Annotated in this window: 48 protein-coding genes and 3 pseudogenes (1 of these 51 cut by a window edge); 30 read left to right on the top strand and 21 right to left on the bottom strand. The window is 72.0% G+C overall.

The window, feature by feature from the left end; genetic code table 11:
- Positions 1-85: 85 nt before the first annotated feature.
- Positions 86-352, bottom strand: coding sequence for a WhiB family transcriptional regulator (locus ACIQR3_RS33895; RefSeq protein WP_403544828.1), 267 nt, complete (start codon positions 350-352; stop codon positions 86-88).
- Between the two features lie 275 nt (positions 353-627).
- Between ACIQR3_RS33895 and ACIQR3_RS33900 the strand changes: the two genes are divergently transcribed.
- On the top strand, positions 628-1629 hold the full coding sequence (locus ACIQR3_RS33900; protein WP_403544830.1) for an RNA polymerase sigma-70 factor: 1002 nt from the start codon (positions 628-630) through the stop codon (positions 1627-1629).
- Here ACIQR3_RS33900 and ACIQR3_RS33905 read toward each other — a convergent pair.
- Positions 1518-2357, bottom strand: a complete 840-nt coding sequence (locus ACIQR3_RS33905) for a sigma factor (protein ID WP_403544832.1) — start codon at positions 2355-2357, stop codon at positions 1518-1520. The genes ACIQR3_RS33900 and ACIQR3_RS33905 overlap by 112 nt on opposite strands.
- Positions 2358-2575: 218 nt before the next feature.
- Here ACIQR3_RS33905 and ACIQR3_RS33910 point away from each other — a divergent pair, with 218 nt between their 5' ends.
- The 3 genes from ACIQR3_RS33910 (at position 2576) to ACIQR3_RS33920 (ending at position 4226) form a co-directional block, all read left to right on the top strand.
- Positions 2576-3010, top strand: coding sequence for a cupin domain-containing protein (locus tag ACIQR3_RS33910; protein ID WP_403544833.1), 435 nt, complete (start codon positions 2576-2578; stop codon positions 3008-3010).
- 219 nt (positions 3011-3229) lie between these two features.
- Complete coding sequence (locus ACIQR3_RS33915; protein WP_403544835.1) at positions 3230-3460, top strand: hypothetical protein; 231 nt, start codon at positions 3230-3232, stop codon at positions 3458-3460.
- 157 nt (positions 3461-3617) lie between these two features.
- Positions 3618-4226, top strand: coding sequence for a hypothetical protein (locus ACIQR3_RS33920; protein WP_403544837.1), 609 nt, complete (start codon positions 3618-3620; stop codon positions 4224-4226).
- Here the strand turns inward: ACIQR3_RS33920 and ACIQR3_RS33925 are convergent.
- The 3 genes from ACIQR3_RS33925 to ACIQR3_RS33935 form a co-directional block, all read right to left on the bottom strand.
- Positions 4216-5574, bottom strand: coding sequence for an NAD(P)/FAD-dependent oxidoreductase (locus ACIQR3_RS33925; protein WP_403544839.1), 1359 nt, complete (start codon positions 5572-5574; stop codon positions 4216-4218). The two genes, ACIQR3_RS33920 and ACIQR3_RS33925, sit on opposite strands and share 11 nt — an antisense overlap.
- A gap of 66 nt (positions 5575-5640) precedes the next feature.
- Positions 5641-7578 (bottom strand): N-acetylmuramoyl-L-alanine amidase, encoded by a 1938-nt coding sequence (locus ACIQR3_RS33930; RefSeq protein ID WP_403544841.1) that lies wholly within the window; start codon positions 7576-7578, stop codon positions 5641-5643.
- A 187-nt stretch (positions 7579-7765) separates the two neighbouring features.
- Entirely contained in the window at positions 7766-8500 is a 735-nt protein-coding gene (locus ACIQR3_RS33935) for an alpha/beta fold hydrolase (protein WP_403544843.1), read from the bottom strand.
- A gap of 256 nt (positions 8501-8756) precedes the next feature.
- Here ACIQR3_RS33935 and ACIQR3_RS33940 point away from each other — a divergent pair, with 256 nt between their 5' ends.
- The 3 genes from ACIQR3_RS33940 (at position 8757) to ACIQR3_RS33950 (ending at position 11226) form a co-directional block, all read left to right on the top strand.
- Positions 8757-9797, top strand: a complete 1041-nt coding sequence (locus tag ACIQR3_RS33940; protein WP_403544845.1) for an RNA polymerase subunit sigma — start codon at positions 8757-8759, stop codon at positions 9795-9797.
- 145 nt (positions 9798-9942) lie between these two features.
- The gene (locus tag ACIQR3_RS33945; protein ID WP_403544847.1) at positions 9943-10392 is read left to right on the top strand and encodes a hypothetical protein; all 450 of its coding nucleotides are present in this window, start codon (positions 9943-9945) and stop codon (positions 10390-10392) included.
- Between the two features lie 234 nt (positions 10393-10626).
- Positions 10627-11226, top strand: coding sequence for a MarR family winged helix-turn-helix transcriptional regulator (locus ACIQR3_RS33950; RefSeq protein ID WP_403544849.1), 600 nt, complete (start codon positions 10627-10629; stop codon positions 11224-11226).
- Positions 11227-11269: 43 nt separating this feature from the next.
- Here the strand turns inward: ACIQR3_RS33950 and ACIQR3_RS33955 are convergent, their stop codons facing one another.
- Complete coding sequence (locus tag ACIQR3_RS33955) at positions 11270-11614, bottom strand: hypothetical protein (RefSeq protein WP_403544851.1); 345 nt, start codon at positions 11612-11614, stop codon at positions 11270-11272.
- A 165-nt stretch (positions 11615-11779) separates the two neighbouring features.
- Here ACIQR3_RS33955 and ACIQR3_RS33960 point away from each other — a divergent pair, with 165 nt between their 5' ends.
- The 3 genes from ACIQR3_RS33960 (at position 11780) to ACIQR3_RS33970 (ending at position 14903) form a co-directional block, all read left to right on the top strand.
- Complete coding sequence (locus tag ACIQR3_RS33960) at positions 11780-12697, top strand: alpha/beta fold hydrolase (RefSeq protein ID WP_403544853.1); 918 nt, start codon at positions 11780-11782, stop codon at positions 12695-12697.
- Between the two features lie 124 nt (positions 12698-12821).
- Positions 12822-14030, top strand: coding sequence for a globin domain-containing protein (locus tag ACIQR3_RS33965; protein ID WP_403544854.1), 1209 nt, complete (start codon positions 12822-12824; stop codon positions 14028-14030).
- 93 nt (positions 14031-14123) lie between these two features.
- Positions 14124-14903, top strand: a complete 780-nt coding sequence (locus tag ACIQR3_RS33970) for a TetR/AcrR family transcriptional regulator (RefSeq protein ID WP_403544855.1) — start codon at positions 14124-14126, stop codon at positions 14901-14903.
- Here ACIQR3_RS33970 and ACIQR3_RS33975 read toward each other — a convergent pair.
- Positions 14874-16061 (bottom strand): ROK family protein, encoded by a 1188-nt coding sequence (locus tag ACIQR3_RS33975; protein WP_403544856.1) that lies wholly within the window; start codon positions 16059-16061, stop codon positions 14874-14876. The genes ACIQR3_RS33970 and ACIQR3_RS33975 overlap by 30 nt on opposite strands.
- A gap of 237 nt (positions 16062-16298) precedes the next feature.
- On the opposite strand from ACIQR3_RS33975, the gene ACIQR3_RS33980 reads away from it, so the two are divergent.
- Together ACIQR3_RS33980 and ACIQR3_RS33985 are read left to right on the top strand one after the other, a co-directional pair.
- Positions 16299-19754 (top strand): glycosyl hydrolase, encoded by a 3456-nt coding sequence (locus tag ACIQR3_RS33980; protein ID WP_403544858.1) that lies wholly within the window; start codon positions 16299-16301, stop codon positions 19752-19754.
- Positions 19755-19931: 177 nt separating this feature from the next.
- Complete coding sequence (locus ACIQR3_RS33985) at positions 19932-20294, top strand: FAD-dependent oxidoreductase (protein WP_403544860.1); 363 nt, start codon at positions 19932-19934, stop codon at positions 20292-20294.
- Between the two features lie 628 nt (positions 20295-20922).
- On the opposite strand, the gene ACIQR3_RS33990 is transcribed toward ACIQR3_RS33985, so the two are convergent.
- Positions 20923-21675: an alpha/beta fold hydrolase gene (locus tag ACIQR3_RS33990; protein ID WP_403544862.1), complete on the bottom strand. Its 753-nt coding sequence runs from the start codon at positions 21673-21675 to the stop codon at positions 20923-20925.
- A 91-nt stretch (positions 21676-21766) separates the two neighbouring features.
- Between ACIQR3_RS33990 and ACIQR3_RS33995 the strand changes: the two are divergent.
- Positions 21767-22032: pseudogene (locus ACIQR3_RS33995) on the top strand (LysR family transcriptional regulator); the annotation flags it as partial.
- A 279-nt stretch (positions 22033-22311) separates the two neighbouring features.
- Here ACIQR3_RS33995 and ACIQR3_RS34000 read toward each other — a convergent pair.
- Complete coding sequence (locus ACIQR3_RS34000) at positions 22312-23349, bottom strand: LacI family DNA-binding transcriptional regulator (protein WP_403544864.1); 1038 nt, start codon at positions 23347-23349, stop codon at positions 22312-22314.
- 764 nt (positions 23350-24113) lie between these two features.
- On the opposite strand from ACIQR3_RS34000, the gene ACIQR3_RS34005 reads away from it, so the two are divergent.
- Genes ACIQR3_RS34005 through ACIQR3_RS34025 form a run of 5 tightly spaced genes read left to right on the top strand, consistent with a single transcriptional unit; the run spans position 24114 to position 30810 of the window.
- Positions 24114-25058: a carbohydrate ABC transporter permease gene (locus tag ACIQR3_RS34005; RefSeq protein WP_403544866.1), complete on the top strand. Its 945-nt coding sequence runs from the start codon at positions 24114-24116 to the stop codon at positions 25056-25058.
- Positions 25048-25965 (top strand): carbohydrate ABC transporter permease, encoded by a 918-nt coding sequence (locus tag ACIQR3_RS34010; protein ID WP_403544868.1) that lies wholly within the window; start codon positions 25048-25050, stop codon positions 25963-25965. The genes ACIQR3_RS34005 and ACIQR3_RS34010 overlap by 11 nt, the downstream gene beginning before the upstream one ends.
- Positions 25966-25998: 33 nt before the next feature.
- On the top strand, positions 25999-27321 hold the full coding sequence (locus ACIQR3_RS34015) for an ABC transporter substrate-binding protein (protein WP_403544870.1): 1323 nt from the start codon (positions 25999-26001) through the stop codon (positions 27319-27321).
- Between the two features lie 40 nt (positions 27322-27361).
- Positions 27362-28789, top strand: coding sequence for a Gfo/Idh/MocA family protein (locus tag ACIQR3_RS34020; RefSeq protein ID WP_403544871.1), 1428 nt, complete (start codon positions 27362-27364; stop codon positions 28787-28789).
- Between the two features lie 50 nt (positions 28790-28839).
- A complete protein-coding gene (locus tag ACIQR3_RS34025) occupies positions 28840-30810 on the top strand; it encodes a right-handed parallel beta-helix repeat-containing protein (RefSeq protein WP_403544873.1) in 1971 nt (656 codons plus the stop codon).
- 67 nt (positions 30811-30877) lie between these two features.
- Here the strand turns inward: ACIQR3_RS34025 and ACIQR3_RS34030 are convergent, their stop codons facing one another.
- On the bottom strand, positions 30878-32113 hold the full coding sequence (locus tag ACIQR3_RS34030) for a PucR family transcriptional regulator (protein ID WP_403544875.1): 1236 nt from the start codon (positions 32111-32113) through the stop codon (positions 30878-30880).
- Positions 32114-32318: 205 nt separating this feature from the next.
- Between ACIQR3_RS34030 and ACIQR3_RS34035 the strand changes: the two genes are divergently transcribed.
- Entirely contained in the window at positions 32319-33185 is an 867-nt protein-coding gene (locus tag ACIQR3_RS34035; protein WP_403544876.1) for an SGNH/GDSL hydrolase family protein, read from the top strand.
- A 101-nt stretch (positions 33186-33286) separates the two neighbouring features.
- Here ACIQR3_RS34035 and ACIQR3_RS34040 read toward each other — a convergent pair whose 3' ends face one another.
- From ACIQR3_RS34040 to ACIQR3_RS34055, 4 genes are all read right to left on the bottom strand, one after another.
- The gene (locus tag ACIQR3_RS34040; protein ID WP_403544878.1) at positions 33287-33745 is read right to left on the bottom strand and encodes a MaoC family dehydratase; all 459 of its coding nucleotides are present in this window, start codon (positions 33743-33745) and stop codon (positions 33287-33289) included.
- Between the two features lie 114 nt (positions 33746-33859).
- A complete protein-coding gene (locus ACIQR3_RS34045) occupies positions 33860-35407 on the bottom strand; it encodes a long-chain fatty acid--CoA ligase (RefSeq protein ID WP_403544880.1) in 1548 nt (515 codons plus the stop codon).
- A gap of 11 nt (positions 35408-35418) precedes the next feature.
- A complete protein-coding gene (locus ACIQR3_RS34050) occupies positions 35419-36291 on the bottom strand; it encodes an amidohydrolase family protein (protein ID WP_403544932.1) in 873 nt (290 codons plus the stop codon).
- A 16-nt stretch (positions 36292-36307) separates the two neighbouring features.
- The gene (locus tag ACIQR3_RS34055; protein ID WP_403544881.1) at positions 36308-37219 is read right to left on the bottom strand and encodes an SDR family oxidoreductase; all 912 of its coding nucleotides are present in this window, start codon (positions 37217-37219) and stop codon (positions 36308-36310) included.
- 168 nt (positions 37220-37387) lie between these two features.
- On the opposite strand from ACIQR3_RS34055, the gene ACIQR3_RS34060 reads away from it, so the two are divergent.
- The 10 genes from ACIQR3_RS34060 (at position 37388) to ACIQR3_RS34105 (ending at position 48129) form a co-directional block, all read left to right on the top strand.
- The gene (locus tag ACIQR3_RS34060; protein ID WP_403544883.1) at positions 37388-37843 is read left to right on the top strand and encodes a MarR family winged helix-turn-helix transcriptional regulator; all 456 of its coding nucleotides are present in this window, start codon (positions 37388-37390) and stop codon (positions 37841-37843) included.
- 228 nt (positions 37844-38071) lie between these two features.
- Positions 38072-39481, top strand: a complete 1410-nt coding sequence (locus ACIQR3_RS34065) for an amidase (protein WP_403544885.1) — start codon at positions 38072-38074, stop codon at positions 39479-39481.
- A gap of 53 nt (positions 39482-39534) precedes the next feature.
- On the top strand, positions 39535-40683 hold the full coding sequence (locus ACIQR3_RS34070) for a substrate-binding domain-containing protein (protein WP_403544886.1): 1149 nt from the start codon (positions 39535-39537) through the stop codon (positions 40681-40683).
- Positions 40680-42242 carry a sugar ABC transporter ATP-binding protein gene (locus ACIQR3_RS34075; protein WP_403544888.1) on the top strand — a complete coding sequence of 521 codons (1563 nt, stop codon included), beginning with the start codon at positions 40680-40682 and terminating at the stop codon, positions 42240-42242. Before ACIQR3_RS34070 ends, ACIQR3_RS34075 begins: the two co-directional genes overlap by 4 nt.
- Complete coding sequence (locus tag ACIQR3_RS34080) at positions 42239-43288, top strand: ABC transporter permease (protein ID WP_403544890.1); 1050 nt, start codon at positions 42239-42241, stop codon at positions 43286-43288. The genes ACIQR3_RS34075 and ACIQR3_RS34080 overlap by 4 nt, the downstream gene beginning before the upstream one ends.
- A gap of 74 nt (positions 43289-43362) precedes the next feature.
- Positions 43363-43809, top strand: a complete 447-nt coding sequence (locus ACIQR3_RS34085; RefSeq protein ID WP_403544892.1) for a DUF3237 family protein — start codon at positions 43363-43365, stop codon at positions 43807-43809.
- Positions 43810-43874: 65 nt separating this feature from the next.
- On the top strand, positions 43875-45638 hold the full coding sequence (locus ACIQR3_RS34090; protein ID WP_403544894.1) for a CocE/NonD family hydrolase: 1764 nt from the start codon (positions 43875-43877) through the stop codon (positions 45636-45638).
- Positions 45635-46024, top strand: coding sequence for a hypothetical protein (locus ACIQR3_RS34095; RefSeq protein ID WP_403544896.1), 390 nt, complete (start codon positions 45635-45637; stop codon positions 46022-46024). The genes ACIQR3_RS34090 and ACIQR3_RS34095 overlap by 4 nt, the downstream gene beginning before the upstream one ends.
- Positions 46025-46153: 129 nt before the next feature.
- Positions 46154-47167, top strand: a complete 1014-nt coding sequence (locus ACIQR3_RS34100) for a helix-turn-helix domain-containing protein (RefSeq protein ID WP_403544898.1) — start codon at positions 46154-46156, stop codon at positions 47165-47167.
- A 368-nt stretch (positions 47168-47535) separates the two neighbouring features.
- On the top strand, positions 47536-48129 hold the full coding sequence (locus ACIQR3_RS34105) for a snapalysin family zinc-dependent metalloprotease (RefSeq protein ID WP_403544900.1): 594 nt from the start codon (positions 47536-47538) through the stop codon (positions 48127-48129).
- A gap of 98 nt (positions 48130-48227) precedes the next feature.
- Here the strand turns inward: ACIQR3_RS34105 and ACIQR3_RS34110 are convergent, their stop codons facing one another.
- The 5 genes and pseudogenes from ACIQR3_RS34110 to ACIQR3_RS34130 form a co-directional block, all read right to left on the bottom strand.
- Entirely contained in the window at positions 48228-48866 is a 639-nt protein-coding gene (locus ACIQR3_RS34110) for a helix-turn-helix domain-containing protein (RefSeq protein ID WP_403544902.1), read from the bottom strand.
- Positions 48866-50125: an MFS transporter gene (locus tag ACIQR3_RS34115; protein ID WP_403544904.1), complete on the bottom strand. Its 1260-nt coding sequence runs from the start codon at positions 50123-50125 to the stop codon at positions 48866-48868. The genes ACIQR3_RS34110 and ACIQR3_RS34115 overlap by 1 nt, the downstream gene beginning before the upstream one ends.
- Positions 50095-50793: a cysteine hydrolase family protein gene (locus tag ACIQR3_RS34120; protein ID WP_403544906.1), complete on the bottom strand. Its 699-nt coding sequence runs from the start codon at positions 50791-50793 to the stop codon at positions 50095-50097. The genes ACIQR3_RS34115 and ACIQR3_RS34120 overlap by 31 nt, the downstream gene beginning before the upstream one ends.
- 67 nt (positions 50794-50860) lie before the next feature.
- On the bottom strand, positions 50861-52288 hold the full coding sequence (locus tag ACIQR3_RS34125; protein WP_403544907.1) for a uracil-xanthine permease family protein: 1428 nt from the start codon (positions 52286-52288) through the stop codon (positions 50861-50863).
- Positions 52289-52386: 98 nt separating this feature from the next.
- A pseudogene (locus ACIQR3_RS34130) lies at positions 52387-52521 on the bottom strand (DUF3253 domain-containing protein); the annotation flags it as partial.
- Positions 52522-52891: 370 nt separating this feature from the next.
- Between ACIQR3_RS34130 and ACIQR3_RS34135 the strand changes: the two are divergent.
- A pseudogene (locus tag ACIQR3_RS34135) lies at positions 52892-53584 on the top strand (IS5 family transposase).
- Between the two features lie 292 nt (positions 53585-53876).
- Here ACIQR3_RS34135 and ACIQR3_RS34140 read toward each other — a convergent pair.
- Together ACIQR3_RS34140 and ACIQR3_RS34145 are read right to left on the bottom strand one after the other, a co-directional pair.
- Positions 53877-56333: an ATP-binding protein gene (locus ACIQR3_RS34140; RefSeq protein WP_403544909.1), complete on the bottom strand. Its 2457-nt coding sequence runs from the start codon at positions 56331-56333 to the stop codon at positions 53877-53879.
- On the bottom strand, positions 56314-57403 hold the end of the coding sequence (locus ACIQR3_RS34145; RefSeq protein ID WP_403544911.1) for a hypothetical protein. The gene runs 2141 nt beyond the window's last position; only the last 1090 of its 3231 coding nucleotides appear in the window; its start codon lies off the right edge, out of view; the stop codon is at positions 56314-56316. The genes ACIQR3_RS34140 and ACIQR3_RS34145 overlap by 20 nt, the downstream gene beginning before the upstream one ends.

Raw genomic sequence — 57403 nt, forward strand, 5'->3', positions numbered from 1 at the left:
GGGGGGGGGGGGGGGGGGGGGGGGGGGGGGGGGGGGGGGGGCGGGGCCCCCCCCCCCCCCCCCCCCCACACGCGGCCGTGCTCACTCACGCGGCCGTCATCGTCCGGGCCGGGCCGAGTGCCGTACGCCGGCGCAGGGCGCGGCGCTCCCCTTCGGTCGTACCGCCCCAGATGCCCTCGACGGGCCCCGCTTCGACGGCCCAGGCCAGGCACCGCTCGGCCACCGGGCACCGCCGGCAGACCGCCTTCGCCTCGTCCGTCTGCACGGCCGACAGGCCGCTGTCGGCACTGCCGATCGGGAAGAAGAGATCAGGGTCCTCGCGCAGGCACAGGCCCAGGTCACGCCAGTCCATGTGGAACACCTCCGGTGTGGGAAACGGACACTGTGGGGGGGTATCCGGGAAGACCGGACGATCGACGTGGGTGTGACACGAAAGACGACGGCAAAAGGTGTCAATCGATGGTGTGGTGAATCCGTCGAGAAAGTCGGCGCGCACCTGTTACGAACCGTCCGGCCCCTCGGTCTTCTGGGACGGAGGTGACCGCGCCACCACCGCTGACACCGGTCCCGCCCCGCCGGCCGCCTCCGTGAACACATCGGCAACACAGAAACGGAGACCCAAGGACCATGCATCCAGAGGCGTCCACCGTGGGAGGCGACCTGAGCGAGGCCGTCTCCGTCTTCGTAGAGCTACGGCCCCGTCTCTTCGGCATCGCCTACCGCATGCTGGGCAGTGCGGCGGAGGCCGAGGACGTGGTCCAGGAGGTGTGGCTGCGCTGGCAGCGCACCGACCGGTCCGTCGTGGTCAGCCCCGTGGCGTTCCTGTCCAGCGCCACCACCCGGCTGGCCATCAACGTGGCCCAGTCGGCCCGGGTCCGGCGCGAGACCTACATCGGTCCGTGGCTGCCCGAGCCGATCGACACCAGCAACGACCCGCAGGCCGGCGCCGAACGCGCCGAGGCGCTCGAACTGGCCCTGCTGCTGGTGCTGGAGAAGCTCCCGCCGACCGAACGCGCCGCGTACGTGCTGCGGGAGGCGTTCGACTACGACTACCCCGAGATCGCGCGCATCCTGGGACTCAGCCCCGTCAACGTACGGAAGATCGTCAGCCGGGCGCGCAGACACCTCACCGACGACCAGCGCGACAGCGTCGACGCCGTCGAGCACCGCAAGCTGCTCGACGCCTTCGTGGCCGCCGCCCGGCGCGGGGACACCGCCTCGCTGGAGGAACTGCTCACGCCGGACGCGGTCAGCCTGTCCGACGGCAACGGCATGCGGGGCGCGGCCCGGGTGCCCGTGCTGGGCCGGGCCCGGGTGGCGAACCTGTCCACCGCCTACCCGCGGTTCTGGCCCACGGTCGAGGTGGAACCGGTACTGGCCAACGGGCGCGCCGGGGTGGTCCTGCACCGGGACGGCCGGCCCGCCACCTTCATGACCGTGGCGGCCACCTGCCGGGGCATCCACCAGGTGATGTGGGTCTTCGAGCCGGGCAAGCTCGCCGCCTACCTGGCCACCCGTCAGGGGCGGTTCCAGGAGCGCAGTTTGTCGGGGTTGAGGACCACCCAGACCTGGACGACGCGGGAGCCGGCCACGTCGAGGGTGACGACCGCGGCGACCGTCTCGTCGTAGCGGGCCACCAGGCCGGTGCCGCCGTTGACCGGGCAGGCCCGCAAGGTGGTGCGCGGCTGCCCGGCGAGCAGGGTCAGCAGGCTGCGGGCGACCCGCTCGCGGCCGGTGACCGGGCCGGTCAGGGCGCGGACCTTGCCGCCGCCGTCGAAGAACGCGGTGACGTCGTCGGCCAGCAGGGCGGCCAGCCGCCCGGCGTCCTCGTCGGCGCACGCCTGCCGCAGGGCGTGCGCGAGCTCGTGCTGCCGGCGGGGCGGGGCCGGGCGGGCGGTGCGGGCGCGCAGGCTGTGCCGGGCCCGCTCCACCGGGTCCGGGCGGGCCGCGCGGCCGCCGGCGGCCGGCGCCCCGAAGACGTCGTTGAGCACGAACGCCGCCCGTTCGGCCGGGGACAGGGTCTCCAGCGCCCGCAGCAGCGCCCGGTCGGCCGCGTCCCGCAGACCGGCGTACGGCTGCTCGCGCGGCGGCGCGGGCTCCGGCGGCTCGGGGCGGCCGGTGCCGGGCGGGGCCAGCCGGGCCAGCGCGAGGCCGCCCACCACCCGCGTCAGCCAGGCCCGGGGCGCCGGTATCCGGGCCCGCTGCCGCTCGGCGAGCCGGTACCACTGGCGGTACGCCTCGTCGGTGACGCGCTCGGCCGCGACCCGGCTGCCCAGCATCCACCGGGCGACCTCCACCAGGTGCCGCCGCTCGTCGAGCAGCTCCGCGATCGGCACGGTGTCACCGACGGGTTCCATACCGCCTCCTTCCGTTCCGGAACGGCCCTTCGGCCTCTCCCGGCCGCCGCGGTGGCGTACCGCCCCCCGCACCCGCACCTGAAACGCTGTCACACACTCACGTCGTACCCGGTCACACTTAATGGCAATTCAGTGTGTCGTGTGCGCGGGCCGCCCCTTCGCGGTCTCCCTTACCCCGGGCGTCCGGCCGCACACGCGTCTTTCCGAAGGGAATCAGTATGCGCACCATGTTGCGTGCCGTGGCGGTCGGGGCCGCGGTCACCGGGCTCTCGTTCGTCCCGGGCGCCGCCCAGGCGACCCCCGGCGGCCCCGGCGTCACCGGGACGGTGCTGGCCCAGTGGTCCGAGGCCGGCCGGGACTACGTCCTGCGCGAGATCACCATCCCGCCGGGCCAGGCGACCGGCTGGCACTACCACGACGGCACTCTGTACGCCTACGTCCGGCAGGGGACGCTGAGCCACTTCGACGCCACCTGCGCCTCGGACGGCGTGTACAAGAAGGGCAGCTTCCTGAAGGAGCCGGCCGGCGCGGACCACGTGCACATCGGCCAGAACCGGGGCGCGGACAACGTCGTCCTGGAGGTCCTCTACGTGCTGCCGCACGGCGCCCCGTTCTCCGAGGACGCCCCCGACCCGGGCTGCGCACTGCCGTAACCAGGCGGTTCCGGACGGCTGTCACAGGCTCCCCCACTGCGCGGTCAATGCGGTGTCAACGGCTTGCGGCGGTGTCCGCCCGGGCCCCGCAGCGAAGGAGGAGGAGCATGGCAGGGACACCCGTCGGCCGATGCGTCCGGGCGGCCACCGCCCGGACCGCAGCCGCACGTCAGACGCCCGTCCGCGGGCTTCCGGCGCGAGGGGAGGAGGGCCGGGAGGATGCCGCGCAGCACTGACCGGCCGGCCGATCCCGCCGCCGCCACCGCGTCGCTCGCCGCGGAGGCCGCCCTGCTCGAAGGGCGGCTGAACCTGCTCCGCGAGGCGATCGGCACGGTGGACGCCCGGATCGACGCGGTCTCCGAGACCCTCAGCCGGCTGCGCCGCTCGGTGGCCGCGCCCACCGACGGTGCGGCGTCCCCGGACGAGGAGCCGGCCACACGTCGTCCATAACAGTGTGTTCCACACACGGCCCACACCGGTCCGTCCCCGCCCGGTGTGGGCCGCCGCATATGATGTCCGGGTAGCATCCCCCGGTGCCGGGCCAGGATGACGGAACCGGCACATCGGGCGGTTCTGTCCGGACAAGGGTTGAGGACGAGAGGAACGCATGGTCTCCGTGACCCCGACGGCTCGCGACATCGAGAACACCGCCGAGAGCCTCCAGGAGGACCTGGCCCGGCTGGAGATCCAGCGGCAGGCGCTGGAGAGAGAACTCGCCGCGGTCACCGCGCACCTCGACTCCGTGCAGCGGGCGCTGGCCGCCCTGCAGGCGCTGCTGCCCGGCACCTCCCCGGCCGCGGCCCCCGCACCCGCGGCGGTGCCGGCACCCCCGGTGGATCCGGCGCCCGAGACGGCCGCCGAGGACGCCGGCGGCCGGTCCGCGGCCGGCCCCGCCGACTCCGGTCCCCCCGCCCCCGAACCCGCCGCCACCCCGTCGCCCGCCGCCACCGCCGCTACCGCTTCCTCCGCTCCCGCCTCCGCTTCCTCCGCTTCTTCCGAAGCCGGGAAGTCGTACGGCAAGCTCACGGAGCAGATCCTGGCGTACTTCGCGGAGAACGCGGGTACCGACGTCCGCGCCCGAGATGTCGCGTCCGCGCTGGGACGCGACACCGACAGCGGCAGCATCAATGCCGTCCGCAGCACGCTCGACCGGCTGGTCGGCAGCTCCCGGGTGCGCCGGGTCGGGCGCGGTCTGTACCGCGCGGTCAAGCAGTGAGCCGGTCCTCGCGCACCGGGGGCTCCTCCGCGCGACGTGGTTCGCCGTGCGAGACAAAAGCCTCCCTCGGGTGCTGCACCGAGGCCAGGGAGACGATGTCCCGGCCGTAAAGGGCGGCGGTCACCCACACGGCGAACACCCGTGCCTTGCGCTCCCAGCTCGGTATCGCCAGCACGTGATAGCCGCGGTGCATCAGCCAGGCCGGGAAACCCTTGATGACCAGGGACCGGTACTGGAAGATGCCACGGCCCATCCCCAGCGTGGCCACCACACCCAGGCTGCGATGCCGGTACTCCTTGACGGGCCGGCCGCGCAGCGCCGCCACGATGTTCTTCGCCAGCAGTCTGCCCTGCCGGACGGCGTGCTGGGCGTTGGGCACGGTACGGGCGCCCGGCCGGCCGGCCGCGAGGTCGGGCACCGAGGCGTCGTCGCCGGCCGCCCAGACGTCCGCCACCACCCCGGTGTCCGTACTGACCCGCAGGTCCGCGCGTACGGTGAGCAGGCCGCGTTCGTCGACCGGCAGGTCGGTGTGGTTGTGCACGATCGGGTTGGCGGCGTTGCCCGCCGCCCACACCAGCAGGCCCGAGTCGTACGCGGTGCCGTCCGACAGCCGGACATGGCCGTTCTCCGCCGACACCAGCTGGGTGTCCAGGTGCACCCGGGCCCCCCGCTTCTCCAGTGACCGCACCACCCACGCGCCGGGCCGGTCGGTGACCTCGGGCAGGATCCGGCCCCGCGCCTCGACCAGGTGGAAGGCCGGCTCCTCGGGGCCGATCTCCGGATACTGCTTGAGCAGCGCGGTCGCCAGGCTCAGCAGCTCGCCGAAGCCCTCCACGCCGGAGAAGCCGCCGCCGACGACGGTGACGGTGAGCAGCCGCGCGCGTTCGGGGCCGGGCGGCAGACTCGCCGCGCGGTCGAACGAGGTGAGGAGGCGGTCGCGGATCGCGACCGCCTCCTCGACGTGCTTCAGTCCGTACGCGTGGTCGTGCAGCCCCGGGATGGGGAAGGTGCGGGTGACCGCGCCCGCCGTCACCACCAGCACGTCGTAGCGGAGGTCGAACGACGGCCCGGACTCCGGGCGGACGGTGACGGTGCGGGCGCTGTTGCGGATCTCCGTCACCGAGCCCGCGATCAGCCGGGTGCGGCGCAGGTGGCGCCGCAGCGAGACCGCGGCGTGCCGGGCCTCCACCGATCCGGCGACCACCTCGGGCAGGAACGGCTGGTACGTCATGTACGGACGGGGGTCGACCACGGTGACCCGTGCCTCGCCCCGGCGCACCTTCTTCTCCAGGCCCCACGCGGTGTAGAAACCCGCGTAACCGCCACCCACGATCACAATCTCACGCACGGTGTCCTCTGTTCTCTTGGCTTCACCTTCCTAGACCGGTCGGTGCCACTCGGTGTGACATGGGTGTCAGTGCCCGCTGTGCGTACGGGAGCCGACGGTCACGTCGTTCTCGTAGACCAGCGACGTGCGGTGGCCGTACTGGATGGTGTACATCTTCTTCGCGCCGAAGACGACCTTGGTGGCGGCCGACGGGAAGTAGTCGGTGGTCCGCCGGGGGACGGGGGTGGCCACGTACGCCTGTCCGGCCGGCACGGTGTACATGCTCAACGGTGCCTGGGTGGACGGCGAGAGACCGGCGGGGATCTCGGCGGCGTCCGGGTAGCTGGTGCCGTAGACCGGCACCGGGCCGGTGCCGGCCGGCGTGACGATCGTGGCGTCGCGGGCCGGTACGGTGTTGCGGCCGTGCGGGTTGTGGAACCACACCTTGGTGCCGCTGAACCAGATCGCGGTCCAGTCGCCCTGGCGGCCCGCGACGACGAACTGCTGCCCGGCCTGGGCGGTGCTGCCCCAGTCGTTGATGCGGGTGGTGCCGGGCTCCGCGGGGTGCAGGGCCTGGTCGCCGAAGAGGGGCGCGGACGCCCGGGGCGCGGTGCGCAGGTAGACGAAGTTCGTCGCCCGGGTGGTGTCGGTGCACTCGGTGGTGGCGCCGGTCGGGTCGTCGGACGGGCAGATCCGCACGGTGTTCCGGTTGTGGGTGAAGCCGGGTGCGATGGTCACGGCGGTGCCGACGCCGCCGACGCCGTGCGCGCCCCGGACCGGGGCGCCGAGCAGGTCCATGAAGTGCTCCCAGTCCCAGTACGGGCCCGGGTCCCAGTGCACGCCGGACACCAGCGCGGAGTTGGGTCCGACGACGTTGTCGTGGCCGACGATGTGCCGGCGGTCGAGCGGGATGTCGAACCGTGCGGCCAGGTACTTCACCAGCTCGGCCGTCGCCTGGTACTGGGTCTCGGTGTACCAGGTGGCGCCGTGCGCGGCGAACGCCTCGTGCTCGATGCCCACCGAGTGCATGTTGGTGACGTAGTTGCCCGCGTGGAAGGCGATGTTCTTGGTGGGCACCATCTGGGTGACCGCGGCGTCCGAGGAGCGGATCACGTAGTGCGCCGAGGCCGTGCCCGCGAGCTGGGCGGTGGCGATGGCGGACGCGTAGGACCCCTCGGTGTCGTGGATGACGATCTGGTCGATGACGGTGCCGTTGGCCGGGCGGTCGGCGACCTGCCCGTTCGACGGGTGGGCCGGCACGAACGCGCAGTCCAGGGTGGCCGGGCACTCGGTGCCGGCGTCCGTCGCGGTGGGCAGGTCCAGCGCGTCCAGCTGCGCGGGGGCCGGTGTGACGGCGGAGTCGGCGGCGAGCCGGACCCGCTGCCCGTCGGAGGTCTCGCGAGCGGCGCCGTGGCGCATCGTGGCGAAGACCCGGCCCGCGTAGGCGGCGGCGCCGCGCCGGTCGGTCGCCTGGCCGTAGCGGGCGACCGCCGCGTACCAGTCCTCCGGGTCGTCGGACAGCGAGCCGTCGAGCTGCTTCTGGTACGAGGCCAGCAGCGCCGCCCCGCCGCGGATGTTGGCGGCCGGGTCCGCGCGCAGTTCGGCGGCGGACAGGCCGGTCAGCCCGGCCGCGTCGCGCAGGGTGTGGCGGGCCTTGTCCCGGGCGAGCGCGCGCGCCTCCGCGCGGCCGGCCATGCCCGCCGCCCCGCCGGTCAGCATGCCGGTGGTGACGTCGGTCAGATGCATGGGGCCGTAACCGCCGGAGGCGCTGTGCTCACCCTGGTGCGTCTCCCAGGCCGACTGCTGGTAGGCCACGGCCATCAGCACCTCCCGGGGGACGTGGTAGTCCTCGGCCGCCTCGGTGAACATCCGTTGCAGAGCGGTGTCCTGGGCCGGGGTGTCCTGGGTCGCCTGGGCCACCACGGGGACGGCTATCGCCCCCGCCACCACCAGGGCCGCCGCACCGAGCACGAGGGGCCGTCGGCGCAGGGCACGCCTGCGGTGGGAAGGTGTCTTGTCTGTCAATTGAAGTCCCACTGTCGAAAGAGTCGGTTGACGTCACCGTCAAAGGGTGTGGGGCAGGCCGGCGGAGGGCGGCCGCGAGCGGTCCACGGCCGCCAATTCCGGTGGGCGCGCCGGGAGTTCACACCGTTGCACACTGAACGTACCAGACGCCTGCCGGTACCGAGGTGCGGTACGGATCAACCGGTGTTCAGGCGCCCTGGTGCGCGCTCCAGTGCTTCTCCAGGAGGTAGGCGACCTCCGCGGGCCGTTGCAGCGGCGGCCAGTGGTTGCAGTCCATCTCGATCACCGTCGAGGCGTGCAGGGAGGTGCCGAGCCGGCGCCCGAACTCGATCTGGCAGGCCGGGTCGAGGGCACCCCAGAAGACCAGGCACGGCGCCGGGACGGCGGACAGCCCCGCCTCCCACTCCGCGCCCATGGTGACCGCGGACCGGTACAGCTTGAGGATGGCGTCCTTCATCGGCTCGTCCACCCGGCCCACCGTCTCCTCGGCCAGGTGCGCGGGCACGTCGAAGCCGGCCGCGAGGTCCTGGGCGAAGGACTCCGGCCGCAGTTCTCTCATGAAGCGGTCGCCCTCGACCGGGTCCTGCCAGATCTTGGCCAACGGATGCCAGACGTACCCGGCGTTGACCGGCCCGTTGCCGCCGGCCCAGGTGCGGACCAGGTCGGGACGGAGGCAGGCGACGCGGAGGCTGAGGATGCAGCCCCAGTCGTGACCGACCAGGTCCACCGGCTCACCGACCCGCTCCAGCCGCTCGATCAGCCAGTCGACGTACTCCTCCTTGGTGGAGCCGAAACCGGCCGGGCGCGGGGCGCCGAAGCCGGGCAGGTCCCAGGCTTCCACGTCGGTCCGGGTCAGGTGCCGGCGTACGCCGTCCCACACGTGGTGGGTGTCGGGGACGCCGTGGATCAGGATCGCGGGCATGTCTGTGCACTCCTTCATCGGAGGTGGCGCCTCGTACGTGGGCGCGGCACCGCATCTTGTCACACTGTGTTGCACCGACGGTCCGGCCCGTGGGGCTGCCGACGGGCGCGCGGTCGTACCGGGCACGGTGCGAGAGCAACCACGCGCCGTGCCCGGATGTCACATGATCCGTGCGTGTCCGGTCTGCTCTGCGGAGGGCACCGCGGCCGACAGCGCTGGTGGCGGTGTGGTGTCCCGGGAGAGGAAGGACCACTCGATGGGCGAGACCGGTGGCGCGGTACCGATCGCGGAGCTGCTCGACGAGCGACGGCATCTGCTCGACGTCGCCCACTGGATGCTGGGCACCGCCGCCGGGGCGGAGGACGCCGTGACCGAGACCTACCGGCGGTGGTACGCCCTGACCGACGCCCGCCGGGCGGCCGTCGCCGAGCCGCGCGCCTGGCTGACCAGGACCACCGGCACCATCTGCCTGGCCCGGCTCGCCTCGGCCGGACGCGCTCCGTCCGAACGCCCTGCGCCCGGGCATCTTTCGCCGGAACACCCTTTGTCCGGGCTTCCTTCGTGGCGGCGTCCGTCCCCCGCGCATACGGGATCCGCGCATACGGGATCCGCGCATACAGGGTCTGCGCATACAGGGTCCGCGGCGGTCGGCGGCAGGGCGGACGGGCCGGCCGGCCCGCGGCCCGACCCGGCCCTGACCGAGGAGATCAGCGGCGTCCTGCTCGGCGCCCTGGCCACGCTCTCCCCGGCGGAACGGGCCGCGTTCGTCCTCAACGACGTCTTCGCCATGCCGCCCCGGGCGGTGGGCGACATCGTGGGGCGGTCACCGCGCGCGTGCGCCGAACTCGCCGACCGGGCCCGGCACAGCCTGCGGGCCCGCCGCGCCCGCCCCACGGAGGACCGGGAGCACGACAGTGTCGTCCGGGCCGTCCGGCGGGCCTGTGCCACGGCCGACGCCACCGGGCTGGCGGCCCTGCTGGCGCCGGACGCCGCCGCCTTCTTCGACGGCGGCGGCAAGGTCCGTGCCCTGACCCGCCCGGTGCACGGCAAACACCATGTGACCCGTACTCTCCTCACCCTCCTCGCGCCCCGCCCGCGCACCACCCTCCACCTGCGCCGGGCCAACGGCCGCACCGCGATCGTGGTACGGCACCGCGCCCGGGTCGCCGCCGTCATCAGCTTCGACGTCTCTGGTCACCAGGTCACCGAGGTCTGGGCCGTGCTCAACCCCGACAAGTTGCGGTCCTGGAACCGCTCCCGCTTCCCCGTCGACGAGCGCGGCGCGCGGGACGGCTGAGGCGGCCCGGACCGATTCCACCCGTTGCGCTCTGCCCACAACAGTGGCAACAATTGACGGACACGTTTTCACCCGTCCATCACTGCGTCTTCCTCGTGGGGACAGGAGGGGCTGGGACAGGAAGCGGCGACGATGAGAGGGAGACATGGTTCCGGCATCTCGCGCGGCACGCACCATCGAGAGCACCGCTGAGCGCCTCCAGGAGGATCTCAGCCGTCTGGAGTGGCAGAAGCGGGCGCTGGAACGGGAGCTGGCCGCCGTCCTCGCCCATCTGACCTCCGTGCAGCGGGCCCTGGGCGCCTTCGAAGCGGTACTGGAGGAACCGTCCGACACGGTGCGGCAGGAACCGACGGGCGCGGCACGGGAGGAACAGCCGGGCGCGGAGCGTGCGTACGGCCGGCTGACCGAGCAGATCCTGCACTGCCTCGCGCAGGCCGGTGACACCGATGTGCGCGCCCGTGACGTGGCGGTGGCACTCGGCCGGGCCACCGACAGCGGCAGTGTCAACGCGATCCGCAGCACGTTGGACCGGCTCGTCGGTGCCTCCCGGGTCCGCCGTACCGGCCGGGGCCTCTACCGTGCCCAGTGTCCCTGAACAGGCGGCCGACGGGCTGATGGCCCCGGACGCCGGCTCACGGGGGATCGGGAGAACGTCCGGGGCCGCAGCACCCGCTCGGCTCTGGAGAGAGTGCGACAACGTCGACTCTACCGCACATGACACCCTTTGAAGCCACCCGTGGCGACGCACACCCGACTCCCGTAACAATGTTGTGTCGAGTGTGCGGCCGGCTCGGTCAGAACACGCCCACAACGGACCATACTGGTGGATGTGAACGATCCGCACGAGCGTCCGTCCCCGCCCCCGCCGACGGAGGCCGCCGAGCCGCTCCGGCCGGCCCCGCCGACGCACCCGCCGGCGCAGCCGGGTGACAGTGCGGACGTCCTGCTGCGGCAGTGGGAGGGGCAGCCGCCCGGGGTGGACGTGTCGTCGAGCGCGGTGCTGGCGCGGCTGCTGCGCGCGGCCCGGCTGGCCGAGGACCTGTTCGTGGAGCGGCTGCGCCGCCAGCCCGGTCCGGCCCTCACCAACGTCGGGGACTTCGACCTGCTGCGGACGCTGCGCCGGGCGGCCCCCGGCAACGCGCTCACACCGGGGCAGCTGATGCGTTCCCTCGTCATCTCGTCGGCCGGCCTCAGCGGGCGGCTCAACCGGCTGGAGCGGGACGGCTGGATCGTGCGGACCGCCTCCCCGGACGACCGCAGGCGTTCCCTGGTCACCCTCACCCAGCAGGGCCGGCGGGAGTTCGACCGCCGTCTGGAGAGCCACCTGGCCGTGGAGCGTCAACTGCTGTCCGTGCTCAGCCCCGAGGAGCGCGGCGCCGTCGTGACCGCGCTGCGCAAGCTGCTGCTCGCGCTGGAGACGGCCGAGTAAGCGGCCGCCCCGGTACCGCGGGGACCGCGCGGCACCGGCGCGGTCACCCCGAGGCCACCAGGACCAGACCGACGCCCAGGGCGATCACCGCCGCCCCCAGCGCCGCCAGCGCGACCCCGGCGAACCGGCGCAGCCGGGCGTAGCGCTGGGTGTGCAGGGCCTCCACCATCGCGATCTGGTCGGTCAGGTGCTCGGTGATGGTGCGGGACACCCCGAGCTGTTCCTCCACGTACCACCATTCGATGTCGGCCCGCTGTCCCTCGCTCAGTCCGGGCACCCGGGCGGCGAACCGCGCGGCGCGGTGGTGAGCGGCCCGGCGATGGGAATCCCAGTACAGGTAGTTCTGTATGTCCGTCAGGCCGCGTTCGGCCTCGTCCTTCGGATCCATGGGTGAACTCCCCGGTCGAAACTCACACCATCGTATCTCTCGCTCGCGAGAGAGGCACACGGTGGTATCTACGCTGCGTTTCCACGTGACGCATCCCGTAACAGTGTGATCACTTGTGCCGTCCTGACTTGATGTGCCGATGCCCTGGCCGGATCATCGGACAGTGTGAAGCACTCATCCCAGCCGTCGGCCCTGTCCCCCGGCACCCACTCGATCACCGTTCCGCACGGCCTCGCCCGCGTCGAACAGCGCTACCACGTCGCCGGTTCGGGACCGGTCTGCGTCGCGCACTCCGGCGGCCCGGGCATCGGCTGGGAGTATCTGCGCATGGCCGGGCTGGAGGACCACCTGACCATGGTCTACGTCGAACCGGTGGGCACCGGCCGGTCCGGACGGCTGCCCGATCCACGTGAGTACACCGTGGCCACCTACGCGGGTCTGCTGCATCACCTGGTCGAGCACCTGGAGCTGCCGCACGTCACCCTCCTCGGCCACTCGCACGGTGGTTTCGTCGCCCAGCGGTACGCCCTCGACCACCCCGGCCGGCTCGCCGCCCTCGTGCTGTACGACACCTCACCGGTCGCTGACGGGGAGTTCTGGTCGGCGGCGGTCGCCGGCATGGAGCGGTTCGTGGCGCGGCACGCGGCCGGCCATCCGGAGGTGACCGATTACGTCGCCGCCCTCACCACCCGTCTGGACCTGATGACCGACACCGGCGCCACCGCCGTGCTGCGGCAGATCATGCCGGCCTACGTCTTCGACTACTGGGGCCGGGAGGCGGAGTTCGGGCCCGCCCGCCGGTCGCTGCGGATGTACGCGGAGCCCAACCGGGGGCAGGGCGCCCCCTTCGACGTCCGCGCCGACCTGCCCGCCATCACCGCACCGGCGCTCGTGCTGGCCGGACAGCAGGACTTCATCTGCGGACCGCGCTGGGCCCGCCTGCTGGCCGAGTCGCTGCCCGCCGCCGACCTCACGCTGCTGGACGGCACCGGCCACCTCGCACACGTCGAACGCCCCGCCCGGTTCACCACCGAAGTCCTGTCGTTCCTGCGCGCACACGGTGTGCTGGAAGGAGGCGCCTGACCCCGAGCCGCCCCCGGAGGTGTCACAAGTGACGCCGCCGCCCGGTCAGTTGGACGAAGACCCGGAAGCGGCACACGTTCCAACAACCAAAAATACGCATCTCAGCTACCAGTTTGGAGTCAGCATGCTCTCCAGCGAGTCGGCGCGGATCGTCCGCACCACACTGCCGGCCGTGGGCGCCTCCCTCAGCACCATCACCGAGCTGTTCTACCGCCGGATGTTCGAGGAGCGTCCCGACCTGCTGCGCGACCTGTTCAACCGCGCCAACCAGGCCAGCGGCGCCCAGGGGGAGGCGCTCGCCGGAGCCGTCGCCGCCTTCGCCACCGCCCTCGTGGACCATCCCGACCAGCGGCCCGACGCGGTCCTGGGCCGCATCGCGAACAAACACGCCTCCCTCGGCATCACCTCCGACCAGTACACGCTGGTCGCCCGCCACTTGCTCGGAGCCGTCGCGGAGGTGCTCGGCGACGCGGTGACCCCGGCGGTGGCGGCCGCCTGGGACGAGGTCTACTGGCTGATGGCCAACGCCCTCATCGCCATGGAGGCCCGCCTGTACGCCCAGGCGCGGATCGAGGACGGCGCCGTCTGGCGGACGATGGAGATCGCCGAGCGCCACGAGGAGACCCCGGACGCCGTCTCCCTCGTCCTGCGGCCCGCCGACGGGTCGCCCACCGAGCCGTTCGTCCCCGGCCAGTACGTCAGCGTCCGCGCCGAACTGCCCGACGGGGCCCACCAGATACGCCAGTACAGCCTGTCCACCGCGCCCGGCCGCAAGACCTGGCGCATCACCGTCAAGCGCGAACGCTCCGCCGACGGCCGGGTCCCCGAGGGGGAGGTGTCCTCCTGGCTGCACGCGCACGCCCGCCCCGGGGACGTCCTGGAGGTCTCCCTGCCCTTCGGTGACCTGCTGCTCCCCGAGGGCGACGGCCCGCTGCTGCTCGCCTCGGCAGGCATCGGCGTCACCCCGATGCTGGCCATGCTGGAGCACCTGGCCGCCGTCTCGCCCGACCGGCCGGTGACCGTCGTCCACGCCGACCGCTCCCCGGTCCACCACGCCCACCGACTCGAACTCACCGAGCTGGTCGGGCGGCTGCGCAACGCCTCGCTGCACGTGTGGTACGAGGACACCGACCACCCGGACGCCGCCGGGGACCACGTCAACGAGGGCTGGGCCGACATCACCCGGCTCTCCCCCGACCCCGGCACCACAGCGTTCCTGTGCGGTCCGCTGTCCTTCATGAAGGCCGTCCGCACCGATCTGCTCGCCCACGGGCTCAGCCCCAGGGACATCCACTACGAGGTGTTCGGCCCGGACCTCTGGCTCAGCAGGTAACGGCCCCCGAGCGCCGCTCGGCCGGTCCGGGCGCCACCGGCTCCGGCACCCGGACCGGCCGGCCCCGCACACTCCAGAAAGGTGAGGAGAACAGTGTCTTCGCAGACACGGAGCAACGTCCCCGGCGAGGTGCGCGCGATCCGGCCGCACGCGGAGGGCACCCTGCGCGCCGACGCCGAACGCAACCGCCGGCGCATCATCGCGACGGCCCGCCGGCTCTTCGCCCGGGAGGGACTCGGGGTCTCCCTGACCTCCGTCGCCCGGGAAGCCGGCGTCGGCAACGCCACCCTGTTCCGCCGGTTCGCCAGCAGGGAGGACCTCATCGACGCGGTGTTCACCGACCGTGTGGACGCCCATCGCGCCGCGGTCGCCGCCGCGCTGGACGAGACCGACCCGTGGCAGGGGTTCGCCGGCTACGTCCAGTCCCTCTGCGCCCTGCAAGCCGCCGACCCGGGCTTCATCGAAATCCTGACCCTGGCCTTCCCCGCGGGAGATCTGGAGCGGCGACGCGCCGAGGCCGCCGACGGCGCCCTGCGGATCATCTCCCGCGCCCAGGAATCCGGCCACCTGCGGACGGACTTCCACGACCTCGACCTGTCCCTGCTGCTGATGGCCAACGACGGCGTCGCCGACGCCACCCTGCCGGAGGCTTCACGCCGCCTGGTGGCCCACCTGCTCCGCGCCTGGGCCACCCCGGGCACCCCCGTCCCCCCACTGCCCGAAGCCCCACCGCGCACCGCACTCCACCACGCGATGGTCCGCCTCATCCGCACACGTCCGGTTCCCCAGTCGACGCCGGGCACACCCTGTGACTTCGCCCTGGGCCGACTTTCGGTCCCGTACTCATCCAGCCGGCCAAGGGGCGTGCCGTGAGAACCTTCGGCTGCCGTGGAGGGCGGCGTCCTCCTGGCGCATGCCGGGCACGACGGTCAGGGCCCGTGCCACGTTGGCGGGCAGGCTTTGGTGGACGGCGGCGAGAAATCCGTCGATGACCGGGGCCGTGGCCGGTCCCAGCACGGGGTCGACGACGACGCTTTCGGGATTGAGCATGAGCAGGCCGCCCGCGACGGCCGTGCCGACGGTCCGGCCGAGGTCGGTGAGGACCTGACGGACCGTCGGCTCACCTTGTACGGCCAAGGCGACGACGTCGAAGAGGTCAAGGTCTTGGCCGTACCGTGGGCGCAGGACGTCCAGCAGGTGACGGGCGTTCGCGACGGTGCCCAGGCAGCCACGGCCGCCGCAGGCGCACAGCACGCCGTTCGGGTCGACGCGGATGTGTCCGATTTCGCCGGCGGCGCCGAGGGCGCCCCGCAGCAGACGGCCCCGCACGACCGCCGCTGCCGTGACGATGTCCCCCAGGCGCAGGTACAGCATGCTGTGCCGGCCGCGAGCCGCACCGGCGCTCGCCTCGCCCAGGGCAGCGAGGTTGATGAGGTTCTCGACCCGAACCGGCACGCCGAGCCGGTCGGTCAGGGCGGCCCCCAAGTCGCCCTCCAGCCACGGCGGGTAGGCGTCGATCCGGTAATAGTGCGGCGCTCCCTGTTCGAGCAACGTGACGCCGTGGCCCTGCCGGTAGGGCTGGGGGATGCCCACGACCACCTGCGCCACCGGGGCCTTCGCCGCCAGGGGGAGCAGACGCCCGATCTCCGTCGCCAGGTCGGCGCAGGTCCACCAGCGGAACGGCTCCCGCACCACTGGAGAGCGCCTGGTGCCGTCCGCACCGACGTGGCACACCGCAATGTCCTCATGGGTGATGAGGACGGCACAAGTGTCCCGGGGCTGATCGGGCAGTCGCAGCACCTGCGCCGCGGGCCCGCGCCCACCCACGCCCCGCGGCCGCACCGGCACGTGATCGGACGGGGCGCACTCCGTCAGCAACCCGCGGGCCAGCAGGCGCGCGGACGCCCCGCTGACCGTCCGCCGCGGAATGCCGGACAGTTCCGCCAGTTCCGCTCTGGTCAGCGCACCGTGGGCCTCGACCAGCTCGATCAGGCGGCGTTCGGAAGCGCGCGGGGCGCGTGAGCTGGGCACCCCGTGATGCTAAGTGCCGGTGAGCGACCTGGCCAGGTTGGCCAGGTAAGTGACGCAACCGTGGCCCACCAGGGCGTTGACGGGGCGATTGGGCCACCGAAGGATGACGGCCTGACACCCGCACCCTCGCGGCCCGACCGGGCAAGGGCGTACGACACACACGTATTGAAACGTTTCATCTCATGTGATGTGCGTCTCCCGGGACCGGCCGCCATTTCGACCCGATGGAGAGTCACTGTGCCGACGAACCGCAGGAACTTCCTGAAGAAGGCGGCCGGCGCCGCCGCCCTGGGCGCGGGCGGAGGGCTCGTCGGCTCCGCCGGCACCGCCGCGGCTGCCGGCGGCACTCCGCCGGACCTGTCCCACCTGGGTCCTCTCCGCGTGGCGGACCTGTCGTCGGCCATAGACGGCTCCGGCCTTCTGGACGGATTCAGAACGCCTCCTGCCGAGGCGTTGCCGCGCGTGTGGTGGCACTGGATGGACGGCAACATCTCGAAGGCGGGGATCGCCAAGGACCTGGAGTGGTTCCGGGAGGCGGGCGTCGGCGGCCTGGTCAATTTCGACGGCGGCTTCGGGCTGAAGCAGATCGTCGACCCGCCGGTCACCTACCAGTCCGCCGAGTGGCGCGACGCCTTCAAGTTCGCCATGGAGAAGGCCGCCGACCTGGGCCTGGAGGCCGGGGTGGCGGCCTCGCCGGGCTGGTCGGAGACGGGCGGGCCCTGGGTGGCGGCCGAGGACGGCATGAAGAAGGTGGTCTGGTCCGAGACGTGGGTCGACGGCGGCCGCACCGTCCAGGTGACGCTGCCGAAGCCGACGGATGTCGCGGGGCCGTTCCAGGACTACCCGGGTGAGGCGGACGTCCGCTGGTACAAGGACGCTCGCGTCTTCGCCTACCGGGTGGCCGACGGCGCCCGGCCGCAGCACGAGCTGCAACCGCGTATGTACGCCTCCGCCACGAAGGCGTCCGCGACCGCGCCGGTGGTGAGCGGCGGCAGTCAGGGCGTGAAGCTCGACAGTGCCCGGCTCTCCAGCGGTTCGCTGAAGGACATCACCAACCTCGCCCCGCCCACGGCGGACGGACCCACGTGGGTGCGGATCGAGTTCCCGCACACCGTCACCGTCACCGGCCTGAGCATCGCGGCCGGAGCCCATGCGGCGCTGCAGGACGTCACCGAGTTCGGCACGGTCGTCCAGGTGTGGGCGAGTAAGGACAACCGCACGTACCGCCAGGTCGCCGAAGGGCTCTGCGGCGACGAGCAGCGCACCTTGTTCCTGCCACGCACCGAGGCCCGGTACTTCAAGGTCGTCCTCAAGGCCCCGGGCAAGCCGGCCGAGGTGCCGTACTACCTGCCCCAGCCCACCGGCGCGGAGCCGGTGCCGCTGCGCTCCCTCGTTCTGCGCACGGCTCCGACCGTGCACCGCTTCGAGGCCAAGGCGGGCTTCGTCCAGGCACCGGACCACTACCGGATCGACACCCCCGAGGAGGGTTCGGCGAAGGCCGTCGCCACCTCCCAGGTGATCGACCTGACCGGGGAGATGGACGGCAAGGGGCGGCTGCGCTGGAAGGCGCCGCGCGGCACCTGGGTCGTCGTGCGGCTCGGCGCCGGGCTCACCGGCCACCAGAACGGGCCCACCACCGAGGCGGCCACCGGCCTGGAGGTCGACAAGCTCGACGCCGAGCGGGTCCGGGCGTACCTCACCACCTACCTGGACGGCCTGGAGCAGGCGACCGGCAAGGACGCCATCGGCGCCCGCGGCCTGACCGCCCTGCTCAACGACAGCTACGAGGCCGGTCCGCAGAACTGGACCGACGACATCCTCAAGGAGTTCCGCAGCCGACGCGGCTACGACCCCGGCCCGTACCTGCCCGCGCTCACGGGCACCGTGGTCGGCGGTCCCGCCGAGTCGGACCGCTTCCTGTGGGACTGGCGGCACACCATCGGCGAACTCCTCGCCGAGAACCACTACAAAGTCGTCCACGAGGTCGCCCACGAGCGCGGCCTGCGGCTCACCTACGCCGAGGCCCAGGAGAACGGCCGCGTGATCACCGCCGACGACATGGAGGTGCGGCGCCACGCCGACGTCCCGATGGGCGCCAGCGGCAACCCGTGCGCGCCCGGCGACCGGCTGGGAGAGCGGTACCTCGTCGACATGCGGGGCGCGGCCAGCGTCGCCAACGTCTACGGACGCGACTTCGTCGCCTGCGAGGCGTTCACCTTCGGCGCCCGCAACCTGATGCCGGGCGACCTGAAGCCGACCGCCGACCAGATCCTGCTCTCCGGCGTGAACCGGTTCATGATCCACACGTCGGCGCACCAGCCGCAGGACGACGGGCCGGGCGTCACCCTCGGCGGTATCGGCTGGTTCTTCACCCGCAACGAGACCTGGGCGGACCGCGCCAAGCCGTTCACCACCTACCTGGCGCGCTGCTCGTACATGCTGGCCCAGGGCAAGGCGGTCAAGGACGTCGCCTACTTCTACGGGCAGGAAGCCCCCGCCCCGGCCCTGTGGGGACCCGGCCGGCGCCAGTCGGACGTCCCGCTGGGCCACGACTTCGACTTCGTCAACGCGGACGTCGTCCTCAGCCGGCTCTCGGTCGAGAACGGCCGGCTCGTCACCCGCACGGGGATGTCGTACGGGCTGCTGTACCTCGGCGGCGCCTCGGAGCGCATGACGGTGCCGGTGCTGCGGAAGATCGCCGCGCTGGTGGAGGCCGGTGCCGCGGTCGCCGGGCAACGGCCGGTGGCCAGCCCGAGCCTGGCCGACAGCGACAAGGAGTTCCGTACGCTGGTGCGGCGGTTGTGGGGAGAGGAGGGCGAGCGGGACCGGGTGGTCGGCGCGGGGCGGGTGTTCGGGAACGTCCGGGCCGAGGAGGCGCTGTCCGCCCTGGGCGTCGCCAGGGACTGGGAGTACGCCTTTGACGCCGACGACCCGCTGGGCTGGATCCACCGCCGGACCGACACCGCGGATGTCTACTACGTCGTCAACCGGCGGGCCGTACGCACCGTGCTCGACGTGAAGCTGCGGGCGACCGGGAAGGCGGTCGAACTGTGGGACCCGGTCACCGGCCGCGTCTCCCCGGCGACCTTCCGGACCGAGCGGGGCCGCACCGTCCTCTCCCTCGGCCTCGGTCCCTCCGAGGCACGGTTCGTGGTCGTCGCGCACGGCACCCCGGGCCAGGGCACCGCCAAGGCCGCCGCCAGCCGGGGCGTCGGTGCGGTGGAGGGAGGATGGACGGTCGCCTTCCAGAAGGACCGCGGGGCGCCCACCTCCGTCGAGGTGGAGTTCCTCCAAGACCTGTCGGAGCATCAGGAGGCGGGCGTGCGCTACTTCTCGGGCACGGCCACGTACACCAAGACGTATCGCGCGCCCGAGCTCGACGGCGGTGGACGCCTGTGGCTGGACCTCGGCGAGGTGCACGGCATCGCGCGGGTCAAGGTGAACGGGGCCGACGCGGGGACCGTGTGGTGCGCGCCGTACCGGGTCGATGTCACCGACGCGCTGCGCTCCGGCGCCAACAAGATAGAGGTGGAGGTCACCAACAGCTGGTACAACCGCATGATCGGGGACCTGCAACCGGAGACGAAGACCCCGGTCACGACCTTCGTGGGACAGCTCTGGGACCTGAACTCGTCGAGCCCGCTGATGCCGTCCGGTCTGGTCGGGCCGGTCCGCATCGAGGTGGTGGGGTAACGGTCCGTCGAGGTTGTGGCGAGGGCCCGGTCAGCTCGACCGAGCCCCCGCCACGACTCCCGTCCTACATGTGGACGGCGGGCGCGGCCGACTCGTCGTGCCGCGCCCCGCCGTCCGGTCGCCGAGGCCGTCGCGGAACTCGCCCCGGGCGCGGACATCGACCACGTCGAGCCGTACATGATGGTCCACTGCGGCTTCCAGGAGGACAGCCCCTGTCCGGCCGGCGTCGCGGACCTGTGGAGCGCCGGCCCTGAGGAACTGCACTCGGTGATGCGCGAGGCGGTCCGCGGCTGGCACCCTGCCGTGGTCGAACTGGTCGAGCGCGCCGACCAGTCGACCCTCGCGCCGATGTCGGTACACCGTCTGGAACCCGTCGACACCTGGGAGACCGGCCGGGTCACCTTCCTCGGCGACGCCCTCCACGCGATGCCGCCCTCCTTCGGCTCCGGCGCCAACACCGCCCTGCGCGACGCCTCTTCCCTGGCCGCCGCCCTGGACCGCGCGGTCGCTCGTGACCGCACTCCGTCAGGCTTGAACTGAAGAGGGTGCCACCCTCCCGTCTTCAGGTGGCGTGTCTGGTCGTGTCCGGGATCCATGTTCTACGGCGCGTGGCCGAACCGATGGTGGTCGTACCGCCGCCGGCAGCCGGACCGCGTGGACCTATCGACTCTCAGGCCGCCTGGCCCCTTCGGGGCGTATCTGCAACAGATACACGCTGCCGCCGGCGACAATGGCGGCAGGGCCGGTCAGTTCCATGGTCCTGCCAGGAAGCACGGCTATGCGGAGCCGACCGCCGTCGAACAGGGCTGGAAGGGCCGCACCGCTCCTTTCACTCTGACCCGGGCAGAACTCGAAGCACTGCGTGACGGGTGTTCCACGAGAGCTGACACAACCTTCACGCCGGAGCCGATGGGCGGGCCAGGAAATGACTCCGTCGCGGGCTCACTCGGACGGTTGCTGCACCTCATGCCGGACGGGGCAGGCGAGCGGGGAGCCGGGATTGCCGTCGGACTGTTCCCGCCCCAGTAGTGGTGGCCTTTCTCCGGGCCAGCAACCTCGTCGTGAAGGTGGAGAACGGCCTCTCCCGCTGGGCCGGGGGCGCGGCCGGGGCTTGGGTCGGCCCGCGCAGCGCTTGTCCGGTGGGGAGGGCGGCGACCATCGTGGTCTGCTACAAGCCGTTCCAGAAACCCGACAGCATGCGGGCTGTCCGCGCCGGGTCCTGAAGCATCCACCAATGCCCGAGCCCGTCGAGGTCGACGGCGCGAGCGCCGGCCCGCCGTGCGGCGCGGTGGCGAAGGACGACGCTGCCGGCCGTGTGGTCCTCGGTGGCGACGGGAACCAGACCCGGCCTGGCAGCGGCCGCGGGCAGATCGAGGCCGCGTTCGATCAGCACCGCCCGGGGCACGGACCGGTACAGAGCGAGAATGGCCTTGCCCATCTGCGGGCCCTGACCGAGCGCCACCTCGCGGGCCGCCGGCTCGGGAATGCCCCAGTCGACCATGCGCGCTGCCCGCTCTTCGACGGTGCCGGAGAAGAGCTCCTCGACGTGGCGCTCCCCGTCACCCGGCGTCTGCCAGAGCTTCGCGATCTCATGCCAGGTGAAGTCCGGCTCGTAACCGCCGATGGTGTCGCTGACCCAGCTGCGGAGCAGGTCGGGACGGGTCATCGCCACCTCCAGGACGTACCCTCCGCCGAAGTCGTGGCCGACGAGGTCGACGGGCGCCTCGAATCGGGACAGCTCGTCGATGAGCCAGTCCCGGTAGTCGACGAACGTGGCCCCGAAGCCCGAGGGAAGCGGCACGCCGAAGCCCGGAGGTGAGAGCAGGACCGTCTCCCGCTGCTCAGACGTGGACAACTCGTTGATCAGCGGCGTCCACACCGCGGAGGTCACGGGAACGCCGTTGACGAAGACAATGGTCATGGGTGAATGACAGCAGCGGCTGGAGCGGGCCGTCCAAGACCCGTTTCGCACCTCGTCATGCAGTAATCGCATCACGGGTAGGCTGTGCAGCATGGGCATGCTTCCCGATCTGGACCTGCGGCTGGTCCGGTACTTCACGGTCGTCGCCGAGCAGTTGCACTTCGCCCGTGCCGCCGAGCAGTTGCACTTCGCCCGTGCCGCCGAGGAGTCGCGGATCGCCCAGCCCTCCCTGAGCCCGTCAGATCCAGCGGCTGGAGAACGCCCTCGGCGTACGCCCTGCTGGAGCGCACCACCCAGGGCAGTCGGCTCACCGCCGCCGGCGCGGCGTTCCTTCCACAGGCTCAGCAGCTGGTGCACGGCGTGGGGTGGGCGTGGGCCTCGCCGGTGGCGAGCACTCTGCCAACGTCATGGTGCGGATGGTGGAGCGGCGGTTCTTGTAGCCCCGTGGTCGGTCGGGTCGCGGGGAGCTTGTTCGGTGGGGCAGGTTTGTCCCACGGTCGTCGGAGGCCGGTCGGCCAGGGGACGGGTGAACCGGAGCTGGGGTGGGCGGTGATCGCCGGCCGGGTCCAGCGGGAAGCGCCGCCCTGCGCGGTGGCCTGCTCTTCGCCCCGGGAGTCGGGGGCGCCGAGGACGGTCTCACGTGCTTTTTCCGTCCCGGCGGGTGTTACGTCCCGGCGCGGCCGTCGACTCGCGCCAGATGACGCGTGTGAGCAGGGAGTTGTCCTCGGGTGCGGGGACGCCGCTGAGTTCCGCGAGGAGGCGCTGTACGGCCCGTCTGCCCAGCCGTTCGTGGTCGACGGCGACCGTGGTCAGCGTCGGCATCATCTCCGCGCCCAGCGGATTGTTGTCCCAGCCGGTGACGCTCACGTCGTGCGGCACCCGCCAGCCACGTTCCAGGGCGCCGCGCAGCGCCCCGGTGGCCAGCAGGTCGTTGGCGGCGATCACGGCTGTGACACCGCTGTCGGCGGGGAGTTCGAGTATCGCCCGGCGGGCGCGTGGGGCCAGCCAGTCGCAGTCGACGACTCCGTGCGACTCCAGGCCCAGGCGCCGGACGGTCTCCAGGTAGACCTGCTTGCGGGCCCGGGCCGAGGTGTGGGAGTAGTCGCCGGCCAGGTGCAGGAACCTCCGGTGCCCCTGTTCCGCCAAGCGCTCGATGATCTCGCCCGCCGTGGTGGCGTCGGCCAGTTCCCCGATGCTGCGCATCCGGTCGTCGTAGTCGGGGGAGACGACGATGACGGTGCCGTCCGCTGTCCTGCGGTGCGGGAGGGCGGGCAGGGGGGTGAGGGAGAGAATGCCTTCGAAGACGCCGTAGTCGGCCAGTTCGAGCACCCGCTGCCCGCGTGACTCCCGGGGTTCGCCGAGAATCACGACCTCCACGGAGTACCCGGCGTCGCGGGCGGTGCTGGTGGCGCCCGCGAGCATCTCCAGCGAGCTGATCGCGTTTCCGGGGGGCATGAGCAGGGCCAGCCGGCCGGTCTTGCGGTTGCGCATGGCGCGGGCGGCGAGGTTGGGGCGGTAGCCCAGTTGCGCGATGGCCTGCCGGATGCTCTCGCGCATGGCGTCGTTGATCGAGGCGTCGGCGCGCAGATAGCGCGAGACGGTCTGGTGGGACACTCCCGCCAGGCGTGCGACGTCCCTGATCGTCGGCCGTCGCGTCGGCGCTTCGCTGGTCATGCGTCCCCCCTCCTCCTCGGCCGCCGCGGACTGCGCTGGACGGCCGTTCACCCGCGCGTGCACGTACCGGACGGCGCGGTGTGCGCAGCCCGAGGCTACCAAGCACTGCCGCCGCCGTACGGCTCCGGGCAGGCGGTCAGCAGTGGCCGGTCGGCTGGCCGGTGCACAAGCTGTCGAGTGATCGTTCACTTTGCACGGTCTCATGGCTCAAGTTTCGAAAAAACCAGTTACTGCAAGGAGTGTTGACGCCTTAGTTGGCCGCCCATATGGTCTCCCAACGAATCCGAGTGACCGATCACTCAGTGGAAGGAGGGGTGCGGAACGCGGTGCGAAGCCGCCGTTGTCCGCGCGGACCGAGCCCTGCGGGGCCGGTACCCGGCCGCAGCGGTCCTCGCCCGCCCGCGCCGGCGGGCACACCTGCTCTGCGGGCACACCTGCTCTGCGGGCCACCTGTCCGAACCGGCGGACCGGAACACCTGCTCGTACTGGCGCAGCCGCCCGCACCCGCACCACCTCCCGTAACGGACCCTGTCCGCACTCGGGCACCCGCCGGCATCGGGATGCCGGCTCGGGCCCGGCCACCGACACATGCCCCGCACCCGCCGCGGTTCGTCCGCCGGACGAGCCCGTTCTCCCGAAGGGACCAGAGCCGTGAAAGGCCCCGCTGCACAGAGTGCGCCACCACCGCCCGCCGGGCGTGCGCGCGTCCCGTGGCCGCGTCCGACCCCCTCGCGACAAGCCGGTGCCGCGCCGGGTGACGGCCGATGAGTATCGCGGAACTGCGACGCGTCACCTCCGCCCGTACGAAAGGCCCCTCCCGTGCCGGGTCCCGCGCGGACCACCGGGACAACAAGGCGGCGCTGGTCTTCCTGCTGCCGTGGCTGGTGGGCCTGTTGGGTCTCACGCTCGGCCCGATGCTGGTCTCGCTGTACCTGTCCTTCACGGATTACAACCTGTTGCAGGCCGCCCGCTTCACCGGTCTGGACAACGTGGCGCACATGCTGCACGACGCCCGCCTGCACCAGTCCCTTGAGGTCACCTTCACCTACGTGGTCGTCGGGGTGCCCCTCCAGCTCGCCGTCGCGCTCGCTCTGGCGCTGCTGCTCGACCGCGGCATGCGCGGCCTCGCGTTCTACCGTTCGGTTTTCTACCTGCCCAGCCTGCTGGGCGGCAGCGTGGCGATCGCGGTGCTCTGGCGGACCATCTTCGGTGACGACGGCCTGGTCAACGACGTGCTCGGGGTCCTCGGCGTCGCCTCGCGCAGCTGGGTGGGTGATCCGAACACCGCGCTGGGCACCGTGATCCTGCTGCACGTGTGGACGTTCGGCTCGCCGATGGTGATCTTCCTGGCCGGGCTGCGTCAGATTCCGCGCGAGTACTACGAGGCCGCCGCCACCGACGGCGCCGGTGTCTGGCGGCAGTTCAGGTCCGTCACGCTGCCGCTGCTCACACCCATGATCTTTTTCAACCTCGTGCTCGGCGTCATCGGCGCCTTCCAGTCCTTCACCCAGGCCTTCGTCGTCTCCGGCGGCACGGGCGGCCCCACCGATTCCACGCTCTTCTACACGCTCTACCTCTACCAGGAGGGCTTCGGCTCCTTCCGGATGGGATACGCCTCCGCGCTCGCCTGGCTGCTGCTGATCATCGTGGCCGCCTTCACCGCCATCAACTTCTGGGCCTCCAAGTACTGGGTGTTCTATGACGACTGACCAGCTCACCACCGTTTCCGCCGAGTCGGCCCGCCCGTCCGTGCGTCCTCCCCGGTCCCCCTCCGGGCGGTCTCGCCGGCTGCCGTCCTGGCCACGGGTGGTCCGGCATGCCGCCTTCATCGCGATGGTGCTCGTGGCCCTGTATCCCGTCCTGTGGATGGTGGTCAGTTCGCTGCGGCCGGACGGCGAGATCTTCACCCGCTCCGGGATCTTCCTGGACACCTTCGCCGCCGAGAACTACACCAGCGGCTGGAGTGCCCTCGCCCACCCCTTCAGCACCTACCTGCTCAATTCGGCGATCGTCGTGCTCGGTGCCGTGATCGGCAATCTGGTCGCCTGCTCGATGACCGCCTATGCCTTCGCGCGCCTGAGCTTCCGGTTCAAGAGGACCGCGTTCGCCGTCATGCTGCTCACGATCATGCTGCCGATCCACGTGCTGATCGTCCCGCAGTACGTGCTCTTCGCGCAGCTCGGCTGGATCAACACGTTCCTGCCGCTGATCGTGCCCAAGTTCCTCGCCACGGACGGGTTCTTCATCTTCCTGATGGTGCAGTTCATCCGCGGGCTGCCGCGCGAGCTGGACGAGGCCGCCCGCCTCGACGGCGCCGGCCACCCCCGTATCTTCCTGCGGATCGTGCTCCCGCTCATGCGTCCTGCCCTCGCCACCACCGCGATCTTCACGTTCATCTGGACGTGGAGCGACTTCTTCTCCCAGTTGATCTTCCTGACCGATCCCGGCACGTACACCGTGCCGGTGGCCCTGCGGTCCTTCATCGACACCCAGGCGGACTCGTCCTACGGATCGCTGTTCGCGATGAGCACGCTGTCCCTCGTCCCCGTGCTGCTGGCCTTCGCCTTCGGCCAGCGCCATCTGATCCGAGGCGTGGCCACCACCGGCGGCAAGTGAGCGACGCCCGCTTCTTCTCACGAAGGGAACGACATGCTGCTCAAGCGCGGCACCCGCCGCACCACCGCGCGTCTTCTGCTCGCCGCGGCCCTCACCGCCCTGTCCCTGACCGGCTGCGCGGTGGGCCAGGAGACGGGCGCCGACCGGCTCAGCAAGACGTCCGTCACCATCCGTCTGAACTGGTGGGGCGCCGAGGAACGCCAGAAGAAGACGGCCGCCGCCGTCCGCCTCTTCGAGCGGGAGCACCCCGGCATCCACGTCGACATGGAGTTCTCCGACTGGACGGGCTACTGGGACCGGCTGGCCACCATGACCGCCGCCGGCAGCCCGCCCGACGTGATCCAGATGGACGGGCTGTATCTGTCCTCGTACGCGGACCGCGGGGCACTGCTCGACCTGGACACGTCCAGGTTCATCGACCCGGACCTCTCCCCCCGCGTGCTCGACACCGGCCGCTACAAGCAGGCGCTCTACGGCATCCCGAGCACGGTCACCGTCCTCGGCGTGGCCGTGAACACCACCATCCTCGACCGGCTCGGGCTCACGCTGCCCGACACCAGGACCTGGACCTGGAAGGAGTACGAGGACTTCGCCGCCGAGGTGACGCAGGCGTCCGGCGGGCAGGTCGCCGGGACGCTGCCGCTGACCGGCTCGGCGGCGCTCGACCTCTTCGCCCGGCAGCGCGGCGACCACCTGTTCGACAAGGACGGGCGCATCGTGCTCAAGGCCGAGACGCTGACGGCGTTCTGGAACGCGACCGACCGGCTCGTCGAGGCCGGGGCGTCGCTGAGCCGGTCGCAGCTGGCCGACGCCGCGGCACTGCCCCTGGACCAGTCGCCGTTGTCGACCGGCAAGGCGGCCATGTCGGTGATCTTCGCCAACCAGCTGTCCGCGTACGCCGCGGCCAGCGGCGGCGACACGTTCACCCTGGTCGACCTGCCCGCCGACCGGGGTGCGGCCGCCGACAGCCAGTTCGTCAAGTCGTCGCAGTACTGGTCGATCTCCGCGCAGACCCAGCACCCGGCGGAGTCCGCGCTGCTGGTCAACTTCCTGACCGGCGACCGGAAGGCGGCGAAGATCCTCGGGGTCGAACGGGGCCTGCCGGCGGTCCCGGCGCTGCGCTCGGAGATCCAGGAGTCGCTCACCCCGGAGGACCGCGACGCGGCGGCGTTCGTCGAATCCGTCGAGCAGGGGCCCGTCGGCCCCGCCCCGGCGATCGCCCCCACCGGCGCCAGTGACATCGAAGCCGTCCTGACCCGCTACGGCCAGGAGGTCATGTTCGGCCGGAGCGACGCCGAAACCGCGGCTCGGGCCCTCCTGAAGGAAGTCTCGGACAAGATCTACTCGGCCGGCTGAGCATGCTCGGCCGCACCCCTGACAGGAGTCACGCACACTGATGGGTTCCCTCTCGTCGGCATCTGCCGCCCCCACCCACCCTCCGACCGGCCGCGCCCCGCGCCGCTACGCCGTCCACGGCACCGGCCACCGCGCCGCGATGTACGTCAACGCGATGCTGGACGACTTCCCCGACCTGGCCGAGCCCGTCGCCTGGTGCGACCCCAACGAACGGCGCATGGCCCACTACACCGCGCGGGCCCGCCGCGCCGGCAAGGCACCCGCCCACTACCGGCCCGAGCAGTTGGAGGCGATGCTGCGCGAGCAGCGCGTGGACGTCCTGATCGTCTGCTCACCCGACCACACCCATGCCGACGCGGTGTGCACGGCCCTGCGCGCCGGTGTCGACGTCGTCTGCGAGAAACCCCTGACCACGGACGCGGAGGGGCTGCGCCGTATCGAGGAGGCGGCGCGCACCTCCGACGCCCGCCTGACCGTCACCTTCAACTACCGCTACTCACCGCGCAATGCGGCCCTCAAGCAGGTCGTCGCCGACGGCACCGTCGGCACCGTGTTGTCCGTCCACTTCGAGTGGCTGCTCGACACCGTGCACGGCGCCGACTACTTCCGCCGCTGGCACCGCGAGAAGGACTCGTCCGGAGGACTGGCGGTGCACAAGGCGACGCACCACTTCGACCTGGTCAACTGGTGGCTGGACGACGTGCCCGAGACCGTCCATGCCCTGGGCGGTCTGCGGTTCTACGGCGACCGGGGGGCCGGCCGGCCGCCCGGACCGCGCCCGTGCCTGGGCCGCGACGCCGCCGCGGACGACCCGTACGGCTTCGACATGTCCGGCGACGACCACCTGCGCGGCCTCTACCTGGAGGCGGAGGCGGCGGACGGGTACCTGCGCGACCGGGACGTCTTCGACGAGGGCATCGACATCGAGGACACCCTCAACGTCCTCGTCGGCTACCGCGGCGGCGCCGCCATGAGCTACGCGCTGACCGCGCACAGCCCCTGGGAGGGCTACCGGGTCAGTGTCAACGGCTCCCGGGGGCGGGCCGAGCTGGAGGTGGTCGAGCGCGCCCATGTGGCGTCGGGCACGGCGTCGGACGTCCTGGCCTGGCACGCCGACGACCCCGACGGCACGCCTCCCGCTGCCGTCTCGCGTCCCGCCGTCGACCCGAGTGCCACCCCCGGCTCCGCCCCGGCGGCCACCGGTGCCCGTGCGGAGGGCAGTCGCCTCGTCGTACAGCGGCACTGGGACGTCGCCCGGGAGGTTCCCGTCGTGGAGCACCACGGTGGCCACGGCGGGGGCGACGGACTCCTCCTCGCCGACGTCTTCCGCGGCCCCGGCGCGGACCCGCTGCGCCGCCAGGCCGGTTACCGCGACGGACTGGGCAGCGTCGCGGTGGGCATCGCCGTGAACCGGAGCCTGCGCACCGGGCAGCCCGTGCGCGTCACCGACCTGGGTCTGCACCCGTGATGAGCCCGGCTCACCCACCGAGGGCCGGCGACCGAAAGGGAAAAGCGAGCATGACGAGAACGAGACGCTGGACGGCGCGCCTCCTCCTGCCCGCCACCGGGGTGGCGATGCTCCTCGCCACCGGGCCGGTGTCCTCGGCGGCACCGGCGCCGAGGACACCGCATCCGACCTCCTTCTCCGGATACACCGACAAGGGCGCTCTGGAGGCCGAGGGCCGGGAGATCGTCGCGAGCGGCGTCCTTCCCGTCGTACGGGGTACGGCTCCGAAGAGCCGGCGGGGGACCACGTACTACGTCGATTCGGCGGGCGGCGACGACGCGGCCGACGGAAGGTCGCCGTCGCGGGCGTGGAAAACGTTCACGCGGGTCAACGCCAAGGAGTTCGGTCCCGGCGACCGCATCCTGCTCAAGGCGGGCAGCTCCTGGTCGGCCCAGGGCGACGAAGTGGCCAAGGAGGCCTACGACTACACCCGGTGGACGGACGGCGAGCCGGCCGACGTCACCGGCCCCGACCCGACCGCGCTTCTCGCCCCGAAGGGCTCGGGTGCGGCCGGCCGGCCCATCGTCCTGTCGAGTTACGGCACCGGCGCCGCCCCCGAGCTGAACGGCCGCGGCGTCGTCAACGACGTACTGCAACTGACCAACCAGGCACACTGGGACATATCGAACATCGAGCTCAGCAATGTGACCGACGGCTTCGACCCGTCGACGTTCGAACCCGGCGCGAACGAGGGCAAGCTGCCCGGCGAGGAGAACCCGGGCACCGGTGACCTGCGCGGCATCCACGTCCAGGCGGAGAACGCCGGGACGCTCACCGGCTTCGCCCTGCACCACGTCTTCGTCCATGACGTCAGCGGCGTCATGTGGTCGATCGGCAACAGCGGCCTCGACCGGTCCAAGCGCACCGGCGGCATCCTGTTCGAGGGGCTGAAGGGCGACGCGCGCACGGTCTCGCGGTTCTCCGGCGTCACGGTGCGGGACAACGTCATCGCCAACACCGCGTTCGCGAACGTCGCCTTCAAGCAGTTCTCCGGCATGGGCACCTACCGCTACCAGGACGTCGAGCCCGGCTGGGGCGACCGCGCGGTGGGCAAGGCCGCGACCGACGGCACCGTCACCGAGGACCCGGACTGGCGTCCCCACCACGACATCGGCATCTCGGGGAACTACCTGACCAACCGGGACACCCAGTACGGCTGGGACGCGCTCTACCTGACCAGCGTCCAGCGCGCGACCGTCGAGAACAACCTGGTCGACGGCGCGGGGGTGTCGGGCATCGAGCTGTACTACTGCGACGACGTCGTCGTGCAGAACAACGAGGTGGCCGAAGTGGAGACGCGCGTCAACGCCGCCGACTCCAACGGCATCGACCCGGACCGGGGTGCGACGAACATCCTGATCCAGGGCAACTACGTGCACGACTCCGGCGAGGGCATCCTGCTGTGCGGCTTCGGCTTCGGCACGGCCGTGGTGCGCTACAACGTCATCCAGGACGTCGACCGGAACTACGTCAACCCGCACGGCGACAGGGGCGTCAACGTCATCCACAACAACCTGATGTACAATACGCGACAGCCGCTGAAGGACAACACCGTCGGATTCTTCGAGTCCTCCGGCAGTGCCGGGACCCACCTGACCGCGAAGAACGCGCACCACGTCCTGAACAACGTGTTCGTCAACGCACGGGAGGACGTCGCCGGCGCCCGGTTCCGGACCGGCTATCCCGGTGTCCGTTTCAGTACCAACGCGTACTACGGTCCGCGGGTCCTCGCACCGGACGCGGATGCCGGCGCGATCACCGAGGACCCCCAGCTGGGCGGCAACCCGGCCGACGACATCACCAACGCCCGCCCGCGAGGGGACGGTTCACCGCTGCTCGCGGCCGGCCTCCCCGTCGACCTGACGTCGATCGCGGCCGGGTTCGACGCGTCCGGGAACGCCGGCACCAGTCAGCTGGCGCTGCGGGTGGACTTCTTCGGCTCCCGTCTGACCACGCCGCCCACCGTGGGCCCGGCCTCCTGACGGGCACTCCATCGGGTCACGGGCATCTCGTGCCGGCCCGGTGGACTCCTCGCCGGCAGTGCCGTCGTCAGCGACGGGCGCGACAGGCCAGGGCCGCGTGCAGGGTGGGCAGATCGGTGGCCCGAGCAGGGTTGAGACCGGTCAGTTCGGCGACCTTGCGCAAGCGGTACAGCACGGTGTTGGGATGCACCCGCAGCCGGGTCGCGGCCACCTGGCGGTCGCACGCCGCCCCGAGGTAGGCGCGCAACGTCGCCATCAGCTCCGGGCGTTCCTCCAGTGGGCGCAGCAGCGAGGCGAGGTGGTCGGCGGCGGGGCCGGGCCGGGAGAGCTGGTGGTCGAGCGCCAGGTCGGCCAGCCGGTACAGGCCCTGCGGCCGTCCCGACGCGACGGCCAGCGCGGCCAGTTCGGCGGCCACGGGGGCGGCGTCCACCACGGCGGCCGGCGTCGCCGTCAGCACCGCGGCCGTCACCGGAGCGCCGGCCGCCTGCCGCAGCCGGGCCACCACGGCCGGGGCCGCGCCCGCCTCCCCTCCGGGACCGGCGCCCGGAACACCGTCGTACGGCAGCAGCACCAGGCCGCCGTCGGCGGTGAGGGTGTGCAGGGACGCGCCCCGTGAGTGGTGGTCGAGGGCGGTACGCACCCGGCGCAGCTTGCGCCGGGCGGCCACCGAGGGGTCGACGCCCGGCCTGCTCTCGTCCGGATGCGGCCCCAGCACCAGCCCCAGGACCGCGTACTCGGCCGGCAGGTCCGCTCCCGTCTCCTGCGCCGCGCGCGCCGGGTCTCCGGCCAGCAGGCCCGCCAGCAGTTGCTGCCGGACCCCGTGCCGCTCGCCCGCACTGGTCTGCAACTCCTGCACGTACCCGGAGCTGACCGCCCCGGTGACCAGGCGGAGGTACTCCAGGGTCACCCCGTGCAGGGCGTTCACCCCCGGCGGGTCGGGCGGGCCGGCGGCACCCACGAGCCCCGCGAGGATGACCCGGGCGCCGATGAAATAGGCGTTGACCACGGCGTCCAGCGGCAGCCCCTCCTCGGCCCGGCGCGCGGCGGAGTCCCGGAAGGACGCCACGCGTGCGTCGTCCGGCAGCCGCCCCTCACCCAGTGCCGCCGCGAAGTCGGACAGCCCGAGCCGGACGATCCGCGCCACGTCACCGTGCAGGTGCTCGGTCGGCAGGGCACCGTAGACGGGCAGTTGTTCGGCCAGTTCGGCCACTACGGCGCGCTCCAGGTCGGCGGCCAGCCGCAGCAGCAGTTCGTGCGCCGGTGTGCCGCCGAAGGTGACCGGTCCGGCCTTGTACGCAGCCACAAAACACCTCACCGAACTCTGTTTCCGGACATGGAAGCGCCCGACCCGCCGGCCGCCATGATGGAGCGCACCCCAAAACTACCGACCGGTAGGCGAGGGGACGAGTCCTCGTCGGCCTCGTCCCGCGGCCCTGCGGCACACCCGGTGCGGGCCCGGTGCGAAGCGAGGCCGTCCCCCGCCGCCTCAGCGAAGGAGACACCCACCCGTGAACTCGACCCACCTGCGCGCACTGCTGCTCACCGCCGTCGTCTCGGCAGGGGTGCTCACCGCACCGGCCGCCCGCGCCGCGGACGACGCCGTCGACTACGTGGCCCTGGGCGACTCCTTCGCCGCCGCGCCACTGGTCCAGCCCGTCGACGCGTCGAACCTGCTCTGCATGCGGTCACTGTCCGACTATCCGCACATCGCCGCCGGGGAACTCGGCGTCGACCTGACCGACGTCAGCTGCTCGGCAGCCACCGTCGAGCACCTGAGCACCTCCCAGTACCCGGGCACCGCTCCCCAGTACGAGGCCCTGTCCGAGGACACCGACCTCGTCAGCATCACCATCGGCGGCAACGACACCAGCCTCGTCACGACCGCCTTCGGATGTGTGAACGTCCTGCCCGAGCCGGCCGGCAGCAGTTGCGCGGCGGAGAACACCGAGGGCGGCACCGACCAGGTGGCGGACGTCATCGACGCGTGGGCCCCCCAGTTCGACACCGTCCTGGAGACGGTGCACCGGCTGGCGCCCCGCGCGCGGGTGTTCGTCGTGGGGTACGGCAACTACATCCGTCCCGGGGGCTGTTTCCCCGTCCAGCCGCTGTGGAGCGCGGACGCCACCTACCTCCAGGAGAAGGTCGACCACCTCGCCGGCGTCCTGGAGCGCTCCGCGGCTCGCCATGACGCGACGTTCGTGGACACCTACCCCCTGGGGGTGGGCCACGACTCGTGCGCCGACCCGGCCGACCGGTACATCGAGGGCTTCGTCCCCACCCACCCGGCGCTTCCGCTGCATCCGAACGCGGACGGCTCCAGGGCCATCGGCCGCGCCCTGGCGGACGCGATGCGCACGGTCACCGACGTCGTCTGAGCGACGCGCCGGGCACCACCGTGCGCGGCGCCGGCCACGGCCCGCCGGCCTGGGCCGTCAGGCCGGCGTCCTGGTCCTCGCCCCGTGGAGCGGCGGGGCAGTCAGGCGTAGTGGCGGTAGACCGCCTGGGCGACGCAGGCCGGCTTGTCGCTGCCCTCGACCTCGACGGTGAAGGTCAGCGGCATCTGCACGCCGTTGCCCTTCACCTCCTCCACGGTGCCGACGACACCGTGCAGGCGGATCTTCGCGCCCACCGGGACGGGGCTGGGGAAACGGACCCGTTCCAGACCGTAGTTCACACTCATCCTGGTGCCGGTGATGCTGAGCAGTTCACCGAAGAGGGGAATGATCAGGGAGAGTGTGAGGTAGCCGTGGGCGATGGGGCCGCCGAAGGGTCCGTTCGCCGCCTTCTGCGGGTCCGTGTGGATCCACTGGTGGTCATCGGTGGCGTCGGCGAAGGTGTTCACCCGCTGCTGGGTGATCTCTCGCCACGCGGTGCGGCCGAGGTCGGTGCCGCTGAGCGCGGTGAGTTCGCCGAGGCCGTTCGCGGTGGTGGGCATGGGCGGTCCTGCCTTTCGAGGGTGGTCGCACTGGGCGTCGTCGAGCGCGACGCCCTGATCGGGGCCGGGTTTCGCGCGCCTCCGCAGGCCGGCCGGCCCTGCTGGTGAGCGCTGTCAGGGGTGGGGGTGGGCGTCGGGACCGGTCGCGTACGTGTCACGCACGACGGACTTGACGATCTTCCCGGAGGCCGTGCGGGGCAGGCTCTCCGTCACGACGAGCGACTTGGGGATCTTGTACTTGGCGAGCCTGCCCCGCAACTGGTCGAGGATGTCGTCCGGGTCGGCGCGCGCGGCGGGGGTGAGGACGACGACGGCGCGGCCGACCTCGCCCCAGACCGGGTCGGGTACGCCGATGACCGCGCACTCGGCGACGGCGGGGTGGGTGAGCAGGGCGTCCTCCACCTCGGCCGGATAGACGTTCTCGCCGCCCGAGACGAACATGTCCTTGACCCGGTCGACGATGTAGACGTATCCCTCCGCGTCGGTGCGGGCGACGTCACCGGTGCGCAGCCAGCCGCCGTCGGCGAACGCGGCCTCGGTCACCGCGGGCCGGCCCCAGTAGCCGGTCATGACGTGCGGCCCGTGGACGAGGATCTCCCCGGGTTCACCGGGGCCGGCGTCGCGCCCGTCGGGCCGGACCACGCGGACGTCGGTGAAGAAGTGCGGCAGGCCGGCGGAGCCCGCCTTGGTGGAGGTGTGCTCCTTGTCCAGGAAGAGGACTCCGGGGGACGCCTCCGTCATGCCGTAGCCCTGGCTGAAGGCCAGGCCGCGGTCGAGGTAGGTGGTGAGGGTGCGGGCGGGGACGGGGGCGCCGCCGCAGGTGAGGGTGCGCAGACTCGACAGGTCCGCGGCCGCCCAGCGGGGCCGGGCCGCCATCGCGTCGAACATCGTGGGGACGCCGAACATGTACGTCACGCCCAGGCTCTCGACGAGTTCCAGGGCACGGTCGGCGTCGAAGGCTTCGAGCAGCACCACCCGGCCGCCCTTGAGCAGGGTGGGCAGGCAGGTCATGTTGAGTGCGGCGGTGTGGAACAGCGGGGCGGCAACAAGGGTCACCTCGTCGCCGGCCAGGTCGGTGTCGACGAGGACGTTGACGCTGTTCCAGGTGAGGTTGGCGTGGGAGAGGACGGCGCCCTTGGGGCGGCCCGTGGTGCCGGAGGTGTACATGATGATGCACGGGTCCTCCAGCCCTACCGTCTCGTCCAGGTGGTCGGCTCGCGAGCCGGCCAGGAGTCCCTCGTAGCCGAGCGCCTCGTCGTCATCGTCGCCGGTGAGCGCGATCCGGTGCGTCACCCCGGCTTCGGCTGCCGCGGCGCGTGCGCTGCCGGCCTGGCCGGCGGTGTGCACGAGGACGGTGCTGCCCGAGTCGGACAGGTTGTAGGCCAGTTCGGGGGCGGTGAGCCGGGTGTTGAGCGGGACGAAGACCGCTCCGAGCACCCCGGCGGCGAAGAGCGTCTCCAGGAACGTCGGATGGTTCGGGCCCAGGTACGCGACGCGGTCGCCGTGTCGTGTGCCCAGGGCGCGCAGGGCGTGCGCGAGCCGCAGGACGCGCTCGTGCAGTTCCCGGTAGGTCCAGGTCCGGCCCTCGTGGACGACGGCGGCCCGGCCGGGCGTCTTGCGGGCCCGGCGGGCCGGCCAGGAGCCGATGCCTTGGTTCAACACGATCGGCTCCTTCAGTCCGTGAGCAGGCCGAGCAGGCGGGCGGCGTTCTCTTTGAGGATCTTCGGCCGGACCTCGGCCTTGATGTCGAGCTTCTCGAAATCGGCGAGCCACCGGTCGGGGGTGATGACGGGATAGTCGGAGCCGAAGAGGACCTTGTCCCGCAGCAGGCTGTTGGCGTACCGCACGAGCTGCGGCGGGAAGTACTTCGGGGACCACCCGGACAGGTCGATGTACACGTGCGGCTTGTGGGTGGCGACCGCGAGCGCCTCGTCCTGCCAGGGGAAGGACGGATGGGCGAGGATGATCCGCAAGTGCGGGAAGTCCACGGCCACGTCGTCGACCAGCATGGGGTCGGAGTACTTCAGGCGGATGCCGCCGCCGCCCGGGACACCGGCGCCGATGCCGGTCTGGCCGGTGTGGAACAGGGCGGGTACGCCGAGTTCCTCGATGGCCTCGTACAGGGGGTAGGCCAGCGGGTCGTTCGGGGCGAACGCCTGGATGCTGGGGTGGAACTTGAAACCGCGCACGCCGTACTCCTCGACCAGCCGCCGTGCTTCGCGTACGCCGGCGCGGCCCTTGTGCGGGTCGATGGAGGCGAACGGGATCAGGACGTCGGCGTGGGCGGCGCAGTTCTCGGCGATCTCCTCGTTGGAGATCCGGGGGTGCCCGGTGGCGTGTTCGGCGTCGACGGTGAACACCACGGCGGCCATGTGCCGTTCGCGGTAGTGGCCGGCCATCTCGTCGATCGTCGGCTGCCGGTGGCCGTGGGCGTTGAAGTACTTCTCGGAGGCGCCCAGCAGTTCGGGGCTCAGTGCCGTGTGTCCGCTCGCCGAGACCTCCGCGTGCGTGTGTACGTCGATGGCGGTCAGCCGGTCGAGGTCCAGTGCGCGTGCTTCCATCTCATGCCTCCGGAGCCTTGGGGGCGGGGATGCCGCAGGTCTCGGGCTCGGCGCCGACGCCGTGGGACCACTGGGCGGCGATCGCCTCGGCGCTCCAGCCGCCCTCGGCGAAGGCGACGGCCTTCTCCTTGGGGTGGGCCCACAGGGCCAGGCGGTCGCCGCCGATCCCGATGGCCTGCCCGGTGACGTCCTTGGCGGCGTCGGAGGCGAGGAAGGTGATCAGGCCGGCGACGTCCTCGACGGTGCCGAGGCCCTCGTCCTTGCGCAGCCAGCCGGGCAGCGGCGTGCCGGTGCGCTCGGACTCCTCGATGACCGGCGCGAACGCCGGGATGGTCTTGGTCATCTCGGTGGCGGCGACGGGGACGACGGCGTTGACGGTGATCCCGGCCCGCCCCAGTTCCAGGGCCCAGGTGCGGGCCATGGCGACGATGCCGGCTTTGGCGGCGGCGTAGTTGGTCTGGCCGAAGTTACCGCGCTGTCCGGCCGGCGAGGAGATGAGGACGAGCCGGCCGCCGGTGCCCTGCTCGCGCATGCGGACGGCGGCGGCCCGGGCGCAGGTGAAGGTGCCGCGCAGGTGCACGCGGACCACGGCGTCGAAGTCGTCGTCGGTCATCTTCCACAGCACGCGGTCACGCAGGATGCCGGCGTTGGTGACCAGCACGTCGAGGCGTCCGAACTCCTCGACCGCGGTGTCGACCAGCCGCTGCGCCGCCTCACCGCTGCCCACGGCCGCCACGACACCCGTCGCGGCGCCCCCGTGGGCCCGGATGGCACCGACGGCCGAGTCGACCGCCGTCTGCTCGACGTCGTTGACGACGACGGCGGCGCCGGCCGCGGCGAGGGCCTGCGCGTAGGCCAGTCCGAGGCCGCGTCCACTGCCGGTGACGACGGCGACCTTGCCGTGAAGATCCATGAGGGGGCCTCTCGCAAGTGAAGGGAACCAGAGTGCCGAGAGCGTCGGCACGACACTCGATCGACAGGAATCCTGTTGGTTGCTCAGACTGACGTCCATCAGGATTCCTGTCAATGGCTTAAGGTGAGGGTGCCGTCGCAAGCCGCGGCACACAGTGAAGGAAACGGCATGAACCCACCCGCGCGGACCGTCACTCCGCACGCCGCGAACGTGAGCACCTCGCTGCTCTACCTGATCAAGCGAACCGAACTGGCGGTGCGGGCCCGGCTGGAGGAACTGCTCAAGCCCGCCGGGATCACGGCGTTGCAGTACACCGCCCTCACCGTGCTGGAGCGGCACGACGGCGTCTCCGCCGCCCAGCTCGCCCGCGACTCCTTCGTCACCGCCCAGTCCATGGCCGACATGGTCCGCGCCCTGGAGAGCCGTGGCCTGATCCGCCGCGAACCCAACCCCGACAACCGGCGCGAACGCCGCATCCTGCTCGCCGCCCCCGGGCGGCAGCTGCTCGCCGAGTACGCGGAGCCCGCCCGCCTGCTGGAGGAGCACATGGTCGCGGACCTGAGCGCGGAGGAGATCGGTGTGCTGCGCACGGCGCTCGTCGCGGCGTGGCGGTCCCTGGCCTGAGTCCCCGAGGGTCCGTGCGGTCGTGGTGGGACCGCCACCGGAGCGCGGACCAGCGGCCGATCATCACGGCGCAGTCACTCCCCAACCTGTTGCCCGCGCGCCTGTTCAGGTCGGTGATGCCCGCGCGGCCTCGCCGATGTTCGTCCGGAGCAAGAACAGGCGTCACAGCGGCAAATGCACGGTGGCCTTTCGGCGGACAGTACCCGCAATCGAAAGGTGGTGGTCCCCGTGCATCCCACAGTTTCCGCGCTCGGCATCGCGTCGCTCGTCGCGGCCAAGCAGGTCAGCCCCATCGAGGTCGCCCGCTTCTGCCTGGACCGGCTGGACCGGCTGAACCCCCTGGTCAACGCCATTGTCTGGCGGGACGACGAACAGCTGCTGCGGGCGGCCGAGGCAGCCGAGCAGCGGGTGATGAGCGGTGAGCCGCTGCCGCCGTTCCTCGGCGTGCCGGTCCCGGTCAAGGAGCTGACCCAGGCGGCCGGCCAGCCGAACACGCTCGGCTCGCTGGGGATCAGCGACGTCGTCCAGAAGGAGAGCGACGTCTGCATCGACCGGCTGACCGACGCGGGCATGCTGCTGATGGGCCGGTCGAACGCACCGGAGATGGGTCCCATGTCGGTGTCGGAGAACCGCCGGTACGGCGCCACCGCCAACCCCTGGGACCCGTCGTACTCGGCCGGCGGCTCCTCGGGGGGCGCGGCGGCCGCGGTGGCCGCCGGGCTCGCCCCCGTGGCGCAGGCGTCGGACGGCGGCGGATCGATCCGGATGCCGTCGTCCTGTTGCGGCACCGTCGGGCTGAAGCCGAGCCGGGGCCGGGTACCGATGGCCGCCCCGCTGTGGGAGCACGGCGTGACCGACGGCATGATCACCCGGACGGTGGCCGACGCGGCGGCGCTGCTCGATGTGCTCGCCGCGCCCGATCCGCTGGCGTGGGACGTCGCGGCCCCGCTGCGCCGGCCGCTCGCCGACGAGGTGGGGGCGGCGCCCGGCCGGCTGCGGATCGGCCTGCTCACCGAGGCCCCGACCGGGCTGCCCGTCGACCCCGACTGCGTCCGCGCCGCGCAGCGCCTCGCCGCCGTCCTGGAGGACTTCGGTCACGTCGTCGAACCGGCGGAGTTCACCGGGTACTCGCCGGAAGCGGTCCAGGGCTACCTGGAGGTCGTCATCAACGCGTGGCTGTGGACCACCGACTACGACGACGTCTCCCTCGCCGAGCCCTATCTGCGGCACCGCCGTCGCCTCGGCACGGAGCGGACCGCGGCGGAGTACGCCCGCGCCGCGCACCGGATCCACCGGGAGAGCCGTGACGTCGTACGGCAGTGGCAGACCTCCTGGGACGTGCTGCTGACGCCGACGATGGCGACCACCCCGCCGCCGCTCGGTGTGGTGCTCGACGAGGCCAACCGTGATCCGGACGGGCCGCGCCTGACCGAGAACCAGATGGTCTCGTTCACCGCGTTCGCCAACATCGCGGGACTGCCGGCGATCTCGCTGCCCGTGCACTCCACCGGGTCCGGTCTGCCGGTCGGCGCCCAGCTGATCGGGGGTCCCGCCGACGAGGCGACCCTGATCCGGCTGGCCTCGCAGGTCGAGCCCGCCTTCTCCTGGACGACCGCGATACCGGACGTGTTCGCCTGATGCGCTCCTGTTCTTCCTCCTCTTCCTCCCACCACCCCGGACAAGGAGCAGTGATGAAGATCCGGAGCACCTCGCGCGGCGTCGTCGCCGCGGGCGTCCTGTGCGCCGCGCTCGTGTTCAGCGGCTGCTCGGCGGACCCGTCGGCTTCGTCGGCGGCGACCGATCCGGCCGTCGTCCGGGCGGCCCGGACCGCCGTGGAGGCGGGCTACGCCGGCAACGACGGTTCCCCGCCGACGAACGGACCGGCGCCGGCGACCGGCACGTCGGTGTGGATCCTGTCGGCGTTCGAGCAGATCCCCGGGCTGGCCGAGCTGACCAGCCAGACGAAGGAGGCCGTGCGGGCGATCGGCTGGCGCGGTTCCGTGTGCGACGGCCAGAACAACGTCGACGGCGCGTGGGCGAAATGCGTCCGCCAGGCGGTGGCGGCGGACGCCGACGCGATCATCCTGGAGAGCATCGACTGCGCGCCCGTGCGGTCCGCGCTGAAGGAAGCCAGGGCGGCGGGCATCCGCGTCGCCTCCCTGACCTCCTTCGACTGCGACGATCCCGCCCAGGGCGGCGGCGATCCGCTGTTCGACGTCACGGTGCCGCTGGGCGACGACGGGGTCGGCCCCGCCGAGTTCTCCCGCGAGACCGGTGCACTGCGCGCGCAGTGGGCCATCGCGCGCTCCGGCGGGGACGCCGACATCCTGCACGTCGAGTTCCGCGGCGTCGCGTTCGGCGACTACCAGGCGGAAGGGTTCGAGACCGCCATCCGCGCATGCGCCGGCTGCGACGTCGTGCAGACGGTGACGATCACCACCGCCGATGTCGGCCAGATCCGGCAGAAGTTCGAAACCGCGCTGCTGCAGGCCGGGAACGTCGATCTCGTCGTCGTCGACTCCGAGTTCATGATGTCCGGCGGCATCGCCGCGGCGCTGCGAGCGGCTTCCGTGCAGGTGCCGGTGCTGGCCGGTGAGTGCGGCATCGACACCATCGACTACATCCACCAGGGCAGGGCCACGGCGTGCACCGGCATGTCCCTGGGCCGGGTTGCGTGGGCCGCGGTCGACGGACTGAACCGGGTGTTCGCCGGCCGGCCGACCGTGCCCTCGGGCACCGGCTGGTACCTGGTCGACGCGGAACACCACCTGCCGGCCGCCGGGGAGAACTTCGACGGACCGGTCGACTACCGGTCGGCCTACCGCAGGACGTGGCGATGACCGCCGACGGCACCGGGCAGCCGACGCCCACTCCCCCCGCCTCGCTCCGGCTCCGGGGCGTCAGCAAGACCTTCGACGGCGTACGGGTCCTGCACGGACTGGACCTGACGGTCTCCCGAGGGACGTTCCACGCGCTCGCGGGCGGGAACGGCTCCGGGAAGTCGACCACGCTGAAGATCCTCGCCGGTATCCACCACGCCGACCCGGGCGGCACCGTCGCGGTCGGCGGGGTGAGCGTGGACGCGGCACGCTGGGACGCGTCCACCGCGCACCGGGCCGGGCTGCGCTTCGTCCACCAGGACCTGGGGCTCGTCGACGACCTCACCATCGCGGAGAACTTCGCCCTCGTCGGCGGCTTCCCCCGGCTGGCCGCCGGCATCAACTGGTCCCGGCTGCACCGGGCGACCGGCCGGGCCCTGGAGCGGGCGGGCCTGTCCCTCGACCCGCGTACGACGGTGGGCAGGCTGCGGCCCGGCATGAAGACCCTCGTGGCCATCGCCCGGGCGACGGGCGCGGACGAACCCACCGGTGCGGAGATCCTCGTCCTGGACGAGCCCACCGCGAGCCTGCCCCGGCACGAGGCCGACCTGCTGCTGCGGGCGCTGCGCGAGCGGCGCGACGCCGGGGCGACCATCGTGTACGTCAGCCACCGCATCCCGGAGATCCTCGCGTGCGCCGACGACCTCTCCGTGCTCCGCGACGGACGCCTGGTGCACAGCGGACCGAACACCGGGCTGGCCGAGCCGGACGTCATCGAGCTGATGACCGGTGCGGCCGAGCCGTCGGCCGCACCGGGCGAACGGCCCAGCCGCTCCCGCGGCGCCCCGGTGCTCCGGACGCACGACGCCACCGGGCCCGGATGGGGACCGTGCTCGCTGACCGCGCACGCGGGTGAGATCGTCGGCGTCGCCGGGACGCTCGGCTCCGGACGGAGCCGGATGCTGCGCACCCTCGCCGGCCGGCTCCCGCTGACCGGGGGCCGTATCGAGGTACGCGGCACACCGCGGCGACACCGCACCGTGGGCGAGGCGATCGCGGCCGGGATCGTCTACGTCTCCGAGGACCGCGCCCGCGAATCCGCCTTCCCCGACCGGCCGTTGTGGGAGAACATCTCGTGCGCCGTGCTCGGGGCGTACACCCGCCCCTGGGGCGTCGACCGGCGGCGGGAACGGCGCGACGCCGTCGAGCGGGCCGACGCGTTCGGGGTCAGGGCGGGCCACGCGAGCGTCCCGTTCACGGCGCTGTCCGGTGGCAACCAGCAGAAGGCGGTGATCGCCCGCGCGACCTGGCCGCGGCCGGCGGCCCTGCTGCTCGACGAACCCACCCAGGGCGTCGACGCCGCCGCCCGCCGGGACATCCACGCGCATGTCCGCGCCCATGTCGCCGGCGGTGCCACCGCGATCGTCGTCTCCTCCGACTTCGTCGAACTGGCCGCCCTGTGCGACCGGGTGCTGGTCCTGCACGACGGCGTGCCGGTCGGTGAGATCGAGGGCGGCGCACTCAGCGAATCCACCATCGCCCAGGCCGTGCTGGCCGCAGGAAGGGTGCCCACGTCATGACCGTACCGACAGACGAGTCCCGTGCGGCGGGCAGCCGAGCGGACCGCGCCACCGCGAAGCCGGGCCTGCCGGTCCGCGGCGGGCGCACCGCCGTCGGACTGCTGGAGCGGTACGGGCTGCTGCTGCTCCTGATCGTCCTCACCCTCGCCTTCTGGCTGTCCCCGGTCTCCGGACCGGCGTTCGGGACCGCCCGGAACTGGGCGGCGCTCACCGCCAACCAGTCGGTGACCCTCGTCGTCGCCCTCGCCGTGCTGATCCCCCTGATCGCCGGGTTCTTCGACTTCTCGGTCGGCGCGGTGGCGGCCGCGGCGTCGGTCACCGCCGCGTCCGCGATGTCCCGCTACCATCTGCCGCTGCCCGTCGCGGTCGGCCTGGCGCTCGTGCTCGGTGTTCTCATCGGGTTGTCGCAAGGGCTGCTGGTCGCCCATGTGCGCATGAACCCCTTCATCGCGACGCTCGGTACGGCGACCCTGCTCGGCGGCGTCATCTTCGCCTACACCGACGGCCTGCAGATCACCCAGGGGATCGCCGGGGAGCTGACCACGCTCGGCTCCGCCGACTGGTCCGGCTTCCCGGTGATCGTCCTGGTGGTCGCCGTGCTCGCCGCCGCGGTGTGGTTCTTCACCGCCAACACCCCGACCGGCCGACGGCTCTACGCGATCGGTTCCAACCCGGCCGCCGCCGAGCTGATCGGCGTGAACGTGCGACGCGTCCAGGTCGGTGCCTTCGTCGGCTCCGGACTGCTCGCCTCCGTCGCCGGGGTGCTGCTGCTGGCCCGGCAGTCCGCGGCCACCTCGGACAACGGCATGTCGATGCTGTTCCCGGCGCTCACCGCGGTGCTGCTGTCCACCATTGTCGTCGACGTGGGCCGGCCCTCGGTGCTCGGGACGGTGATCGGCGTCCTGTTCGTCGCGGTCAGCGTCAGCGGCCTGACCCTGCTGGGCGCGCCCTCCTGGGTCGGCTCCGTGTTCAACGGAGCCGCGCTGCTGATCGCGGTCGGCGTCGCCAGCCTGTCCCGCCTGCTGGGCAGGAAGGGCACCGCGTGACACCGCCGAGCGGACCGGGGGACGGGCCAGGGGCCCCGCTCCCGCCACACCCCCTCACAGAGAGGCAGCACCGCATGACCGTCACCCCGCCGCGGCTGCGGCACGCGTTCACCATCGTGGCCGAAGTGGCCGCCGGCCACCACGTCGGAGACACCGGCGCCGGCGATCTCACCGTCGTCCCCATCACCGGCGGAACCGTCGAGGGCGGCGGGCTGCGCGGCAAGGTGCTGCCCGGCGGGGCGGACTGGGCGATCCGCCGGCCGGACGGCTCCTGGCTCGTCGAGGCCCGCTACCAGTTGATGCTCGACTCCGGGACGGTGATCGACGTGCTCAACACCGGGCTCGCCCTGCCCACCGGGGGCGGCCCCCGGCAGCCGGAGTACGGCTACTTCCCGACCCGCCCGGTGTTCCGCACCGGCGCGGAGCCCTACCGGTGGCTGACCGACCGGGTCTTCCTCGGCTGGGGCGGCAGCAGCCGGGAGGCCACCACCATCGACGTCTTCACGGTCGAAGCCCCCTGAGTCGAAGCCCCCTGACCGCGCGACCCGACCCCGACCCCGAACCCGAACCGGAAGGCTGAACCAATTTGAACACCGCAACCCCGACCACAAGGGTGATCATCGACCACGACGTGCCGATGCCCGCCCGGGACGGCGTGGTGCTCCGCGCCAACGTCTACCGCCCCCAGGGCGAGGGGCCTTGGCCGGTCATCATGACGCGGCTGCCCTACGGCAAGGACAATCCGCCGACCATGGGATTCCACCCGCTGTTCCTGGACCCCGTCACCGCCGCCCGCCGCGGCTTCATCGTCGTGGTCCAGGACGTGCGCGGCGTGAACGCCTCCGACGGTGTCTTCCGGCCGTTCCGCGACGAGTACGACGACGGCGCCCGCGCGGTGAGCTGGGCCGCGACGCTGCCCGGCGCCAACGGCAAGGTCGGCCTCTACGGCGGGTCGTACTTCGGTTTCACGGCCATGGCCGCGGCCGCCGCGTCCGACCAGGTCGCCGCGATCATCCCGCGCATGCGCACCGCCGACCCGCTGAACGGCATGCACTACCGGCAGGGCGCGTTCGAACTGACCTCCATCGTCGGCTGGTTCCTGCGGATGGGCGTCGGCGAGGCCGCCCGGCGGTACGCCGACGACCCGGCCCGCTTCCGGGAGGTGGCCGCCCGGTTCGTGGCCGCCTCCGACGCGCTGTACGAGGACGGGTACCGGCACCGTCCGCTCAACCGGTTCGCACCGATGCGGGACATGCCGCTGGCCGAGGGCTTCTTCTTCCCGCTGGACCACCCCATGGACGCCGAGGCGCTGGACTACCTCGACTTCTCCAAGAAGATGGACCGCATCACCGCCCCGGCGATGCACGTGGGCGGCTGGTACGACCTGTTCCTGCAGACCACCCTCGACGACTTCACCGCCATGCGGGCCCGCGGCGTCCCGACACGGCTGGTGGTCGGGCCGGGCACGCACGGCGGCCCGACCACCGACCCGGTCGGCGAGCGCACCTTCGGCGCCGCGGCCGGCGACCTCGCGCTGAACCTCACCGACAACATGACCGACATGCAGTTGCGGTGGATGGAACGCTGGCTGCGCAACGACGGCGAACCCGTCCGTGACGAACCTGACATCCAGGTCTTCGTGATGGGCGAGAACCGGTGGCGCGCCCTGCCCGGGTGGCCCCCCGCCCACACCCCCACCGAGCTGTTCCTCGCCGCCGACGGAGTCCTCGCTCCCGAGGCACCCGCGGCCGAGGGCGTCCGCACCTACGTCTACGACCCGCAGGACCCGGTGCCGACCCTCGGCGGGGCGACGATGAGCGACCCGTCGCACCCGGCCGGCGCCTTCGACCAGCGTCCCGTGGAGTCCCGGCCGGACGTGCTCACGTTCACCACACCGCCACTGGAAGACGACCTCCCCGTGATCGGACGGCTCACCGCCCACGTCTGGGCGGCCTCCGACGCCGTGGACACCGACTTCGTCGTGCGGATCTGCGACGTCTTCCCGGACGGCAGGTCGTTCAACATCACCGACGGCGTGGTACGGGCGCACTACCGCGAGGCACACCGGGGCGCGGCACCGTCGCCGATCGAGCCCGGCACCCCGTACGCGTACGAGATCGACCTGTGGTCGACGGCGAACGTGTTCCGCCGGGGCCACCGGATACGTGTCCACGTCACGTCCAGCAACTTCCCGCGCTGGGACGCGAACCCCAACACCGGCGACGCGCTCGGCGCGGACCGAACCCGGGCAGCCCACCAGCACGTCCTGTTCGGCCCGGCCCATCCCTCACGGATCGTCCTGCCGGTCGCCGACCTCACCCGCACGGCACCCCTCGGAGGCGAAGCATGAAGGTGACCTGCTGGGTCGTCCCGGTCGAGAAGGACGACGTGCCCAGGCTGCGCGAGCTCGCCGCCGCCCTGGAAGGACCCGCTCGCGGCGCGTACGTGTCGTGCCAGCGGCGCACCGGGGCGGCACGGGAGATGTGCTTCCTGTGGGAGACCGCCGACCGCGCCTACTGCCTGCTGTACCTGCAGTCGGACGACATCAGGGCGACGATGGAGGCGTTCGAGAACTCCACCGACCCGTTCGACGCGTGGTTCCGGGAGCAACTCGGCCTGGTCTCCGCCGGCTGGCCCGACCCGGGCTGGGGCGCCCACCCCACGCCCGGTGTCGCGGAGCTGCTCTCGGTGTACGAGTCGGCCGACGAGTCACTCACCGCGCACGACGCCGGGTAGTGACATGCGTGTGTTCGCCCGGATAATCGGTCCGGGCGAACACCACCCCTTCGGGACCACGCCCGAGCGCGCCGAGCCGCGCCGATGCGATGGCGACGCGAGGGGACGGATCGCGGACTGGAGGGCGAGATGACCCCATCCACAGACGCCGCCGGGCACGCGGCGAGCGTGCGGCTCCCCGACGAGCTGGTCGGCTACCTCGCGCCTTCCGCCGGTGGTACGGCGGGCTCGGGCGAGGACGCGGTGGCCCTGCGGTGGTCCCCCACCGCCGCCACCCTCAGCCTGCAGTCCTGGACCATGGGCGACCTGCGTTTCTGCCTCGTCGAGGCCGACGACTCCGTCGACGCCCGCCCCTCCCGGTCCAGCCGCTGTCCCGGGCTGTTCCTCGGCATGTGCCTCGAAGGACGTGTCACCGTGTTCCAGCCACGCCGGACCGTGACGCTGGAGCCGGGCGAGTTCGCCTTCTACCGGTGCACGGACGCGGGCTGGATCGCCGCTTCCGGCCGGCATCGATGGCTCATCGTCGGGCTGGGGTTCGTCGAGGAGGACACCTGGCTGCCGCCCGTCGACTACTCCTGCCTCGACCACGGCACGCACCTGCCGGCCTCCGGTCCGCTGGCCGCTCTGCTGCGGGAGGTGGCGCCACCGCCCAGCGGTATGGGCGACGAGGTCCGGCGGCACTGCGCGCAGGCCATCCAGGCCCTCGTCCGGGCCGTGCTCGCCGTCGCCGCGGGGGGCACCGGGCCGTCGCCCGCCGAAGACCGTTTCGCCCGCCTCTCGCAGTGGATCGACGACCACCTCGACCAGCACATCGACGCCGGTGTGATCGCCCGGGCGCACCACCTGTCGGCCGGTCATGTCCGGCGCATCTTCGCCCGCCGGAGCACCACCGTGTCCGCCTCTGTCCGCGACCGCCGGCTCGAACGGCTCCGGCTGGACCTCGTCGACCCACGCCACGCGGCGACCACCATCGCGGTGCTCAGCGAACGCTGGAACCTCACGAACGCCCCTGCGGTGAGCAGGACGTTCAAGGACAGGTACGGCCTGTCGCCCCGCGCCTACCGCAAGGCGTACCTGCCTCATCAGGGCGGCACCGCGCGCCGCGTGTACGCCGCTCCAGCCGGTCCGACGGCTGCCACCTGACGGACGGCGCCGCTTGCCCGGGCCGGGCGGCGCCACTCTCGACTGCGCCTGCGCGGGGGCATCGGGGCACCGACCTGGGGTGGGCGTGACCAGTCTCGTTGGTGGCCGCGTGGCAGTGCTCAGCGTTGCGGGGGTTGACGCCGAGCCCCGTCACCGCATTCGCGTGGCCGCCCGACCTTCATCCTGTGGACCGGCCTGCTCGGGCGGATTCTGACGGAAATTCATCGTGGCAGGTACATGACGGGAGCGGAGTGCGAGGCATACCATCGCAACGCCCCGGAGGAGCGGTCGACGGTCCGTCCAGCCCCCACCTCACCGCCCACCGGACACCCCCCACGGAACACCCCCCCACGGAAGAAGGAGCAGCAATGCCCCTCGGCACTTGGTTCTCGGCAGGCACTTCCGCCACGGTCCTCGTCCTCGCCATGTCGGGCGCCGCGACCGCCGCTCCCGCTCCCGCTTCCGCTCCCGCGAGTGAGGCGTCCCCCGCGCGGGCGGCAGCGGTGACCCTGCGCTACGACGACAGTGGCGCCGCGGGCTGGGAAGCCGCCGTCGCGGCCGGAGTCGCCTCATGGAACGCGAACGTGAGCAACGTCCGCCTGGTGGAAGCGACTTCCGGCTCCGCGGCCGAGATCGTGATCGTCGCCACCACGGGCTGGCCGCAGGCCACGCTCGGACCCGTTCGTCCGGGCCGTCAGGTACGCGTCGAACTCGGCAGCCAGGCCGTGGCCCAGGGCTACGACAGGACGCGCATCGCCGCTCACGAACTGGGGCACAGTCTCGGTCTGCCGGACACCAAGCCAGGCCCCTGTTCCCAGCTGATGTCGGGGTCGAGCGCCGGCCCGGCCTGCACCAACGCCACACCGGACGCCGCCGAGCGCTCCCGCGTACAGTCCGCCTACGCGAGCGCGATCGCCGCACTCGCGCTCACGGACGGCCGGACCCTGGTCGACACGCCCTGACCACTCGGCCGTCCAGCGGACGGGCGTCCCGGGGACCTCGACGAAATCCCCGGGACGGCACTCCCGGCGGCGCAGCCTTCCGCCTCGCGGCCATCGCCTCAGACGCGGCGCGTGTTGATCCAGACCGCGTGTGCCTCCCGCGGGTGCGGGTTGGTGATGAGGTGCTCCTGGTCGGTGGGGTACTGGATCGCGTCTCCCTGCCGCAACGGGTGCTCGGCTCGCCGCAGGCCGACGACCAGTGCGCCGCTCAGCACCACCCCGTACTCGTGCCCGGGATGGCGTGCGGGGACGGCGGCGTGCGACGCGTTGGGCGGGTAGGTGTCGACATACAGCTCGAAGCGGTGTTCCGGCAGGTCCAGGGCGAGCCGCCGGACGACTCCGCCGCCGGTGCGGATGACCTGCTGCCGCTCGCGCGGCACGACCGGTTCGTCGGGTGGCGGGGTGGCGAACAGGGCGGTGAGGCTGACGTCGAGCGCCGTCGCGATCGCGTAGAGCGTGCCCACCGAGGCGCTGATCCGGCCCCGTTCCACGGTGCTGAGCATCGAGACGGAGAGCCCCGAGCGGTCCGCCAGCATCTGGAGCGTCATGTTCTTGTCCCGGCGGTGCCTGCGGATGCGCGCGCCGATGGCGGACAGCACGTCCTCCAGGGCGTCCTCGGCACCGTCGCCGGTCCGGGCGCTCGGCGCGGTCTCGTCGGCCGTATCGTCCACAGCGGTCATGAGGGAACTCTCGCTCATCAGGTCTCCTTCTCGCCAGGCAGCGGGTGGAGTCCGCGCATCGCGGCAGGCGCGCAGGACACCGCGAGCGCCGCGCACAGCAGGACGGCGAACACCGTCAGCGCGGTGGTGACCGGCAGCCGGGTGGTGGCCAGCCCCAGCCCCAGGACGGGCACCGCCAGGCCGGTGTAGGCCCAGCGCATGACGACCGCGCCGACCACCTGCCGGTCCGTCCGCCGGTCCGTCAGCCGGGTACCGGCCGCGCCGAGCGCCTCGCCGAGCGCTCCTTTGAAGAGCAGGCCGCTGCCCACGCCCGCGGCGAGGCAGCAGGCCAGGAACAGCCCGGCCGACTGCCACGAGGTCGCCGCGCCCAGTCCCACCAGACCGGTGCCCATGACTACGGCCGCGGTGCCGGCCGGCCGGGCCGGCAGCAGCCCGCCCGCCGCCGCGGCGGCGAACGGCAGGAAGGCGCAGGCCCCCAGCAGCGCCGTGGAGGGATGGTCGGTCACCGCGGCAAGCATCGTCGGCGTCAGCGCGCCGAACACCCCGGTGGTGGCGAAGGCCAGCGCCGCCCGGACGCGCGGTGCGAGGGCGATCACCGGTCGCGGTCCTCGTGGTCCGCGCGGTCCTCGTGGTCCGCGCGGTACGGGTGCGGCGGGCCGCGGACGGCCGGACTGGTCGCGTCCGGTCAGCACAACTCCCGCCGTGGCCACGGTCACCGCGCCGGCCAGGAGGGCGTAGGCGGTCGTCCGGGACAGTCCCGCGCCGCCGACCAGCACACCGGCCAGGACCGGGCCGAGGGCCAGGCCCAGCATGCTCAGCGCCGGGGCGCTGGTGCGCCACCGGTGCCGCGCGGGTGCGGGCAGCGACTCCACGGTCGTGTGCAGCCAGGCCGTCGCCACCGCCGAGGCCGACCCGGCGCCCGCTCCGGACAACGCCCGGGCCAGGGCGAACGGCACCAGGCCGGCGTCGAGGGCGAGGACCGTGGCGGCGACGGCGGCGGTGGCGCCCGAGGCCGCCACCAGCGTCCGTGGCCGCAGCCGGAGTCCGAACCGGCGCAGCAGTTCCAGACCGCCGACCGCGCCGCCGGCGAAGGCCGCGAACAGACAGGTCACTCCGAAGGCGTCGATGCCCAGGAGCCGTTCGTACTGCGGGTAGAGCGGGGTGGGGAACGTCGACACCGCCATCGACATCACCATGGTGGCCGCCGTGCACCAGGCGACGTTCCTGGCGGCCGTGTGCCCGCCCATCAGCCGGCGGCCACGGCCGACGCGGACCACGCCGCCCGCAGATCCGCCGCGTCCATGACCAGGCCGAGGTGGAGGGAGACGGTGTGCAGCGCGAACCGTTCCATGTCCGGGTCCGTCCCGCGCACCAGATCGGCGGCGACGACGACCCGGTAGCCGAGGTTGGAGGCGTCGAACGCGGTGTTGAGCACACAGCAGTCGGCCATGATGCCGTCCAGGACCACCGTGGTGACGCCCAGCTGCCGCAGCAGGAAGTCGAGGTCCGTGGGGTAGAAGGCGGACAGCCGCTTCTTGCCGGTGACGATCTCGTCGCCGTCCAGCACCTCGGTGGCGAACCGGGTCCACCGGCTGCCGGCCAGGGCGTGTTCGGCGGCGCCCGGTATCTCCCCGACGTGCTCGGTGAACGTCGACCGCCAGGCGCTGGGGCTGGTGCCGCGCAGGTCGTCGGCGCCGGACGCGCGCAGTTCGGAGCGTACGTGGACGACGGGCAGGCCGGCCGCGCGGGCGGCCCGGTGGAAGGCGTCGACCGGCGCGATGATCTCGCGTCCGCGCGGTGCCGGACAGGGGCAGGCCGGGTCCTGCGAGAGGTGTCCTTCGTGCATGTCGATGGAGACGACCGCGGTGCGGCCGGTGAAGTAGGGGGCGAACTTGCCCTTGAGGTCGAGGGGGCGGCGGTCGCCGTAGACGTGGTGGCTGATCATCGGTGCGTGGGCTCCGTGGGCTCCGTGGGTGGCGGGAAGGTGCTGCGGGTGCGTCGGCCGACGGCGGTCAGGGGGCCACCAGTTCCTTGTCCTGGTCGGTGGCGCGGCCCGGGCGGACGTCGGTGCCGGGCGTGGCCGAGGGGCGGGCGCCGCGCCGCTCCAGCAGCGGCCGGACACCGAAGTTGACGACGCCGTGCAGCACGACGAGCATCACCACGCCCACCATCATCGGGGTGGTGACGATGCCCGAGATGTCCTCCGGGAGCAGTGCCACGACGTCGGCCGGCAGGAACTGGGTGCCGAGCGCGACGATGAACGACGTACCGGCGACCGCCATGTTGAGGTCGTCCCACTCCACGTCCCGCAGCATCTGGATGCCGCTCATCGCGATGATGCCGAACAGCACCGTGGAGGCCGCGGAGAGCACCGGCGCGGACAGTCCGGCGATGAACAGGCTCACCTGCGGCAGGAAGGCCAGTACCAGGGCGAAGCAGCCGGCGGCCATGGTCACGAAGCGGCTGCCGATCCGGGTGACCCGGATGATGCCGGCGTTCTCCGGGTAGGACGTGGTGCCGATGCCGCCGAACGCCGCGCCCACGACGGAACCGAGGAACTCCGCGAACAGCCCGCGGTTGACCCGGGTCAGCGAGGGCCGCCGGCCACCCCAGCCGCCGACCAGCGTGTACATCCCCATCGCCTCGGCGCCGGCCTGGAGGAAGGCGAGCAGCATCAGCAGGACCACCGGCCACTCCACGCCGAACCCGAACGGCATGAAGTGCGGGGCGCCGACCACGGCGGCGCCGCCCAGGCCGGGCAGGGACCAACTGCCGGTCAGCGCCGCCAGCACCGAGCCGGCCACGATGCCCCACACGACGGCGCCGCGCTTGATCAGCGTGTTCCCACCGAAGATCATGCAGCAGAACACGGTGGCGACGGTCGCCGCGGCGATCCAGAAGCTGTGCCAGCCGAAGCCCGCGGTGCCCTTGGTGCCGAACCAGTCCGGCAGGCCGATGGAGGCGAGCTGGGCGCCGATGATGACGAAGAGCGTGCCGAACACCAGCGGGTCGGCGGCGAACCTCGCGAGGTGCCCGAACAGGCCGAACTTCCTGACCGGCACGGTCAGCAGCATGAAGACCGCGCCGGCCACCATCATCGAGCCGAACGCGACCCCGAGCCCGTAGGTGGCGCCGGAGGCGAGCAGCGCCGCGAGGAACGCGGCGGTGGGGCCCTGCACGATCGGCAGCCGCAGCACCTTGCTGGACTGCAGGATCGTCACGACACCGGTCATCAGGAAGCACGCCTGCACGATGTGGCTGACCGAGGTGTCGGACAGGCTCAAGGAGGCCCCGACGGCGGCGGGGAAGATCCAGATGCCGGTCAGGGCCAGCAGGTGCTGGAGGCCGTACAGCAGCAGTCGCGGTCCCGGCACACGGTCCTCGAACCCGACGTCCAGCACGGCGCCATGCGTGCCGTGTCGTTCATGCGTTTCACTCATGCTGAAAGAATTACGGTGTCACTGTTGCTTCGGCATATGCCGCACGTTGCCAGGTGATTTCGTGGCACACGTGTCGCGGCAGGGCCTTCCGCACTCCTTCAGCCGGCGGTACGCCGGCCGGCGCGGCGGATCCGGACCGGGCCGCGCGCCCCGGCCGGGTCGACGGGCTTCCCGCCCTGGGTGATCTCGACTTCCCCGGCCGCGGCCAGCCGCCGGGCGGCTCGGCGGACCGGGTTCCATCATTGCGCCGTTCAGACTCCCCAACTGGGTCATTGAGGGCTTATCCCCGTATACGGGTCGTCGTACAGCGACCATGCCGGGACGCAATCTGCCAAGAACTACCGCGAAAGCGAACCAAACGCTCACTTAGAGGACGTTCGCATCGCTAATGGATAGGTATGGGACAGTTCGCCGGTTGGTGAACTTGCCGCTGTCCAGGGCTTTTACGAGTTTTGCGAAGACTTAAGGGTCGTCATGGAAGGTCGATTCACCCGCGATTGGAGCGATAGCTCCTTTCCGGTTCGATAATGACCCGCTAGATATTGTTTTGCCTCGCTCGTTCGAGCGATGGCGCCACGGCGAGGCACCTGCATGACTGTCTACATGACCCCGCATTCCTCCCGCCTGCCCTATCCGAGCGATCTGTCCGATGCCCGTTGGGCGTTGATGGAGCCGATCTTGACGGCCTGGGGGGGGCCGCCACCATCTTCGGGTACTTCAGCACCTGGTCCTCCGACGGCACGATCGAGAAACTCGGCCTTCATCTCCACCGGATGGTCCGTGAGCAGGAGGGGCGCAAGGCCGAGCCCACCGCCTGCGTCATCGACGCCCAGTCGGTGAAAACCGCACCACACCCAGGGCACCGACGCCGGCAAGAAGATCGTCGGCCGTAAACGCAGCATCGTCGTCGACACCCTCGGCCTGTTACTGCTGGTCACGGTGACCGCCGCCAGCATCTCGGACAACGAGGCCGGCATCCAGCTCCTGACCCGCGTCGCCACCAGCCACCCCACGATCAGCAAGGCATGGGTCGACACCGGCTACAAGAAGAAAGTGATCGAGCACGGTGCCTCGCTCGGCATCGACGTCGATGTCGTTCCGCGAAATGAGCAGGTCAAAGGCTTCTCCGTGATCCCGCGGCGCTGGGTTGTGGAGCGAAGTTTCGGATGGATCATGATGCACCGCCGCCTCGCCCGCGACTACGAGGCCAAACCCGCCCACTCCGAGAGCATGATCCGCCTCGCGATGATCTCCAACCTCGCGAAACGAGCCACGGGTGAAACAGTCATGACCTAGCACAACCCGTGAACATCGCCGCCGCATCGTCGGAACGCGTGGCGGGCCAGCGTCAGGAGATCCGCCTCTGCATACGACCCGCTGGACAGTTCCCGCTGAAGGTGCTGGCCGAGCTCGACAGAAGATCCGCTGCCTTTTCGCACAGTACGCTCACGATGTCGGGCTCGGCTCTCGGTCGTCCGCGGATCCGTTAGCAGCCTGCTTAGGCATGGCACCGCACCGGCAGCCCGACGGCGGTCGCCACTCCGCACGCAGCCGACACCGTCAAAACGCGTCTGTCACATCGAGCACGTCATGCCGGACGTCCGGTGTCGGTCAGCGGCAGCACCACCGTGAAGCGTGCGCCCCTGAGCGTCGACGGTGCTGCGTCCGAAGGCAGGGCTCGGATCTCGGCGAAGTCCGGTCTGACCAGCTGGAGAATCTTCATGACGCGGGCCAAGCCGGTCCCCCGGCCCGCACCGCGCGTGGAGTACCCCTCGCGGAACACCACGCGTTCCCGTCCGCGTACTTCGGCGGGCAGGCCCGTCCCGCTGTCCCGGACGTCGACAACGGCGTCGTACGCCTCCAGGGCCACGTCGATCCTGATCGTGCCGCCCTGCTGAGCTGTGAGAGCCTCGGCCGCATTGTCCAGAAGCTCGTGGAACACGACCCGGAGGGCGGCGTCGTCGACCGAGACCCAGGTGTCTTCGGGACAGCGCACGTCGACGTGCACGTCAGGGTGGACGGAAGGCAACTGCGCGGCCAGGGACGTCAAGACGGTGTACAGCGCGGCCGTGCCGACCGGGACGTCAGGGTCGGAGGAGGCTGTCTCGGCGAGGACGGCGCGGGCCTGGTCCAGGAGTTCCTCGGCTTTCGCGCTCCCCGTCTCGGCCAGGTGCTGGAAGACGGGATAGGACGGTGCCAGAAGGTGACGGTTGGCCGGCCAGCCCGTGAGCATCGCGACTTCCGGAGCGACGGCGCACTCGGCCTGGGCAGCCGTCTCCGCAGGGATCCGCTCGACGGCTTCGACCAGTTCCGTGTCGGCCCGCTGCCACAGACGCCGCTCTAGACCGGAGTTCCGCAGCGTCAGCTCTCCCCCGGCGGCCCTCTGAAGAATGCCGTTGGCGAGCAGGGCCTCGGTGCCGGCGGCGATCGGGGCGTCGACGTTCCTGCCCTCCGCCACCGCTTCCGCGATGACCCGCATGTCCTCCGCCGACGTCCTGCCGTCCGGCCCCGCGACGACCAGCGCCGCCCAGAACGCCGCCTCGGTCTGCGGATCCGTACAGCGGCCGAGCAGTTCCCGTTCCAACGCCTCGACGAGCTGGGGCTGGTCTTCCCAGGGTGCAACGCGGCGCGACCCGGACGCGGGGCCGGGCCATGCCCCGTCCGGTTTCACGGCCGCGTGCAGCATGACGAGCAACAGCCCGGGGTCCATCCCCGTGCAGCCGGCCATGGCGTCGGCCGCGACCGCGTCCCCGGCCCCCGTCAGGTCGAGGATCCAGCGCAGCGTCTGCCATGCGACGTCCCGGTCGGTGCCCAGGACGCGCTGGAAGTCCTGTGCCGTCGGGCCCGTCAGCGCGGTGACGGGCCACTGCCGGGCGATCCGCCGCAACAGCAGGACGGCACGCCGCTCCCGTACGGTGGCCAGCCGCAGCAGATCGCGCAGGGTGACCACGGCCACGTTGGTACGGCCCAGGTACCCGGAGGGCTCCAGGTCCGGGCCGATCGCGACGCGGGGCCGCTGCCCGGCGGAGTCGACGAGATCCACGGGAACGTCCCGCACCTCCGGGCGCGCGACGAAGAGATCGATCCGTCCGGAGGTGTGCAGCCGGCGCAGCGGCTGCTCGGCGAAGAGCCCGTCCAGCGAGGTGAGGAATCCGTCACCGTACGGTCGGCGGTCGGCTCGGGGCACCGGGCCGTCCGAGCCGAGGAACCCGGCCAGCGCGGCGGCGAAGTCCGCCGCGGAGCGCTCGTGGTTGTGCTCGAGTCCGGCGTAGGCGTCGAGCAGTTCACGCCCGTACCGGTCGACGGGGTTCCACCGGGCGAACCCGGCGTCCCGTTGCACCGTCTCGTCGCGGATCAGGTGCAGGACGCGCTCCGGGGTGAGCTGGCGCCACTGTGCCGGCCGCAAGGGCGGCACGGCCTCGGGGAACAGGGCCCCGGCGGGCTCGTGGGCGAGTCGGGAGCGCACGATCTTCAACTGGCCGGCCTGGAGCAGCTCTTCCAGGTCCGAGTTGGTCCCGTCAGGGTCCGGCGCATCGGCCTCCCCGTCGGCGGACCTGGCGGCGATGCGGGCCCGCAGTATCCGTGCCTCGTCCTCGATCGCCTGGTCGATGGCCTCGGCCCGCTCCTTCATCAGCCGCTGGGCCTCCGGCCGGCGACGACGGGCGACGACGGCGAAGCCGTCCACCTCGTCCTGCCGCATCTCCAGGCCCGCCGCCTCGGCGCGGCGCACCAGCTCCTTGCCCTCCAGCTGGACGGCGGCTTCGGCCCGCTTGCGGGCAGCCTCCAGCGCGGCCCGTCGTGCCTCGGCCGTCTCCGCCAGCTCCGCGCATTCGTGGAGCATGGCGTCCGTCGCCATGAACTCTCCCTCCCGGAGGAGGTGGTCGAACACGTCGTCGGGTCTGCGGCCGCCGAGCGCACTCAGCAGGCCGTCGCCCAGCGTCTTTCCGTCGGGGTCGGCGGTTCCGTCGGCCAGCGCGATCAGCACGGCCGGGTGGCGGAAGCGGCCCGGCCAGCTTGCCAGCAGGTCACGCAGCGGTGTGGTCATGGGACTCCCTCAGGGATCTACTCAGCGGCCGCAACTGCGTGAGCAGGGCCAGGGCCGGAATCCGGTGCGGATCTCCGAGGGCTTCCGCCTCCATGAAGAGCTGATTCCAGTGTGTCGTGACGAACGCGGCCAGGGGCAGGTGACCTTCCGGAGCCGCTCTCCAGGCACTCCCCTGGTCCTCCGGTCCGGCGGTCTCCAGGATCAGCCGGCGGGCGTCCTCGACGATGCCGGCGAGCCGGTCGGCGTAGTTCAGGTGCCGGCTCCACTGGATCTGCTGCCGCTTGCGTGGGCCCGGGAGCCGAGGCATGTCGGCGACGATCTTGTCGATGTACGCCCTCATGTCCCGGTCGGGAAACAGGGCTGCCAGCTCCTCGCGCGCACTCGCCGTGCCCCCACCGGCCAGTCCCACGGTGGTGATCCCGTGCAGGAAACCGTCCGGCGCGCACAGCGTCTCGTGGGCGTACCGTCCGGAGGCGAAGCCGAAGCTCTGCCGGGAGGAGACGAAGTTCTGGGCCCGCGCCGCGAGTTCCCGCCACTGCCGGGTGATCCGGTCGGCCCTGGAGAACTGCTCCTCCTCCCCCGCCAGCAGGGTCAGCGGAAGCGCCGTCAGCGTGTCCTGGTGGTACGCCACGGCCAGTTCGGCCAGTTCCGACCAGGTCGGCGGGATCCCCTCCAAGGCGTCGTCGCCACCTGTCAGCTCGGTGTACGCGAGGATCCCGGACTCGCCACCGCGCAGCAGCAGCTCGGCGATCGTGCCCACCAGGGCGACGGCCCGCTCGCCCGGCGAACCTGTACGCAGTTCGTCCACCGCGAAGAAGAGCAGCTCGCCGGCGGGTCCGTGCTCCACGGGTACCGCGGCGGTGGTCAGCGCCGGTGACAGCGCGGCCGACCGTCCGATCCGGGCGGCGAGAAGGTGTGCCTCCATGAAGGCGTTCCGCCGCCAGGCGTCCGTGAGCAGCCAGTTCGCCCAGGTGTCCCAGTCGGGCCCGGGGTCGGGGTTCTCGCGGAGCGTTCTGGCGATCTCGGCACGGAGCGATTCGGGCGGGCATTGCGGATCCCGCGCACGCGCT

Origin of the sequence: Streptomyces sp. NPDC090994, assembly GCF_044768905.1 — a bacterium.
Lineage (GTDB): Bacteria > Actinomycetota > Actinomycetes > Streptomycetales > Streptomycetaceae > Streptomyces.

Coding starts and splice junctions, on each gene's coding strand:
- ACIQR3_RS33895 (WP_403544828.1), bottom strand. CDS start 352: ATGGACTGGCGTGACCTGGGCCTGTGCCTGCGCGAGGACCCTGATCTC.
- ACIQR3_RS33900 (WP_403544830.1), top strand. CDS start 628: ATGCATCCAGAGGCGTCCACCGTGGGAGGCGACCTGAGCGAGGCCGTC.
- ACIQR3_RS33905 (WP_403544832.1), bottom strand. CDS start 2,357: ATGGAACCCGTCGGTGACACCGTGCCGATCGCGGAGCTGCTCGACGAG.
- ACIQR3_RS33910 (WP_403544833.1), top strand. CDS start 2,576: ATGCGCACCATGTTGCGTGCCGTGGCGGTCGGGGCCGCGGTCACCGGG.
- ACIQR3_RS33915 (WP_403544835.1), top strand. CDS start 3,230: ATGCCGCGCAGCACTGACCGGCCGGCCGATCCCGCCGCCGCCACCGCG.
- ACIQR3_RS33920 (WP_403544837.1), top strand. CDS start 3,618: ATGGTCTCCGTGACCCCGACGGCTCGCGACATCGAGAACACCGCCGAG.
- ACIQR3_RS33935 (WP_403544843.1), bottom strand. CDS start 8,500: ATGCCCGCGATCCTGATCCACGGCGTCCCCGACACCCACCACGTGTGG.
- ACIQR3_RS33940 (WP_403544845.1), top strand. CDS start 8,757: ATGGGCGAGACCGGTGGCGCGGTACCGATCGCGGAGCTGCTCGACGAG.
- ACIQR3_RS33945 (WP_403544847.1), top strand. CDS start 9,943: ATGGTTCCGGCATCTCGCGCGGCACGCACCATCGAGAGCACCGCTGAG.
- ACIQR3_RS33955 (WP_403544851.1), bottom strand. CDS start 11,614: ATGGATCCGAAGGACGAGGCCGAACGCGGCCTGACGGACATACAGAAC.
- ACIQR3_RS33965 (WP_403544854.1), top strand. CDS start 12,822: ATGCTCTCCAGCGAGTCGGCGCGGATCGTCCGCACCACACTGCCGGCC.
- ACIQR3_RS33985 (WP_403544860.1), top strand. CDS start 19,932: ATGATGGTCCACTGCGGCTTCCAGGAGGACAGCCCCTGTCCGGCCGGC.
- ACIQR3_RS33990 (WP_403544862.1), bottom strand. CDS start 21,675: ATGACCATTGTCTTCGTCAACGGCGTTCCCGTGACCTCCGCGGTGTGG.
- ACIQR3_RS34000 (WP_403544864.1), bottom strand. CDS start 23,349: ATGACCAGCGAAGCGCCGACGCGACGGCCGACGATCAGGGACGTCGCA.
- ACIQR3_RS34005 (WP_403544866.1), top strand. CDS start 24,114: ATGAGTATCGCGGAACTGCGACGCGTCACCTCCGCCCGTACGAAAGGC.
- ACIQR3_RS34010 (WP_403544868.1), top strand. CDS start 25,048: ATGACGACTGACCAGCTCACCACCGTTTCCGCCGAGTCGGCCCGCCCG.
- ACIQR3_RS34015 (WP_403544870.1), top strand. CDS start 25,999: ATGCTGCTCAAGCGCGGCACCCGCCGCACCACCGCGCGTCTTCTGCTC.
- ACIQR3_RS34020 (WP_403544871.1), top strand. CDS start 27,362: ATGGGTTCCCTCTCGTCGGCATCTGCCGCCCCCACCCACCCTCCGACC.
- ACIQR3_RS34025 (WP_403544873.1), top strand. CDS start 28,840: ATGACGAGAACGAGACGCTGGACGGCGCGCCTCCTCCTGCCCGCCACC.
- ACIQR3_RS34040 (WP_403544878.1), bottom strand. CDS start 33,745: ATGCCCACCACCGCGAACGGCCTCGGCGAACTCACCGCGCTCAGCGGC.
- ACIQR3_RS34055 (WP_403544881.1), bottom strand. CDS start 37,219: ATGGATCTTCACGGCAAGGTCGCCGTCGTCACCGGCAGTGGACGCGGC.
- ACIQR3_RS34060 (WP_403544883.1), top strand. CDS start 37,388: ATGAACCCACCCGCGCGGACCGTCACTCCGCACGCCGCGAACGTGAGC.
- ACIQR3_RS34070 (WP_403544886.1), top strand. CDS start 39,535: ATGAAGATCCGGAGCACCTCGCGCGGCGTCGTCGCCGCGGGCGTCCTG.
- ACIQR3_RS34075 (WP_403544888.1), top strand. CDS start 40,680: ATGACCGCCGACGGCACCGGGCAGCCGACGCCCACTCCCCCCGCCTCG.
- ACIQR3_RS34080 (WP_403544890.1), top strand. CDS start 42,239: ATGACCGTACCGACAGACGAGTCCCGTGCGGCGGGCAGCCGAGCGGAC.
- ACIQR3_RS34085 (WP_403544892.1), top strand. CDS start 43,363: ATGACCGTCACCCCGCCGCGGCTGCGGCACGCGTTCACCATCGTGGCC.
- ACIQR3_RS34095 (WP_403544896.1), top strand. CDS start 45,635: ATGAAGGTGACCTGCTGGGTCGTCCCGGTCGAGAAGGACGACGTGCCC.
- ACIQR3_RS34100 (WP_403544898.1), top strand. CDS start 46,154: ATGACCCCATCCACAGACGCCGCCGGGCACGCGGCGAGCGTGCGGCTC.
- ACIQR3_RS34105 (WP_403544900.1), top strand. CDS start 47,536: ATGCCCCTCGGCACTTGGTTCTCGGCAGGCACTTCCGCCACGGTCCTC.
- ACIQR3_RS34110 (WP_403544902.1), bottom strand. CDS start 48,866: ATGAGCGAGAGTTCCCTCATGACCGCTGTGGACGATACGGCCGACGAG.
- ACIQR3_RS34120 (WP_403544906.1), bottom strand. CDS start 50,793: ATGATCAGCCACCACGTCTACGGCGACCGCCGCCCCCTCGACCTCAAG.
- ACIQR3_RS34125 (WP_403544907.1), bottom strand. CDS start 52,288: ATGAGTGAAACGCATGAACGACACGGCACGCATGGCGCCGTGCTGGAC.
- ACIQR3_RS34140 (WP_403544909.1), bottom strand. CDS start 56,333: ATGACCACACCGCTGCGTGACCTGCTGGCAAGCTGGCCGGGCCGCTTC.